This window comes from Rhodococcus sp. 14-2470-1a (assembly GCF_002259425.1).
Classification (GTDB): Bacteria; Actinomycetota; Actinomycetes; order Mycobacteriales; family Mycobacteriaceae; genus Rhodococcoides; species Rhodococcoides fascians_E.
Genome location: NZ_NPFZ01000020.1, coordinates 57,672 through 105,745, shown reverse-complemented (window position 1 = coordinate 105,745; position 48,074 = coordinate 57,672). Strand labels below are relative to the sequence as shown.

The 48,074-nt window shown below is 63.1% G+C and carries 46 protein-coding genes and 1 pseudogene (1 of these 47 only partly in view); 25 read left to right on the top strand and 22 right to left on the bottom strand.

Annotated elements, in window-relative coordinates; translation table 11 throughout:
- The 3 genes and pseudogenes from CH292_RS10555 to CH292_RS10545 form a co-directional block, all read right to left on the bottom strand.
- A pseudogene (locus tag CH292_RS10555) lies at positions 1–138 on the bottom strand (IS3 family transposase); the annotation flags it as partial.
- 145 nt (positions 139–283) lie between these two features.
- A complete protein-coding gene (locus CH292_RS10550) occupies positions 284–2,005 on the bottom strand; it encodes a DEAD/DEAH box helicase (protein WP_094654673.1) in 1,722 nt (573 codons plus the stop codon).
- Positions 1,975–6,834: an AAA domain-containing protein gene (locus tag CH292_RS10545; RefSeq protein WP_094654672.1), complete on the bottom strand. Its 4,860-nt coding sequence runs from the start codon at positions 6,832–6,834 to the stop codon at positions 1,975–1,977. The genes CH292_RS10550 and CH292_RS10545 overlap by 31 nt, the downstream gene beginning before the upstream one ends.
- A 352-nt stretch (positions 6,835–7,186) precedes the next feature.
- Between CH292_RS10545 and CH292_RS10540 the strand changes: the two genes are divergently transcribed.
- Positions 7,187–9,025 (top strand): hypothetical protein, encoded by a 1,839-nt coding sequence (locus CH292_RS10540; RefSeq protein ID WP_094654671.1) that lies wholly within the window; start codon positions 7,187–7,189, stop codon positions 9,023–9,025.
- A 6-nt stretch (positions 9,026–9,031) separates the two neighbouring features.
- On the opposite strand, the gene CH292_RS10535 is transcribed toward CH292_RS10540, so the two are convergent.
- Together CH292_RS10535 and CH292_RS10530 are read right to left on the bottom strand one after the other, a co-directional pair.
- A complete protein-coding gene (locus CH292_RS10535) occupies positions 9,032–10,252 on the bottom strand; it encodes a hypothetical protein (protein WP_143545738.1) in 1,221 nt (406 codons plus the stop codon).
- A gap of 921 nt (positions 10,253–11,173) precedes the next feature.
- Positions 11,174–12,208 carry a hypothetical protein gene (locus CH292_RS10530; protein WP_143545737.1) on the bottom strand — a complete coding sequence of 345 codons (1,035 nt, stop codon included), beginning with the start codon at positions 12,206–12,208 and terminating at the stop codon, positions 11,174–11,176.
- Between the two features lie 215 nt (positions 12,209–12,423).
- Between CH292_RS10530 and CH292_RS10525 the strand changes: the two genes are divergently transcribed.
- Positions 12,424–13,038: a uracil-DNA glycosylase gene (locus CH292_RS10525; protein WP_094654668.1), complete on the top strand. Its 615-nt coding sequence runs from the start codon at positions 12,424–12,426 to the stop codon at positions 13,036–13,038.
- A 47-nt stretch (positions 13,039–13,085) separates the two neighbouring features.
- On the opposite strand, the gene CH292_RS10520 is transcribed toward CH292_RS10525, so the two are convergent.
- The 3 genes from CH292_RS10520 to CH292_RS10510 are packed head-to-tail and all read right to left on the bottom strand — an operon-like array spanning position 13,086 to position 14,610.
- Entirely contained in the window at positions 13,086–13,658 is a 573-nt protein-coding gene (locus tag CH292_RS10520) for a hypothetical protein (RefSeq protein WP_020112794.1), read from the bottom strand.
- Positions 13,655–14,065 (bottom strand): hypothetical protein, encoded by a 411-nt coding sequence (locus CH292_RS28875; protein WP_094654667.1) that lies wholly within the window; start codon positions 14,063–14,065, stop codon positions 13,655–13,657. The genes CH292_RS10520 and CH292_RS28875 overlap by 4 nt, the downstream gene beginning before the upstream one ends.
- The gene (locus CH292_RS10510; RefSeq protein WP_143545736.1) at positions 14,062–14,610 is read right to left on the bottom strand and encodes a hypothetical protein; all 549 of its coding nucleotides are present in this window, start codon (positions 14,608–14,610) and stop codon (positions 14,062–14,064) included. The genes CH292_RS28875 and CH292_RS10510 overlap by 4 nt, the downstream gene beginning before the upstream one ends.
- 170 nt (positions 14,611–14,780) lie before the next feature.
- On the opposite strand from CH292_RS10510, the gene CH292_RS28870 reads away from it, so the two are divergent.
- Together CH292_RS28870 and CH292_RS10505 are read left to right on the top strand one after the other, a co-directional pair.
- Positions 14,781–14,939, top strand: coding sequence for a hypothetical protein (locus CH292_RS28870; protein ID WP_155290312.1), 159 nt, complete (start codon positions 14,781–14,783; stop codon positions 14,937–14,939).
- 25 nt (positions 14,940–14,964) lie between these two features.
- On the top strand, positions 14,965–15,429 hold the full coding sequence (locus CH292_RS10505; protein ID WP_094654665.1) for a DUF6194 family protein: 465 nt from the start codon (positions 14,965–14,967) through the stop codon (positions 15,427–15,429).
- A 212-nt stretch (positions 15,430–15,641) separates the two neighbouring features.
- On the opposite strand, the gene CH292_RS10500 is transcribed toward CH292_RS10505, so the two are convergent.
- Together CH292_RS10500 and CH292_RS10495 are read right to left on the bottom strand one after the other, a co-directional pair.
- The gene (locus CH292_RS10500) at positions 15,642–16,262 is read right to left on the bottom strand and encodes a maleylpyruvate isomerase family mycothiol-dependent enzyme (RefSeq protein WP_094654664.1); all 621 of its coding nucleotides are present in this window, start codon (positions 16,260–16,262) and stop codon (positions 15,642–15,644) included.
- A gap of 91 nt (positions 16,263–16,353) precedes the next feature.
- Complete coding sequence (locus CH292_RS10495) at positions 16,354–17,067, bottom strand: GntR family transcriptional regulator (RefSeq protein WP_179277950.1); 714 nt, start codon at positions 17,065–17,067, stop codon at positions 16,354–16,356.
- A gap of 109 nt (positions 17,068–17,176) precedes the next feature.
- On the opposite strand from CH292_RS10495, the gene CH292_RS10490 reads away from it, so the two are divergent.
- The 6 genes from CH292_RS10490 (at position 17,177) to CH292_RS10465 (ending at position 23,120) form a co-directional block, all read left to right on the top strand.
- Complete coding sequence (locus CH292_RS10490; RefSeq protein WP_094654662.1) at positions 17,177–17,896, top strand: phosphonatase-like hydrolase; 720 nt, start codon at positions 17,177–17,179, stop codon at positions 17,894–17,896.
- Between the two features lie 35 nt (positions 17,897–17,931).
- Positions 17,932–18,900 (top strand): phosphate/phosphite/phosphonate ABC transporter substrate-binding protein, encoded by a 969-nt coding sequence (locus tag CH292_RS10485; protein ID WP_094654661.1) that lies wholly within the window; start codon positions 17,932–17,934, stop codon positions 18,898–18,900.
- A 2-nt stretch (positions 18,901–18,902) separates the two neighbouring features.
- Positions 18,903–19,703: a phosphonate ABC transporter ATP-binding protein gene (gene phnC / locus CH292_RS10480; RefSeq protein ID WP_094654660.1), complete on the top strand. Its 801-nt coding sequence runs from the start codon at positions 18,903–18,905 to the stop codon at positions 19,701–19,703.
- A gap of 59 nt (positions 19,704–19,762) precedes the next feature.
- Positions 19,763–21,283, top strand: coding sequence for a phosphonate ABC transporter, permease protein PhnE (phnE, locus tag CH292_RS10475; protein ID WP_373454677.1), 1,521 nt, complete (start codon positions 19,763–19,765; stop codon positions 21,281–21,283).
- Positions 21,259–22,284 carry a zinc-binding dehydrogenase gene (locus CH292_RS10470; protein WP_094654658.1) on the top strand — a complete coding sequence of 342 codons (1,026 nt, stop codon included), beginning with the start codon at positions 21,259–21,261 and terminating at the stop codon, positions 22,282–22,284. The genes phnE and CH292_RS10470 overlap by 25 nt, the downstream gene beginning before the upstream one ends.
- Before the next feature lie 62 nt (positions 22,285–22,346).
- Positions 22,347–23,120 carry a hypothetical protein gene (locus CH292_RS10465; protein ID WP_020112777.1) on the top strand — a complete coding sequence of 258 codons (774 nt, stop codon included), beginning with the start codon at positions 22,347–22,349 and terminating at the stop codon, positions 23,118–23,120.
- A gap of 12 nt (positions 23,121–23,132) precedes the next feature.
- On the opposite strand, the gene CH292_RS10460 is transcribed toward CH292_RS10465, so the two are convergent.
- From CH292_RS10460 to CH292_RS10435, 4 genes are all read right to left on the bottom strand, one after another.
- Positions 23,133–24,197 carry a diguanylate cyclase gene (locus tag CH292_RS10460; protein WP_256978015.1) on the bottom strand — a complete coding sequence of 355 codons (1,065 nt, stop codon included), beginning with the start codon at positions 24,195–24,197 and terminating at the stop codon, positions 23,133–23,135.
- A 1,285-nt stretch (positions 24,198–25,482) separates the two neighbouring features.
- Positions 25,483–25,926, bottom strand: coding sequence for a hypothetical protein (locus tag CH292_RS10445; RefSeq protein WP_143545105.1), 444 nt, complete (start codon positions 25,924–25,926; stop codon positions 25,483–25,485).
- A complete protein-coding gene (locus CH292_RS10440; protein WP_094654654.1) occupies positions 25,923–26,885 on the bottom strand; it encodes a hypothetical protein in 963 nt (320 codons plus the stop codon). Before CH292_RS10440 ends, CH292_RS10445 begins: the two co-directional genes overlap by 4 nt.
- Entirely contained in the window at positions 26,882–27,190 is a 309-nt protein-coding gene (locus tag CH292_RS10435) for a hypothetical protein (RefSeq protein WP_143545735.1), read from the bottom strand. Before CH292_RS10435 ends, CH292_RS10440 begins: the two co-directional genes overlap by 4 nt.
- A gap of 372 nt (positions 27,191–27,562) precedes the next feature.
- Here CH292_RS10435 and CH292_RS29635 point away from each other — a divergent pair, with 372 nt between their 5' ends.
- From CH292_RS29635 to CH292_RS10415, 4 genes are read left to right on the top strand one after another with little or no spacing between them, the layout of a single operon-like run.
- Positions 27,563–27,901: a WXG100 family type VII secretion target gene (locus CH292_RS29635; RefSeq protein ID WP_143545734.1), complete on the top strand. Its 339-nt coding sequence runs from the start codon at positions 27,563–27,565 to the stop codon at positions 27,899–27,901.
- Positions 27,825–28,304 carry a WXG100 family type VII secretion target gene (locus CH292_RS29630; protein WP_094654651.1) on the top strand — a complete coding sequence of 160 codons (480 nt, stop codon included), beginning with the start codon at positions 27,825–27,827 and terminating at the stop codon, positions 28,302–28,304. The genes CH292_RS29635 and CH292_RS29630 overlap by 77 nt, the downstream gene beginning before the upstream one ends.
- Positions 28,301–28,666: a hypothetical protein gene (locus CH292_RS10420; protein WP_143545733.1), complete on the top strand. Its 366-nt coding sequence runs from the start codon at positions 28,301–28,303 to the stop codon at positions 28,664–28,666. Before CH292_RS29630 ends, CH292_RS10420 begins: the two co-directional genes overlap by 4 nt.
- Positions 28,667–28,691: 25 nt before the next feature.
- Positions 28,692–29,156 (top strand): DUF6194 family protein, encoded by a 465-nt coding sequence (locus CH292_RS10415; RefSeq protein WP_094654649.1) that lies wholly within the window; start codon positions 28,692–28,694, stop codon positions 29,154–29,156.
- A gap of 48 nt (positions 29,157–29,204) precedes the next feature.
- Here the strand turns inward: CH292_RS10415 and CH292_RS10410 are convergent, their stop codons facing one another.
- On the bottom strand, positions 29,205–29,963 hold the full coding sequence (locus CH292_RS10410; RefSeq protein WP_094654677.1) for a methyltransferase domain-containing protein: 759 nt from the start codon (positions 29,961–29,963) through the stop codon (positions 29,205–29,207).
- Positions 29,964–30,035: 72 nt separating this feature from the next.
- On the opposite strand from CH292_RS10410, the gene CH292_RS10405 reads away from it, so the two are divergent.
- Positions 30,036–30,809 carry a hypothetical protein gene (locus tag CH292_RS10405; RefSeq protein WP_094654648.1) on the top strand — a complete coding sequence of 258 codons (774 nt, stop codon included), beginning with the start codon at positions 30,036–30,038 and terminating at the stop codon, positions 30,807–30,809.
- A gap of 154 nt (positions 30,810–30,963) precedes the next feature.
- On the opposite strand, the gene CH292_RS10400 is transcribed toward CH292_RS10405, so the two are convergent.
- Both CH292_RS10400 and CH292_RS10395 read right to left on the bottom strand, forming a co-directional pair.
- Positions 30,964–31,608 (bottom strand): vWA domain-containing protein, encoded by a 645-nt coding sequence (locus tag CH292_RS10400; RefSeq protein ID WP_256978014.1) that lies wholly within the window; start codon positions 31,606–31,608, stop codon positions 30,964–30,966.
- 103 nt (positions 31,609–31,711) lie between these two features.
- A complete protein-coding gene (locus CH292_RS10395) occupies positions 31,712–32,176 on the bottom strand; it encodes a hypothetical protein (protein WP_094654647.1) in 465 nt (154 codons plus the stop codon).
- A gap of 206 nt (positions 32,177–32,382) precedes the next feature.
- On the opposite strand from CH292_RS10395, the gene CH292_RS10390 reads away from it, so the two are divergent.
- The 4 genes from CH292_RS10390 (at position 32,383) to CH292_RS10375 (ending at position 35,376) form a co-directional block, all read left to right on the top strand.
- Positions 32,383–33,120: an HD domain-containing protein gene (locus CH292_RS10390; RefSeq protein ID WP_094654646.1), complete on the top strand. Its 738-nt coding sequence runs from the start codon at positions 32,383–32,385 to the stop codon at positions 33,118–33,120.
- 28 nt (positions 33,121–33,148) lie between these two features.
- Positions 33,149–33,868 (top strand): hypothetical protein, encoded by a 720-nt coding sequence (locus CH292_RS29305; RefSeq protein ID WP_256978013.1) that lies wholly within the window; start codon positions 33,149–33,151, stop codon positions 33,866–33,868.
- Positions 33,869–33,981: 113 nt separating this feature from the next.
- Entirely contained in the window at positions 33,982–34,572 is a 591-nt protein-coding gene (locus CH292_RS10380) for a TetR/AcrR family transcriptional regulator (protein ID WP_256978012.1), read from the top strand.
- A 42-nt stretch (positions 34,573–34,614) separates the two neighbouring features.
- The gene (locus CH292_RS10375; RefSeq protein WP_094654644.1) at positions 34,615–35,376 is read left to right on the top strand and encodes a maleylpyruvate isomerase family mycothiol-dependent enzyme; all 762 of its coding nucleotides are present in this window, start codon (positions 34,615–34,617) and stop codon (positions 35,374–35,376) included.
- 20 nt (positions 35,377–35,396) lie between these two features.
- On the opposite strand, the gene CH292_RS10370 is transcribed toward CH292_RS10375, so the two are convergent.
- Both CH292_RS10370 and CH292_RS10365 read right to left on the bottom strand, forming a co-directional pair.
- Positions 35,397–35,747 (bottom strand): hypothetical protein, encoded by a 351-nt coding sequence (locus tag CH292_RS10370; protein WP_019663318.1) that lies wholly within the window; start codon positions 35,745–35,747, stop codon positions 35,397–35,399.
- Positions 35,744–38,191, bottom strand: a complete 2,448-nt coding sequence (locus tag CH292_RS10365) for an AAA family ATPase (protein WP_094654643.1) — start codon at positions 38,189–38,191, stop codon at positions 35,744–35,746. The genes CH292_RS10370 and CH292_RS10365 overlap by 4 nt, the downstream gene beginning before the upstream one ends.
- Before the next feature lie 196 nt (positions 38,192–38,387).
- Here CH292_RS10365 and CH292_RS10360 point away from each other — a divergent pair, with 196 nt between their 5' ends.
- The 3 genes from CH292_RS10360 (at position 38,388) to CH292_RS10345 (ending at position 41,525) form a co-directional block, all read left to right on the top strand.
- On the top strand, positions 38,388–39,260 hold the full coding sequence (locus CH292_RS10360) for a MurR/RpiR family transcriptional regulator (RefSeq protein WP_094654642.1): 873 nt from the start codon (positions 38,388–38,390) through the stop codon (positions 39,258–39,260).
- Entirely contained in the window at positions 39,257–40,108 is an 852-nt protein-coding gene (locus CH292_RS10355) for a DMT family transporter (protein ID WP_094654641.1), read from the top strand. Before CH292_RS10360 ends, CH292_RS10355 begins: the two co-directional genes overlap by 4 nt.
- A 583-nt stretch (positions 40,109–40,691) precedes the next feature.
- Positions 40,692–41,525, top strand: coding sequence for an adenylate/guanylate cyclase domain-containing protein (locus tag CH292_RS10345; RefSeq protein ID WP_094654640.1), 834 nt, complete (start codon positions 40,692–40,694; stop codon positions 41,523–41,525).
- Between the two features lie 3 nt (positions 41,526–41,528).
- On the opposite strand, the gene CH292_RS10340 is transcribed toward CH292_RS10345, so the two are convergent.
- Positions 41,529–42,068, bottom strand: a complete 540-nt coding sequence (locus tag CH292_RS10340; RefSeq protein WP_256977297.1) for a hypothetical protein — start codon at positions 42,066–42,068, stop codon at positions 41,529–41,531.
- 205 nt (positions 42,069–42,273) lie between these two features.
- Here CH292_RS10340 and CH292_RS10335 point away from each other — a divergent pair, with 205 nt between their 5' ends.
- Positions 42,274–42,891 carry a hypothetical protein gene (locus CH292_RS10335; protein ID WP_020112756.1) on the top strand — a complete coding sequence of 206 codons (618 nt, stop codon included), beginning with the start codon at positions 42,274–42,276 and terminating at the stop codon, positions 42,889–42,891.
- A gap of 65 nt (positions 42,892–42,956) precedes the next feature.
- Complete coding sequence (locus CH292_RS10330; protein WP_019663310.1) at positions 42,957–43,319, top strand: hypothetical protein; 363 nt, start codon at positions 42,957–42,959, stop codon at positions 43,317–43,319.
- 71 nt (positions 43,320–43,390) lie between these two features.
- Here CH292_RS10330 and CH292_RS10325 read toward each other — a convergent pair whose 3' ends face one another.
- Positions 43,391–45,625 (bottom strand): NADP-dependent isocitrate dehydrogenase, encoded by a 2,235-nt coding sequence (locus tag CH292_RS10325; RefSeq protein WP_094654639.1) that lies wholly within the window; start codon positions 45,623–45,625, stop codon positions 43,391–43,393.
- Positions 45,626–45,775: 150 nt separating this feature from the next.
- The gene (locus CH292_RS10320) at positions 45,776–47,161 is read right to left on the bottom strand and encodes a serine hydrolase (protein ID WP_256978010.1); all 1,386 of its coding nucleotides are present in this window, start codon (positions 47,159–47,161) and stop codon (positions 45,776–45,778) included.
- A gap of 154 nt (positions 47,162–47,315) precedes the next feature.
- On the opposite strand from CH292_RS10320, the gene CH292_RS10315 reads away from it, so the two are divergent.
- Positions 47,316–48,074: the 5' portion of a hypothetical protein gene (locus CH292_RS10315; protein ID WP_094654637.1), read on the top strand. 39 nt of this gene lie beyond the right edge of the window; only the first 759 of its 798 coding nucleotides appear in the window; it begins with the start codon at positions 47,316–47,318; its stop codon lies off the right edge, out of view.

The following is a 48,074-nucleotide window of genomic DNA, read 5'->3' as shown; positions in this document are numbered from 1 at the left end:
CGCGGGATTGATATCGAGCAACGCTCCGACGTGTTTCCGAGCGGCGACCTTGGTGTCGCCTGCCCCGGCCAGACGGTCCCGATACATCCGAACCGCCCGCTCACGAGTCTCGGCATCGAACTTCCTTGGTGCACCCATACCTGCATTCTCCTGGTGAGATCACAGTCTCCACCAGTCCCAGGACAGTTCAAATCGTGCGTGTCCTCTAACACTAAGCTTCACGCCGTAGTCGCTCGCTTCGGACAGCACGGTTCAAACTCAGGTCTCCTCATGCGGATGCTGGCTACATCACGAATCCGGCTACTCGGTTCAGCATTTTTCCAGCTTCCCGGTCCAGCGACTTCAACCCCCGCTTTTCGAGCTGCTCAATGATCATCCGCTTCAGGCCCATCTCCGACGCCACCTGCGACACCGTCCTCGGCTTCGCCCCGCCGATCCCGTATCTCCTGATCAACACCGATGCCTCCCTCACATCGATGGCTGCCAGGCACCGCAGCATCCCGTCCAACTGATCCGGTGTCCCATACTGCGCCTCCGACAGAATCTCCTTCACCGTCCGAGTCCGCGCCGCAGACACCTTCGTCGGCACCATCTTCGACTGCGGAATGACGATCGGCTCGATCGGCGTCGGCTCTACCGGCGGCTTCGGAGAAATTGGCGCCGACTGATCCAACCAACTCGCCAACACAGCACCCGCATCAGCAAGCTCGACGTCCACGACCTCCTCGGCCACACGCGTCAACTCATCCAGAAACGCCTCATGCGCCCCCAGCGACGGATCCTCGTTCGTCCCCGCCACATACATGATCACGAACGCCGCAGGCCGACCATCAGGCTTCAGACGCAGAATCCGGCCCATCCGCTGAATCATCTGCCGCTTCGACGAACTGCTCGCAATGATCACCCCGACATCCACCGCCGGCACATCGATACCCTCATCCAGCACCCGCGGCGCCACCAAAGACCTGAGCTCACCACTGCGGAACTGCTTCAGAATCCGCGTCCGCCCAACCCGATCCAAATGACTCGAATACTGATGCGCCGCCACCCCACCGGCCACGAGCACCTCGGCACCCTTCGCTGCAGATTCCTTCGTCTCCGAGAACACGATCGAACGCTCCGACTTCGCCAGCCCCGGCGTGATCGCCGCCAGCGCCTGCAACTTGCCCTCACAGTCCGCCAACAACGCCCGCCGCTTGCTGAACGCCGACAGGTATCGACTTGCCACCCGGCTCGCCGGCAGATGCCGCTCCTTGCTCAGATCCACCGCGTTTTTCATGAACTCACCGAATGGCTCAGCAGCGCAGCCATAGTCGTAGATCAGCGTGTTGCGCAGCGACTTCGCCTTCTCGTCCAAGTCCTGGAACTTCGCCGCCTCGTCCGCCGAGAACGGCACCGCCACTGTCATCACCCGCACCGGCGCCAGGATCCCGTCACGTCTCCCCCGCGCGGCATCGCAGCCCTTGACGAGGTTCTCGAAGTACGGCATCAAATGCGTGTCGACACCGTCGTCTTGACGCTCCAAGGTCGCCGTCAACCCGAGTCGTTCCTCGAACCGGTTGATCAGGACCTTTGCGAATGAACCAGCCCCGTAGCGATGTACCTCGTCGGCAACAAGCAACGCACCGGTCCGCGGCATCGGTGCACCCGGCCGGATCGCCGACTGAATCGTCGTGATCAATACGTCGTACTGCCGGAACGTGTCGTTGTGACCGTTCCCCCGCCGCCCAGTCCGCACACTCGGCAACGCCTTGACCATCGCCGTGTACCACTGCTCGAGCAGATCGATACTCGGCACCACCACCAACACCTGCCGACCACGACTGACCGAATCCAGCGTTGCCGCCAAGCCCACATGCGTCTTCCCGGTACCGGTGACTGCCTCGACGATCGCGCGATACCCCGACGACACCCACTTCTCGAACGCTTCCTTCTGCCAGTCCCGCAACCCCTCGGACCGGCTGGCCACCTGCGTCATAGCGTCAACCCCTGCGGCCGCACCCATTCCTCCACACCGTCACGTTTCCGTTTCGCCAACTTCTTCAGCACCACCAGATCGGACAACAACTGATCCGCCTTCTCCGGCGACAACCCCGTCACCCGCTGACACCGTTCCAAGGTCAACGGCGCATTCGGACGCGCCGCCGCAACCGCAATCTCGCGTGCACCCGCCCACGATGCCGCCGGCAGCGCGTCCAATTCGGCCTGCAGGGAAGGACTGCCGCTGATCACCACAGGTTCGGTCGTTGTGACCCGCCGTTTCCGCGGCATCACATCCGGCGTCGGAGCCGGCCGTCTCTTCTTCGACGCTCTCAGCGCATCGTCGCGTGACTTGATCTCCGCGAGCGCTTCCTGAACGGCCTCGGGCGTGACCTCGCAGTCCTCGACGGTCTGCGCGACGGAGAACTTGTTGCGCTTCTGCGAATACCGAATGGCCGCAATGAGATCCTCACGCGGCATCGTCCGAACCGGCTTGGGCGGCGCCGGAGCATCGTCGGGTTCGTCCTCGACGCGGTCTACATCTTCCGAGTCTTCGTCGTCGATAACTTCGTCGACAGTCTCGATGACCTCGGGCAACGGAGCCAGCTCCACCTCGGTCTGCGACGGCGCAGGCGCCTCGACGCTGACGAGTTCGATTGCGTCGTCGTCGACCTCAACGTCATCGGAATCGCGCACCAGGGTGATCGGCGACCAGGTCGCAGGACCCGAACCCTCGACGACCACGGCAACCTCGTCGGGCAGAACGCCGACGGAGTCGAGGATCTGGGTGATGGTGTCGAGCGCCCGTTCCCGATCTAGCGCAAAATCCGACGCTCGCACACGGTGGAACAGCCACCCGCTGCGTCGCAGTTCGAATTCACGCTCCATGCGTCGGAGCAGCTCGTCGGTGTCGGTTTCGCTGTCGTCGTCGCACTCGATCGCGACCCGCACCGCTGCCCCGGTGACGACGAGATCGATGGTCATCTCGTTGACGTCGACACGGGGGTTGACGTGATAGCCGCGATCGCGCAGGGCGAGGAAGACATCCTGCTCGAAGAGCGATCCGAAGTCCGGATGCGGCGTCGTCACCGATACTGCCTGGGGCATCGCCGGGACCGGAACCGTCGGCGACGCTTCCACATACGAGAGGAGGGAGCGTCGGAGATCGTTCGCCGACAGGCTGTCGATGGTGGCGGAGTGGAACAGCCAGAGTTGATCCCGTGCACGCGACGCGGCAACGTTGAAGCGGCGTTTGTAGAGGTCCGCGGTCATTGCGTTCGACGACGACCCGGGTGCGATCACCATCGACAGGAACATCACGTCGCGCTCGTCGCCCTGGAAGTCGGGCGGGGTGCCGACGCGCAGGCGTCGCTCGTCGACCTGCTCGGACGGAACCCGCTCGAACAGAAGCGATCGGATCAGATCCGCCTGCGCTGCACTCTGCAGGACAGCGACGCCGAAGGTCTTGTCGGCGTAATCGGGTTCCGCGAGACACACGACGAGCTGGTCGACGAGTGCGTGCGCCTCGGCGGCATTGGTGAGGCGCGTGCTCGATCCGGACGTGGTGGCGTCGTCGACGAAGGTACTTCGAAGCGGCTGTAACCGATCCGCGCCGAATTGACGAACGGGCACGAGCGGTAAGCGATCGTAGAACTGCGACGACGACCATTCGATGATCTCCGGCATCGAGCGGTAGTGCTCGCGCATTCTGACGATGTCGCCGAATCGTGCACGCAGCAGCGAGAACAAACTTGATTTTGGTGTCAGCATCATCCGGGTGCTGATCGGGACATCCGGAAGCAGGTCATCGAGGCGGTTCAGCACCGACTGCAACGTGTAGTTCTTGATTCCCGGAGGGGCGCACTGCTTGTCGTCACCGACCAGAATGACCTTCGGCGCAAGCCACATCAGCAGCAGGCTGGTGACCTCCGACTGACTGGCCTCGTCGACGATGACGACGTCGAACGCGTTCTGTTGCGGCGGAATCGACGACAGCACCTGGGCCATCGGCATCACCCACGCCGGCACGACGGTCTGGGCGTCTTTCATCGCTGCACGCGCCGCGACGCGATACCGCTGGGCGAGGGCGTTGGTGCCCAGGCCTGCGTTGGACATGTTTTCCTGATACGCGCGCAGAGCGGTGACCTCGCGATTGGTCATGCGCTGCAAGCACTCCTGCCATGCTTGCTCGGCGGCAAGTTGTGCGGTCAACGAGGAGATCTCCTCGTCGAGGGCGTCGAGCTCGGAATCGAGGTTGTCGTTCTGGTCAGGCTGCTGGATGCCCTCGACCCACTGCTTGGTCCAGCGCCACGTCCAGGCTTTGACGAAGGTGTCGGTTGGGGCGATGAGTCCGTCCTCGACGGCTCGGGCGAGGTTCGGCGCGATGCTGGTCAGCGTCTCCAGAACTGCGGTGCCACCTACTGCCGGCTGCAGGTCAGCGGCGAGCCTCTCGTAGGCGTCGGCGTCACCGGTACGCAGTGCTACGACGAGATAATCGGAGTTTGGGACCTCGACCGCCACCCGATCGGCTAGGGCTTTCAGCTCGGCACGTGCGGATGCGGCGTCGGCGCGATCGGTGAGGGCCGTGACCTCGGTGGCGAGCGTGATGGCGTCGGCGAGCGTCGTGATCTGCGGTAGGGACGGGACGACGGCGCCGAGGGCCGCGGCGAGCTCGTCGCGAGCAGTGGCGAGACTGCCCGTCGCGAGAACCTGATTCCAGACGGTGTGCAGGGTGTCGACGCGTCGGCTGCGACTGTCGATCCCGTAGCTGGGAAGTTCGATTCCGATGCTGCGCAGCAGGTGTGCGGCATCGTCGACGGCGACGAGGGATCTGATGTGTTCGGCGACGAGGCGCAGTTCGCCTGCACCGGTGGGTTCGACGCCGTCGACGGTGGCGTCCACGTCGGGACGATCGCCGGTGTTGCCTGCCTCATGGAGCCGGGCACAGGCGTCGAACGCGTTGAGAGCCTGCCTCGACGCAGGAGCCGCCACCTGGTGCGAACCGACGGCAGCGTCGGCGCTGACGGCGACGGACAACATGGCCGAGACCGTCTGCACGCGAGACCACATGGGCCCCAGCGCGCCGGACAGCAAGCCGTCGGCGAGAGCTCGATAGTCGGGACCGAAGGACTCGACGGTGCGGGCACGATCGGTCAACGCCTGCGCGGACGGGAGGATGTAGTAGAGCTGGGTCGGGTCGATGGCGTCGAGGCCAGGGATCGACGATGAGCCGTGCGCGCCGCGGCACAGTGCCCGAATCTCGTCAACGGTCGGGAGATTGGGGTTTTGATGCGTGCTGCTGAAGAGGGACGCGAAGGCGACGTCGTCGAACGGCGCCTGCTCGACGTGCAGCGGGCCCGGGATCCAGCCGAGTTGCTCCTGCTGGGCGTTGAGCTTGGCGATGATGGCCGCGAGTGTGCCGGTGTAGGTGGGCGAGGGCGAGTGGATGTCGGCTTCGGAGGATCGCGCGAGACGCATCTGCTCGACGAGCTTGTGGCGCTGTTCCTTCGCGCTGAAGCGCTTGCCGACGAGGCTTTCGATCGTGCGCTGCGAATCTGCTGGGTCGAACGAGGCCTTGCGGGCGGCGATGGTGGAAACGCTCTCATCGAGCTCGGCCGATCCCCCACGTGCCATGTCGGTGACGGAGACGCAGAGATCCTGCAGTTCGGCGGGCAGCTTGTCCTTGAGGACGCGCAGCGCCTGGGCCTTTTCGCTGGTGACGAGGATGCGCTGGCCCTGAGCCATCAACGCGGACATCAGGTTTGCGATGGTGTGGGTCTTGCCGGTGCCGGGTGGGCCTTCGACGACGACGCCGGTGTCGTTCATGACGCGGTTGTAGATGCCGGCCTGGGCGCGGTTGGCCGGGAGCGGGAAGAGCGGCTCGGCGCTGGGGGTGGCGCTGACGTTGGCGTCGAGCCAGTCGCGGCGCGTGTTGTCCTCGATGCCTTCGACGAGATGGGACAGGCCTACGGGCAGGGGTGCGCCGTTGTCGAGGTCGGCGATCATGGCGTCGTAGTAGGACACCAGGGCGTAGGAGCTGCGTTTGCGCAGGACGAGGGCCGGCGACATGCGGAGGGTGTCGGCGGTGGAGCCGGCGGGCTTGTCGTGGTCGGCGATGACGGTCAGTGGCTGCTTCAGCGCGGATGTGGCCCACTGGCCGAGCAGACGCGGGATGTCCGACGAGAGCGACGACGAGGTCAGGTCGGTAAGGCTGCGGTGCAGGGCTTTCGTGCCGGCGCGGTCGAAACCGGGGAGGTCGAGGAGGATCTGCACGTCTTCGAGGCGCGGGGTGCTGGCCGGTGCCACGGTGACGAGGAGGTCGCCGGTGGAGTCCTCGCGACTGATGCTGGCCTGCTGGGTGATGAGGTGCGTGGCGATGCGCTGGTCGCCGACGGTGGCGTCCAGATAGCCGGAAGCAATGACGAGCTCAAGGGACTCGGGCTGGGTGTCGAGGTCGTGGAGCATGAGGTCGACGGATCGGAACAGTTCGGCGAAGGGGCGGCGTGCTTTGTCTTCGAGGGCCCATCCTGCCCAACTGTGGAGCCACTCATGAGCCTCGGTGGGGGCGTTCTTCGCAAGGGTGGGCGGGGTGGTGGTCTCGTCTACATGCTTCTCGAGCTCTGCAGGCAGGCCTGGGGGCTGCTCGATACTCGTGCGCGGAATGCGAACCGCCACGTCACCGGGGGCGACATCGGTATTGACGTCGAGGGGTCGGGCATCGTCGAACAGCCACTCGACGCGGGCGTCAGTCCCGTACTGCCGAATCGGCTTGGACTGGGCACCAACAGTCTCGCGCAGGAACTCGAGCAGGCGCCGTACGCGACCGCGTAGTTCAGCGTCATCTGAAGCCGACATCGAATCCTCACATTTCGAACTAACTTGATCGGTACTCAACTTATAGGTGGTGGGTGACAAACGTTGGACGGCTCACAGCCATTGCAGATACCCAGATCGTCCAGCCCAAGAGCGGAAGCCCGGCCCCAGCAGCAAGTTTCTGCTCGACGTCCGTGACATACACCCCGCGGGTTTCGGTACCCAGCCGGAGAATTCATTCACGTGAATGAACTTTCGGATCTAGACAAGGGTCTCCACGTAGGACGACGGTGTGCCCAGCAACATCGAGTAATGGAACGTTGGCCAGTCTCGGGCATAGTGGGGACTTCGGCGGGCCACGCCGAATCCATCGCCGCGAAGGAGCGCCGAACGAATGAGGGTTGTCTTTCTACACGGTCTCGGCGATGGAGATCCCGAACTCGGCTGGCTGGACGGCCTCAATATCGGTTTGACGCAGGCGGGCTTTGCCCCGGTCGACTCCGACAAGGTCATCGCCCCTCGGTATCGCTCTCACTTCGAAACGGCTGGCATTTCGGCGAAAGTACCCCCAGTTACCTACAAAACTAAAGATGACTCAGACGCGCGCCTCGCCTTCGAGCGACGCCAAGCCGCAGTCCAGAGGTTTCTGGGATACGAAGCAGGGGTGGGGACGTTCGGTTATGGCCGGGTCCCCGACGCGCCCGTCGCCGTCATCCAGCAGGCCGCCATCAAAGCTGTGCCCCTCTTCGACCTCCCACATGTCAAGCGCTACATGCAGGATGAAGGTCTACGCGGAGCAATACTGAAATACATCCTGGACCACCTGCCTGGCACAGGCGAGATCATCCTCATCGCGCACAGCCTCGGCAGTGTCGTGGCGATCGACCTGCTGGACAATCTCCACCCGGGCTTGCACGTCCGCCGGTTCGTAACCATCGGAAGCCCGGCCAGTGCGAAAGCGATCCATGTCGGCAGCGACCGCCTCCTGAAGCGCTTCCCATACGGCCGGGTAGACGACTGGTCGAACTTCTTGGACACAGGTGATCCGGTGACCGCGGGACGAGGACTCGCATCCACTTTCCAAGGCGCTCAGGACTTCACCGTCGACATCGGCCACAAGCACGACTCCAAGCTTTACCTCGGCCACACCTCGATAGCGAAACTCATCGCGCAGACGCTGTATCCGACCAACTCCGTTGCGTTGCGCGGCGGAGACATAGCTGTGCGCCTGACCGACAACGAAGCGACGATCCTTCTGTCTCTGCACTTTGCGCACGCCGTCCAGCGTCACATCAAGGACAAGGACGCGGCAGTACGGTACGCGAGTGCACTGACCGCCCAGCAAGATGAAGTCGTTGCCCAGGTCGAAATGAACGCAGGTTCTGTGGGTATTGCCCGCGAGCTCGCCGAACTCGCCGGTGGCACTCTCCCTCGGCTCCCTCATCGGTGGAAGATGCATGAGGCTGTGGGCGAACTCGTCGTTCTTTCTCTCACCAATCTTGTAGAACCTTATGAGATCGATGTCGAGCGCGCACCCAGGGAGGCGTTGCTCGACATGGCCGTCGAGCTGGGATTCCAGCGATCGACCGGTACAAAGATCGGCGACGCGATCGAGGAGGTTAAAACCCATATCGGCCGCAAGAGCGGCCTGCCGTGGGGTCGTGTGCTCACTGCTGCGGCGGGCGTCGCCATCATCGCTGCGGGACCTGTCGGACTTGCGTTGGCAGCCCCAGTGGGAGTCTTCGGTGCGGCGGCGCTGACCGGTGGACTCGCGGCGCTCGGGCCGGGCGGAATGGTGGGCGGGCTCGCGATGCTCGGCGGACTTGCAGGTACCGGCGCGGCAGTGGCGACCTCCGCAGCCACCTTGAGCGGAGGACCAGTCGAGCCGGTGGCCGATTCCAACGCGCTGGTCCTCAGAGTGGCTGCCGAATACGCGCGCAAGTCGCTCGATCTGCCGTACGACAAGGGCCTGTGGTACGACATCACCGACCTGGAATCGCAACTTTCAGCGCGCGTCAACCGGCTTGCCGTGTACAGCGATCCCGGTTCGCCCAAACTCGAAAACCTCAGAGTCGGCCAGCGCATCGTGGCGCGGCTGATGGACTTCATGCTCGAAAAGAACCTCGGACCAGCCGAATTGGTTTCGGCAGAAGTAGATGTCGATCGCGCCATCGAGAAAGCGCGGAGAACTATGGACGAGGACGCCCGTTTAGAGGCGTGGAACCGAGGCTAGGCTGCGTCAGACGGAAAGAGCGGGCATCACGACCAGTGACCCGTCCTTTTTTCGTGCGATCTCGACCGCAACATCGTCACGGTGATCGCTCTTCAAAATTTTGTCGCTCAGCGCGCGCACCCTTCGAGACGTTTGAAGGATGCTGTCGACCTCGCTCGATTTGAATACGAAGTCACGCACTCCGTGGGAGCGATCGACCTCCAGTTTGGACAGACGAAGTAGCACGTCACTCAATCGATTCTGCAGCAAGTCCACTCGCTCCCTATTCCGCTTCAAAGCGCCGCTGAACCGCTCGAATGCGTTGTCAGGGTTCAGCTGAGCATGCTCGATCGCTTGCACCACCGCCAGACGCTTGTGTAGTTCGAAAGCCAACCTCGCGAGATCCACGTGCGAGTGGAATTCCCCGTGATGCTCACCGATGCCAGGGAACGCCTTCTCTAGATGCGCTGCTTCAGCTCGTTTTTTGGTGAAAGCCCGCAGGCGCGACTCCCATTTCTGGATGCGCGCTTCAGCGTTGGCCAGACCGACATTGATCTGAAACGCAGCCGTGTCCAAACCGAGCGCGACACCAATCCTTCCTTGGTCGAGAAGTATGTTCGCGGCGCTGTCTAGGCTGGTGGTGCACGCATTGAGGTTGGATCGCTCGATCCGCAATGCGTCGTCTTTGAGCTCCTTGAGCAAGCGATCGGTGCCCCGCCTGTCGCTTTCGGCGAGTGCGTTCAGACCCGCTGCGACCGCCATGAGCAATAGAGGCGCGGCTGCAGTCACGGCACCGATTCCACCGCCGCCAGCGACGTTTCCGATTGCAGGCAGGTAGTTCTTCACCGCTGTCGCACCCTGGAGCAATCCGACACCACTTCGAGCGTTCACCTTCGAGGTTTCAAGTCCGCTGTCGAGCAGCGTCGCAAATTTTGCCGGCATAACGAGCCGGAACAGCGCCTCTCCTGCGGAGACAAGAACCGAATCCGGGGTTGCATCAATCAGCTTCGCCAGATTCACCGCAAGCGGGCTGGCACTGCCGAGGGAAAGTCCGCGGGATAGGTCGGCTGTTTCGGGGACGGGGTGGGCTTCCAACGTTGCGAGCGGGGTATCGACCAATGCTGCAAGTGCGGTCCTCAATTCTGCCAGCCTGGCGGGCGACATGGCACCTTCGTCTGGTATTGGTACCGCTTCCCCTTCACTCGTTCCAAGCGTCCAAACCGGAATCGCATTGTCATTGTTCGCCATTACGACCCTTCCTCACTCAACTGCCGCCAACACTAGCTGAGCAGATATCCCGGGTTTCTGCGGTGACCACGAGAGCGTTATTCAGTTGCCGCAAAGATTGGGATCGGTGATGTATCCGGCCTCGCAACCTGACTGGGTCTGGATGTCGCCCGATGTCGGTGGCTCGCCGCAGGCGATGCCGCATCTGTCAGCACCGATGACAAACGATCCGTCGGGCCAGTAGCAGCTGTCGGCCGAGCAAGAGTAGCCGCGAGTCGACGAAGTGCCCACAGGGGCTTGGGGTGCTGCGTCAGGATCTGGGTAGCTCGCGCCGTTGAACGGGTTCCGGCATAACGTGCCGTCACACTCGAACGTATTGGCTTCCCTCTCGGAACGCAGGTAGCCATCGCCGTCGAGCTTGTCGAAGCACCACTGGGAAAACTGCGTACTCCCGTCACTCCAACGTGCAGGGCCTGGGGTTCCGAATAGACATTCGAGAACGTAGGGCTCGGCGACGACTTCGGGTGTCGGCTCGTCGGTCTGCTCTGCGATTGGGGCCTCGATCGACGGGATAGTTGTCGTCGGCTCAGGGGGCGTTGTCACCGGAGCCGGACCAACTGAGGTCGAGGGAAGCGTCGTGTCGGGCGTCACCTGTCCGGACGTGGTAACCGCTGTGCTGCACCCGACGAGCATCCAAGCGCACGTGAGCGCAGTGATCAACCACGAGACACGCATCGATTGCGCTCCGATCATGAAGAGACGAGGGGACTCTTTTAATCCCGCAGTTAATCGCGCCAGAAGAGTTGTTGTTACATCACCTCGTTCGGTCCTGGAAGAACCCGAAATCGCAGCGACAGGGACGCTACGTGGTCGAACTAGCCGGGCTCGGGTTCTACTCGTCCACGACGCTGTCAGAAGTCGCTACGCCGGGGACACTCTGGCTTATTCGTTGATGGCCTCGGCGCACTGTAAGGCGGCCGTCCAGAACTGGCCCAGATCGAGTTCCGACACCTTACGCCCGGGCGCTGAGGCGGTGTGGTCTTGATCCAAGAATGCAGCCAATGAAGAGAACCCGCCATGGTGTTGAATCTGGCTGTAGTTGTTCCACGTTCCAGATGCCATCAGAGCGCCAGACTTGTTCACCCACAGATACATTGGCGCGAATCGATACCCGTATGGGTGGAAGAAGATGCCGCCTGACGGTGCCGTCCCGAACCAGAAGTCACTGTGACTCCCGCGTGATTCGTCCAACGATTCCTGCAAGGTGAACAAGCGAGCGGCGCGTTCAGTATCTGCCTCCGATGCAAAAGCGTCCAGAAACGACTCTTTAGTCCACGCGCGACCGCCACCCGAATTGCCTGATCTCGCCTTCGCCGCCGCGAGTTCACCGCCGTAGGTGGACGCGACGAGAATCTCGAGGTTACCTTGCCTTGCGTACGCCAGTTGGACTGCCGTAACTCGTAGTTCGTCCCGAGTGATCCGATTGAGGTACTCGACCAGGCGGCGTAGGTCGGCGTCGATGCGATCGACTGCCAAACACAGATGGATGCGGCCGGCTTCGATGCCGGCCGACAACTGATCAAGACCTCCTTCGTCGAGACCCGAAAGAGGCTGTCCACCATGCCGAGCCCACTGGCTACGGAACCATGCTTCACCGTCGACAGAGATTGCCGACGCATAGTCCAGGACTTGACCGATGACCATACGTCGTCGTTCGGAGTTGGATGCAAGCTTGCATTCGACGACCGTGATCGACCCGTCTCGATCGACGATGCACACGTCCGCGGGGCCGGCCGACGTCGAGAATTCACGCACCGTCAGTGCCTCACCCGAGACCCCAGGTACGTGTTCGGGTGCGGCCGCAATGATGCGCTGCAGGTGCCCCTCATTGTCGTACGCGGACATCTCAGGCGACGACCACGCACCATCGGACCCCCACTCGCGAACGAGGAGGCCTGCCGTTCCGTTGTCGGTCACGATCACTCCATCTCATCGATCCGCTAGTCAACCCAACCTACGGGACCGACGTACCAAGTCGCACCCCCGCGTTGGGGACCGCCACACCGCTACGATTTCCCCCAAGTGGCGCACGCCAAGGGCATGTGTCTACACGCTCCGTTGACGAGGGTCGCGGTGGGGAGTACCGCGTCGAGGAAGACTCGCGTGTCGGACCAGCGTGCAATCCTGTCTTCATGCCGAACGGACGCAACTCAGACCCTACTGTAGTCGCCGACAAGATTGCGCGAATCCGGGATCCCCACGTCCGCCCGTTGAACGCGCTGGCAGACGCCATTGCGGATTCCGTCGGCCTCCCGCATGGCCACATTCCCTACGTCGATCCAGACCAAGGGGGTATCCACGCACGGATGTTGGTGCTGCTCGACAACCCCTCCACCAAGGCAGAGAGCGGAACGGGTTCCGGACTGCTGAGCCTGGACAACAATGACCGTACGGCTCGCAATTGCCGTGAAGCATATGAGCGCCAAGGCGTTTCACACGCGGACGTGGTCCACTGGAATGTCGTTCCCTTCCCCGTCGCAGGCGTCAAGAATGGCGGTTCAACTCCTGCAGAACGAACTCAGTCCGTGCGATGGACGACCGAATTCGTCGACCTGTGCCCAAACATCGAGATCGTTCTATTGCTCGGCGCCGCCGCTCGAGACGGTTGGGCTCGCGCGAGTATCCAGAGAGACTTCTATGTCGTTCCAGGAAAAGTTCCGCACTGTTCCGCACGGGGACTGAACACCGGTGGCGGGCGCGAACGTTTCGAGGCAGCTATTGCACAGGCCGCACAGATGCTTCGATGACGGCGCGCATGGCGACAGAGCGCCCGAAGCCCACGCCCGACTCCTGATCATTTGCCCAGTTGGAAAAGCGCCTTGTCCACGTCGCGGGCAGACCAATCCTTGCCACGGTTGCGTACCTCGACCCGCAGCTTCTCGACGGTCGTCATGTATCCGCGATACCACCCCTTGGACGTGTCGACGGCCAAGCCGAGAAGCCCGAGCGCCTTGAGAGCCCGTTTGTCGTAGATGGCCATTCGACTCGGCGCAGCCGCGAGAATGAGCGCCGAGGGCAACGCGCCGCCGTTGACGCATCCGGGCAATTCGATCAGCGCCTGTCTCGCTCGACCCGCAGCGGTCGGGACGTCCACCGAGAGATCATTTGCTGCCACGTACATCGCGGCGGTGACGACTCTGACGTCGGAGTCGCGCATAGTGTGAAGCGCCATCGCCCAAGGAGTATCGGCCCGGAGTCGCTTCCAGAAGAGCAAAGCGCCAATGTCGGCCTTACCGATGTTCCGCGCGCACTCGACTCTGGCTACGACGTCGAACAGAACCTCGTCGTACGAGTCGGACACCGTACTTTCGTAGTCAGCGTGTGCGACCAGCAGTTTCCCGATGACGTCGTTGTCGGGGGCGCTCACGCCGCGACCGCTGACTTCAGCACAACTTCGAACCGGTTCGATTCCTCGCAAACGCAGCCGACGCCGTACTCGCGCAAAAGCTCGACTAGATCGTCAGCCGGGCGATCGGGTAGAAGCATGCATATCGACGGACTGGTCTCGATGTGTCTGCGGTAGTCCAGCAGCTGCCCTAATGCCATTCGAACTGCCTCTCGTGACGCCGACGCTTTGGCTTCGTACAGGACGTTGTTCGTGTGATCGAACAGGTCCACCAGCAACGGCCGATTCACACCCTCGACCTGCAGCTGAAAGCCACTCAGGTCCAAACCCTCGGGACGTAATCGCGCAACGAAACGGTCGACCAGTTCCGATTCGGCACGGCGCGCTCGGTAGGAAGCAAACGATTCCACGTCGTAGCTCGGGGTCATGTTTCGCTGCAATGGAATTCGACGAGATACCCGCTGTTGCCGGGACTGGGTCGACCACCCAACCACGGATTTCGGGTCCGACGACCCAGATCGTCGACGTGCTCGCCCCAAAGGTCTTCGAGCGACGCTGCGGACGGGTCGTAGATGCGCCTGCCGGAACCGAGTACCGGAAACTTGAATTCCGGCAGAGCTTGACGTAGCTCCTCGATCGTCAATCGATCATCGTCACCGACCATCACGTCCCAGGTGACATCGATGTAAGCGGTTCGCTTTCCAGTTCCGGTCCAGTGATCGTCCATAACGACCCCGTCCTTGGTGATGCTGGCACTGGCAACGACGCCCCTAAGATTTCCTGTGCGCAACAGAAATACTCGGTCACCTGCAAGCGGACTGTCGTATCCACGACCGAAACTCCAGGAACTGTCGTACAACCTTCCGTCGGCCGTCGTGTCGATCATCGCCTGGCGTTCGTCGGGGTCCAATCCCTCCGGACTGCCATCCCAGAGTGCGAAAAAACTCTTGCTGGGTTCGAGAGAATCAGTCACCGGCACTCCTTCAACTTCACAGTGTTCGGATCCCCAACCGCCTCTCCACGGTTGCACAGAGTCGCGCCTCTCGCAGACAGTTCGGTTTCGTTGCAGGTAAGAAGGGGTTACTGAAAAACGTATTCGAGCAGTCAGGTCGCGCCGGAGGTCGGGCACTGGGAAACGCGAATGTGACAGGCATGCGCGGCGTCGTCGTCGAATCCGTCGACGTCGGACTCGACGAACCTCACATCGTCGACGGTGAGGAACTGCAGCAGTGGTTTCGCGATCAGGGCGCCACAGAGGTCACCGTCGTCAAGAGGCCGGCACTACCTCAACGAAACGCTTGAAGGCGAAGGAGCAGATACTGGACCAATGTCGATGCAGCGGATCCTGACAGAACTGCGGACCTTGGACGGCGTCCTCGAACTCGCACCCGAGCCGGGGAGCGAGCATCCCCAGATCTCGTGGGGCGATCACTTCTTCTATTACGTGCCCGACGGCCAGGTTCCGAACAACCGTCAGCCATACGCGACGATCGTGACCAAGGACTATCCGGACGATGCGGCTTCTCGTCTCGATTCACCTGATCGCTGGCGAGTGAACATCCACGTCGGATCGCGTGCCTTCACCGACCTGATCGGCTACGCGCCGGGCGATATTGATGCGGCAACCGTGGATTACAGCACCGCGGACGTGTTCAACCCGCACCCGCTGTACGGCGCGCACGGCTGGGTCTGCGTGGTGAATCCCGGCGAGTCAACGCTCGATCGCACGCTGGATGCTCTGCGCGGCGCACATCTCGATGACCGACGACGCGTCGAGCATCGGCAGCGATGAGGAAAATCTGACTCGGAAGAACACCCGCAATAGTCTGGTCGACGAGCGCGACGATCGGACCCGCTTCGTGCACATCGAGCTGTTCACGACCTGACAGGGATTGGCGGTCGACCAAACCAAAGACCGACCAGACGACCGGGTCGAAGCCTCAACTATTGCAACGCCTCCGCCGCTGGTGCGTCCAAGGACTGTGCGCGTGTAGCCCGACGGTCCTATTCGGCACGCTTCAGGTGCTGGTCCACTGATTCGCGGCCGGTGAGGAGCAGGACGAGGCGCCCGCCGGGAAGGGTGACTTCCGGGCCCTTTCCGATGCGAAAGTCCATGTCCGACGCTACGGCGGTGTGTCCGCGCAGATCGACGCCGAAGTGTTCCATTCGGTTCTTCGTTTTGATGACATTCAGCGTCGTCAGTAATTGCTCCGGGGTGGCGGTGTGGGGGCGGCCGAGCCCCTCAGTGAGATCGAGTCCGTGAATGACGTCGTGACAGAAGGAGTCCGCGAGGTCTCCGCCGGGGACCTTCCATTTCGTGGAGACGTTGGCGTGCAGCACCTCGACCAGCTGGGCGCGCGTCATGCGCGCGATGTCCCGGCGCGCCAATCGGTCTGCCGCACGGTCGAAGTCTCCCCGCGCCGAGATCATCGCCATCATCAGCCTGGGCAGTCCGATTCTGAAGGGCATGGACAGGTGCGCCGCCAGATGTTCGACGGTCCAGCCGTCGCACAAGGTCGGGTGCGTCCACTCCGTCTCGCTCAGATTGCCGAGCAGCTCCGCAGTAGCTGTTCGCTGGTCCCGTGTCATGGCGACGAATTTGTCGTCGGTTACGTTCTCGGTCACGCTGGTCTGCTCCTAGCCGCGGTTTCGGGTGGTCTGGGGGTGTCGACCCCTCCCCCGCCGAAAATTCATCGCGCCCGAGAGAAACGTCAGCTCAGGCGTCCATTTCTGCGGTGAAGGTCATGCGGTCCCCGCGGTAGAGGGAGCGTCTCTGCTCGATGGGCGTACCGTCCTTGTCGAAGGACACACGATTGAGCAGAAACATCGGCGTCCGGGTGTCCACCGTCAGCAGAGCAGCTTCCCGGGCGTCGGGCAGCACTGTTTCGATGGTGTCGACGACCCGACCGAAAACGACTCCACGGGTGCGTAGTTCGGCGTAGAGCGAGACGCGGTAGTCGAAGGTCTCCACCAGACCGGGAATCCGATACTCCGGAATGCGCGTGGTTTCGAGGCCGACGCGCGTGCCGTCCGTCGTGAACACACGCTCGAGCTGGACGACCGCATCACCCGGTTCGATCCGCAGCAGCTCGGCAGTGTCGTCGTCGGCCTTGCTGACGGTCCAGCCGACGAGAATACGAGTTGCCGACAATCCCTTGTCACGCGCCGCTTCGGTGTAGGAGCCGATGGCAAGTGGCAGAACCACTTTGGGCGCGGCGACCACGGTGGTCCGGCCTCGACGCTCGACCCGCCCGGCTACCAACAACTCTCGCATCGCCTGCCGCAGCGTCTCCCGCGACACCCCGTGCCGCTCGGCCAGATCTCGCTCGGATGGAAACGGGTCGCCCGGCGACAGATCGTCGAGCAGCGCGTCCAACTCGCGGCGCACGACTTGATGCTTGAGCACCCGAGGTTCCGAGTCATCGACCATGACCTGACCATAGCAGCAATTGGTCTAGACCTAAGTTGTCGAGAGTCGTTCACGTTCCGTTCATGCCAGCAACACGCATTGGTCTATACCAAACGACATCGTTTCCCTCATGCCCAACGCCACCAGCCTCGCCCACCTGCCGACGGCCACCGAACGCACCCTCCCCGTCGAACTCGTCGTCATGGACATGGCGGGCACCACCGTGTCCGACGACGGCCTGGTCCTCGCGTCGTTCGACGCCGCCGCGACCTCGGTGAACCTCCCCGAAACCGGCCCCGAACGCGAGGACGCGCGCCGATACGTCCTCGACACCATGGGTCAGTCCAAAATCGAGGTGTTCCGCGCATTGTTCGGCGACGAGGACCGCGCCCAGGCCGCGAACTCCGCGTTCGAAGCCGCCTACGATGCACGGATCGACAGCGGCGTGACTGCCATCGCCGGAGCAGCCGACGCCATCGCACGGCTACGAGACGCCGGCGCCAAAGTCGTCCTCACAACAGGGTTCTCGCCGGCAACTCAGGAGCGGATCCTCGACACGCTCGGCTGGAAGAACATCGCCGACGCGTACCTCGCGCCCGGTGACGCCGGCCGCGGCCGTCCGTTCCCGGATCTGGTGTTGACTGCCGCGCTACGCGCGAAGGTGAGCGACATGACGGCCGTGACCGTCGTCGGTGACACCTCCAACGACATCGACTCCGGACGACGCGCAGGCGCCTCGGTGCTCGTCGGCGTCCTCACCGGTGCGCACTCGGAAGACCAACTGCGAGCCGCCAACCCCACGCACGTACTCCCCAGCGTCGCCGATCTCCCTGCTCTTCTCCTGCACTGACTCCCCCACAGACCTCGAGAACGGATAGCACCGCCATGATCACTCTCGCTTCCCGCCGCGCCGGCATCGCCGCCGCCCTATGTTCGGTGACTGCCCTCGTCGCCGCAGGCTGCTCCAGCTCCGGCGCCGACGCCACCACCGAGCAAGGCTTTCCCGAAACCATCACGCTAGCAGCCATTCCCGCCGAGAACTCCACCGACCTGCGCGCCAGCTACGACCCGGTGATCGAGCGCCTCCAGCGCGAGACGGGCGCCACCGTCGAGTTCGTCCAAGCCTCGGACTATGCAGGCGTCGTCGAAGGCCTGATCGCCGGCAACGTCGACCTCGCGTTCTTCGGGCCGTTCGCCTACGTGGTCGCCGGAATCAACGGTGCCGAGATGACGCCGCTGGGCGCCGTCGTCCAGGACGAAGGAACCCCACCCGGATACCAGTCCTACGGAATCACTCGCTCGGACAACGGGTCCGTCAACTCCCTCGCCGATTACGCGGGCAAGAAGGTGTGCTTCGTCGACCCGAGTTCAACGTCGGGATTCCTGTACCCGTCCGCAGGCCTCATCGAGGAAGGCGTCGTCGCCTCGGGATCCGAGGGCGACATCTCCGCAGGCGTCACGCCGATCTACGCGGGCGGTCACGACGCATCGGCGCTCGCCGTCAAAGCAGGCGACTGCGACGCCGGATTTGCGTTCGACACCATGGTCGACCGGACGATGATCGACAACGGCGAACTCGCACCCGGTGAGCTGAAGACGGTGTGGAAGTCCGAGACGATCGCCGGATCCTTGTTCGCAGCCAACAACGACCTCGGCACCGAAGCGATCGACAAGCTCAAAACGATCTTCAGCCAGGGAATGAACTCCGACGCCTTCATCGCCGACGGCATCTGCTCCGAAGAGTGCCGCATCACCGACGAAGACGCCTGGGGCGTCGTGCCTGCCCAGGACAGCGACTACGACGGCGTCCGCCACGTCTGCGACGTGACCGGCTCCGAGAAGTGCCAGGGCTGACCATGTCCCCCCTGATCGAGCGCAAGGACATCGTCGTCAGCGCACACGACGTCACCAAGAAATTCGGAACCACGACCGCACTGAAGAACGTCAACCTCGACGTCCACCGCGGTGAAATGCTGGTGCTGCTGGGCCTTTCGGGGTCCGGCAAGTCCACGCTGCTGCGCTGCATCAACGGTCTGCATCCCATCACGTCGGGAAACATCACCGCCCTCGACACCCGAGTCGACCTGGCGTCCCGACGCTCGGTGCGCGACCTCCGCAAGAAGGTCGGCTTCATCTTCCAACACTTCAACCTCGTCGGACGTCTGAGCTGCCTCGAGAACGTTCTCGTCGGCGGCCTCGGGCGACTGGTCGTTCCACGCTACGGCGCAGTGACCTATCCCAAAGCGATGCGCGCCGAGGCACTTCGATGCCTCGACCGCGTCGGACTCGCCGACTACGCCGAGCGCCGCGCCGACACTCTCTCCGGCGGTCAGCAGCAACGCGTCGCCATCGCTCGCACGTTGATGCAGCGGCCGAGCATCGTCCTCGCCGACGAACCCGTCGCATCGCTCGACCCGGAGAACGCCGGAATCGTCATGGACCTGCTGCAACGCGTCTGCACCGAGGAGAAGCTGACAGTGGTGTGCACCCTGCACCAGGTCGACCTCGCGCTCGGCTGGGCACACCGACTCGTCGGGCTGCGCGACGGCGAAATAGTTCTCGATCGACCGGCCGCAGGACTGGCACGAGAGGACATCATGCCGATCTACCAGCGCATCGCCCCGGAGGAAGACACACGCTCGGCGGCGAAGCGGTGACCGTCACCCTGGAACCGAAAACCGAACCCCCGCATACCGAGTCCCGACGACGGTGGCTTCTGCCGTCACTCGGCGCGATCGCGGTCGTGCTGACGCTCCTGTCCGCCGGTTACATCGATTTCGCACCCGCCGCGCTCGTCGACGGGCTCGAAGACGTGCAACGACTGCTCGGCCGCATGCTCCCACCCCGCGTCGACGACACCGGCCGGATCGTCTCGCTCGCCTTCGACACCCTGTTGATGGCAGTGCTCGGCACCGTTCTGGCCGCCATCGTCTCCGTACCACTGGCGTTCCTCGCGGCACGCAACACGACGCCGCACCCGATCGTCTACAGCGTGGCGCGCGCGATCATCACCTTCTGCCGCGCAATGCCAGACCTGTTGTTCGCCGTCCTGTTCGTCCGCGCCCTCGGAATCGGTGTGTTGCCGGGCATTCTCGCCCTGGCACTGCATTCGATCGGCATGCTCGGCAAGCTGTTCGCCGACGCCATCGAGGAAGCCGACAGCGGACCACGCGAAGCCGTGCGCGCCACCGGCGTCGGCTACGTCCGAGAAATGATCAATGCTGTAGTTCCGCAGGTCGTTCCCGCATGGATCGCAGCGTTCGTCTACCGGATCGACATCAACCTCAGGATGTCCGTCGTGCTGGGATTCGTCGGCGCGGGCGGAATCGGTTTTGCTCTGCAGGATGCGCTGCGCGGGTTGATCTATCCGCGTGCACTCGGCATCGTTCTCGTCATCCTCGCCATCATCGCGGCGATGGAGTTGGCTGCCATCCTTCTGCGGCGAATGCTGCTCGTCCCGTCGGCAGCGGGACCCGCTCGCGATCGCGCCATGAAGATGGGCGCGTCGGCCGTTCTGATCGTCACCACTATTGCGTCCTTCGTCGTCCTGGAGCTCGACCCCAGGTCGCTGTTCACCTGGATCGGGCCGTCGATCGAGGTGTTTGGTCGCATGGTCCCACCGGACTTCTCCTCTCTCGGTGCAGATCTCGTCGACGCCACCGTACAGACCATCGCGATCGGCATCGTCGCCACCGCCATCGGCATCGTTCTGTCCATCCCGGTCGGCATCCTCGCCGCACGCAACGTGACTCCTCATCCGGTGGTGTACTGGCTGGCCAGATCATGGATCCTGCTGGTCCGCGCCGTGCCGGAGCTCATCCTTGCTGTCGTGTTCGTCGCAGCCCTCGGCCTGGGCCCGGTTGCCGGCACGTGCGCGCTCGCGATCGGCTCCGTCGGGTTCCTCGGAAAACTCGTCGCCGACGCGGTCGAGGAGATCGACTCCGGTCCGCTCGAAGCGGTATCGTCCGTCGGCGGTGGCTGGTGGAACAAGATCGTCAATGCAGTCGTGCCGCAGGCAGTTCCGTCGATCGTCGGATCGAGCCTGTATCTGCTCGACGTCAACATCCGCACCTCCACCATCCTCGGAATCGTCGGTGCAGGCGGAATCGGATTCCTGTTGTTCGAGTCGATACGCACACTCAACTTCGACGTGGCAGGCGCCATCGTCCTCGTCATCTTCGTCGTCGTCTACGCAGTCGAAAGGATCTCCGGATGGATCAGATCACTCCTCGTCTGACGCAGGCAGCGGTATGGACGCCCGACGGCATCGACATACAGACCCTCGAGATCCCGGAACTCGCGCCGGGAGACGTTCTGGTGGAGGTCGCCCTCGCCACCGTGTGTGGGAGCGACCTGCACACGGTGACGGGTCGACGCCCGGCGGCGTGCCCGTCTGTTCTGGGGCACGAGGCCGTCGGGACGGTGGTTGCGGTAGGCCACGACGCGTCGGCCTCGGTCGGCGATCGGGTGGTGTGGTCGGTGACCGTGCCCTGCGGACGATGCGCGCGGTGCGCGTCGGGATTCACCGCGAAGTGCGTCGACGTACGCAAGGTGGGGCACGAATCCGCCGTCGGCGAATGGGCTTTGAGCGGTTCCTACGCGCGGCACATCGTGTTGCCGAAGGGCACCGCAATCACGCCCGTACCCGAGACGATGCCCGACGCCGTGGCCGCACCCGCGGCATGCGCGACGGCGACCGTGATGGCCGCGCTCCAGGCCGCGGGCGACCTGGCCGGACGACGGGTGCTGATCTACGGCGCGGGAATGCTCGGCATCACCGCAACTGCCGCGTCGGCTCATCGAGGTGCAGTGAGCGTGTTCGTCGTCGATCACAATCCCCAGCGGCAAAGTCACGCCCGTGCTTTCGGCGCCATCGACGACGACGATCAGTTCGTGGACGTGGCAATCGACTTCACCGGCGCTGCGGCAGCGGTACAAGCCGCGCTCGGAAGACTCGACACTGGTGGACGACTCGTTCTGGCCGGCTCGGTCACCCCCGGCCCACCGATCACCGTCGACCCCGAACGCGTCGTGCGCGGATGGTTGACCATCACCGGCGTGCACAACTACGAGCCGCACCACCTGACCCAGGCCGTCGACTTCCTCCATACAACCGGTGATCGATATCCCTGGGCCGAACTGGTCGACGCCCCGGTACCCCTCACCGAACTCGCACGCGTCCTCGTCCCGACACGACCGGGCATACTCCGTGCATCCGTGGCTCCCGGCACTTCCTGAAGTCTTCGGCGCGGCTCCCGGCGTCGACCGAACGTGTCGGTGCCCGGTGCCAAGATATCGGCATGTCACAACTCGACGACGGATTCACACCGCCGAAGGCCTGTGTTCAGTGGTGCCAGTTGCGCAGCTACGAGTTGCAGGTTCTCGACGACGGGGTCGAGGTGGATCTCGATTGGTGGAATTTGCATCTTCGCAACGCGGGCCATGACATCCGCCTGCGCGGACGCGACCTCGACGGCGCCGTCGTCAGCGACGGTTCGGCCATCGTGCAGCGCAACGATCTACGCGTCGGGACCGCCCTCGTCGTGGGTGATCAGCCGTCGCTCGGTCTGCTGTTCTTGTGCGCGGCATGGCAGGGTGGGCACAGGAACCGCAAGTCGAAACGACGTTTTCCCGACGTCCAGAACCCGCACCTCAGCCGGCCGGACGAAGACCCGTTCGCGAAAACCCGGGCCGTCTTGGACCGGTGCATACGAGACCGCATCGTTCCCGAGCTGCCGGGCGGCTCGTGGTCCGGCTGGCCGGACACACCCGGTGTCGGGATGTCACTGATGGCCACGTTCCTGTGGGCCACCGAGACGTCCGTCGAGCGCGGCAAGGCTCAGCTCATCGACCAGTACGGCGTCTCGACGCTCATCCACGAGGGGTGGCTGGAGGATCCCGCGGTCACCGGATTCACCCGCAAGCGGTACGAGCGCTACGTCGAACTGCTCACCCGCTGGGCGTCGGACATCGGTACCCGCCCCGAGCTGGTGGAGATGTGGCTCGTCGAACGGTGGAACGCCCGTCGGCGAGAGGCGCGCGAAGGCCGATACGCGGAGCCAACTCTGTTCTGAGGTCCACCCGCGTCACAGATCGGTCGGTCGAGTGTCGTCGACGTGAATGGAGTTTCCGCCGGCCTTCTTGGCCGTGTACATCGCGGCGTCGGCCCTGTCGCAGGCACGCCAGAGATCCTCGACCGACGAGCGGGCCGGCAGCCGTGCAACACCGATGCTCACCGTCGTGCTGCCCGCTCGTCCCTTGTCCAGGTGGACGAGGAGCCGCTGTGCCCGCGTGAGCGCCTCGGCGTCATCCGCCTCGTCCAGAATCAGAAATTCCTCTCCCCCGATCCGCGCCGACAGTGCAGGCGCCGGGAACTCCGCGTACAGGGTGCTCGCGATGTCTCTGAGCACCATGTCGCCGTGAGCATGCCCGTAGCTGTCGTTGATGCCTTTGAAATCGTCGAGATCGACGATCATCAGGGAACCAGGGCCCCGCACGCGCTCGGCGAACACGGAATCGAACCCACGCCGATTCAACAGACCGGTCAGCGGGTCGTAGAACGCGGACGCAGCATCACGCCGAAGCAACAGCAAAAGCATGTGCGCGAGGATTGGCGCCGAAAACAGCACGAGCGTCAGGACCACGAGGTACGCGCACGCCAGCACCACGTCGGCATCAGGCGACGTCACCGCTTCGGTGAACAAGATCCCGACCGTGGTGACCGACAGGACTTGATGAGCAACGAACAGCTTCGGGCTGTGGAACGTGACGATGTAACTGCCGATGACTCCCAGAGCAGCCGCGCACGGCAAAGCCACGAACGGATCCTGCAACGACAGGAGCAGCACGACAGCACCGATTTCGAGATAGCCGACGAACACTCGCGACATCGTCCGCGAAAGCCAGGACCGGCGGAGCCACACCAGGGCGATGACCGTCGCGGTCGCCGCGAGCGAATACGCGATCACCCGCCCGTTCCCCTCTGGCACACCGGCAGGCGTGTGCGCCGCCAACACGCAAAGCACTGCATACAGTCCGCACCACGACGACACCGCCCAGTTGGCATTGCGAAGAAGCGGATCCCGTCGGTGATACGCAACGGTCCAGTCGTAGTCGGCGGGGTGATACCACCATCGTAAAAACTGTCGCATCGTCCTCAGGCACGCCCTCTTGCAGATCCATGAGCCACCGCAGCTCGAGCGGCTGCCGAGCCGACCCCTCGTGCCCGCAGTGACACGAACCAGTCAACCAGAGTTGCCCACCGGGAGCGACCACGGCGCAGTGCTCTGATGGCACGTTGTCGTTACCCCGAGGTAACACGCAGTTTCGGCAGTGCGATTCACGAGTCGAACCGAACAAACTCTCGACGATCGGAGCCACGATGCTGAAACGGATACTCGCCTCCTTCGTCCTTGTCGTCAGCATCGCCGCGGTTGCGGCACCGGCCGCATCTGCAGACCCTGTGTCATACCTGCCGGGCCCGGTGGACTCGACCGACTCGTTCGTCAGTGTCTTCGATCCCGCGGCTTATGGTTCTCGTAGCGACGCTTCCTTGGTCATCAGCCCGTACGGCACTTCCCAGCCCATCCGCTGCGCGTGGGCTCGCGGACAGAACTCGTGCAGTCAAACCGATCTCTGGGGCAATCACATCGCATTGAATCGGCTCTTCTTCGTCCCGGGGTCGGCTACCTACATGGACCGGCCAGTGTACGTCTTCGCGCCCTGACGCGATGCCGAGATGACGCATGTCACGGCTCGACGAGCAGGTCTTTCGGGTCGATCACGTCTGGGGAAGGATTGCTTGATTACCGACCACGCATCCAAATCGACCCACGACGGGTTGGCCTGCTGAGGTGAGCGGAACACTTCCAGTTCAGGAAGAACCGAAAGTTGCTCAGCAAGAAGGGGTTCGTCGAACAACACGATATCCGTGGGTACCTTCCACCGCTCACCCGGTACCGCGGCACCGGTCAAGTGACCTGCTCCCCACACACCGCGCCGCCGAGGGCCACTGACCCAGAACAGAACCGGCTGACCCGCGGCCATCAAGCGGGTTCGGTAATTGGCCGCCACACACCACCATTCGTGTGCTCTCCCCGAGGCGATCATCGGCGCGAGATTCGTGGAGGCTGGATTGCACTTGATCACCCAGGCACCCAACGTGTCGAGAGCAATCGGCCGCGGGTACACCCGATGAGCGTACCGAATGCCGATCTGGTCTCCGCCTACTGAACCGGCGTCTTCTAAGAGACACTGAGCGCGCGCCCGGATACGTGAGCATGGGTTTCCCGACCCTCCAGGATGATCCATACCAACCGGAGTTCCGGAGTTCTTCAGTCGCGATGAGGCCAGGTGATTGGCGATGCGACGCTGAGGAGAAGGCGTGTATACACACAATCGCTCGAGCCAGGCTTCGGTCAACCAGCGCTTGAATCCTCATGGCACCCAGGGAGGATAATTTCCCCTCCCCTGTTTGGATGGGTCCGACTCCCAGGGGTTCCCGTATTTCTCGTAGGGGTTGCCCAGCTCGGCGAGACGTGCAAGTCCCCTGCCCGTGATGTCGGCACGGAAAATCTCGGTGTTCGACAGTTCCTCGTCCGTCGCGTCCAGTACGCCTGGTTCGCCGAGGTATCCGTTGGTAATCCTGTCCATCGCGACCTCCTCGCTGACTTCCCATGGCGCCCAGGTTTTACTAGCCATGGACCAACCACCGAACCGGAGGTAGCCACTCTGCGCGAGTTCGGAGATCACGTCGAGAATTTTGCGACGTGTGTACGTCGCAGGCGAGATACGCCGAATGAAATATGCAAACTCTCCAAGAGACAACCAATCGTCTTCCATTTCGAAGAGCAGAAAATGTTGTAGTCGCTCGTCGCTCATGCGATATGCACCTTGTCCTTGTCGCCGCTGGGGTAGTTTATATCGATCGTCGGTCCGCCTGATCTGCTGGCCTCTCGCAGCCTGACCTTGGTGCCGTCTGGCAACTCGACAACTTGACCCGGATATCGGACGTCCTCTACGGCCCTTCCCTCTGCAGTCAGGGCGTCCCACAGGTCTCTGAGTTGCTGCTCATTCTCTGCTTGTCGAATTGGCGGGCTCCGCCCAGGAACCGTTGCATCTACGACTCGATCTTTGATTCCATCTTCATCGACCGGCCCTGCGTCCTCGAAGAACGAGCTGGGAACGGCACTTTCGATCGTGTCCCAGGCATCGACGCCGAACTCGTCGACCAACGCGAACAGGATCGCACCTACCGACATGACACCACCGGCGATCAACGCAGCCACGGCGGCATCTATCAAGAACGCCGCGCCGATAACGATAGGTACAAAACCAAACGCCTCACCTCCACGCCCGAACGCGTCCAGTGCACGGGCCAGTGACAACGCAGCCTCCTCATCGCACCTGTTCATCTCAGCAAGGCAGCGACCGATTTTCGATCGGTGAAATTCGCGTAGAGGTCGGTCGAATGCAACCTCCGGAATCGACCAGTCCTCGGACACCGGGCATCCGGAGGCTTCCGCGGCGGCAACCGCGTCTGCCAATCGATGCTGCGCTGCGGCAAATCTCGACATCCCGGCGGCCAACGCTGCCTCTAACGACGACGTAAACTGCGCACTCTGTTGAATCTGCTGAGAGTCAGCACGTGCCCAGTTCTCGGCAGCCGATTGTGCATCACCTCGCCACGCGCCGGATCCACGCAGCGATTCCAGCGCGCTACGCGGTCGTGGCGCGGCATCTTCCATCACTGCAACCAACTCACGCAGTCTCCCGGTCTCGGAGAGCACGTTCTCGGGATTCCAGCCGAGGACTATGCTCTTCCCAAGAGCGTGTTTCACGTCTCGAACTCCCCAGGAATCGAGCGATTGCTCGATTCGAGAACACATCTCGCGAACTCATCATCAGCCTGCTCGTACGCCGACGCGCAGTCTTCTAGGTTCACTGAGAACTGCATCATCCGTGCCGAGGACGCTTCGACACTGGCCACCAGAACAGGGCCAACGTGCGACAGCACTTCGGCAACTCGCGAGCCAGCGACAGGACGGTCATCGATGACCGTATCCCTAACCTGCGCGGCCAGCAATTCCGCCCGGTTGCGAAGTTCCAGCGATGCCGAACGAAGACTCGCCGGATGTACCTCCATCGAGGCATCCGCTCCTCTCCCTGCGCCGTAACCCATCTTTCGTTCCCCACTTGTCGGCATCCGAGGGCGGAATTCCACCCCAATCCGATTGGACGCAGCTGAGGGGTGTTCGGTTCCACCCGACGAGCCGCAACCGTACGCAGATTCGTCACAGGGACGATGACCACTGAACCGCCGGAGCGACGAAGTACTCGAACTCCCCCAATGCCGCTCAGCCCTTTTTCATCTCGAAAATGACAGTGTTCCGTGTGCTTGTCTACGCGTTATCCGTAAGGACGCACTACGCACCCGCTTGGTTCCCTCCATCTCAAGATTTTTTCGACGATTTCGACGATCGGGACAGCATCACCCTCGTGGTGTAGCTTGCTCGGTATGGGCGACGGGGGGACCCCTGACGGGGTGTTGTCAGCAATTCCGGAACAGATCTCTGCGGTGGGGGCCGCGGCGAGGCAGCTCGAACAGACGTTGCGTAGCGCGCTGTCCTCTGTCAGCCGAGACGTGGATGCAGTCGCGTGGACCGGTATGTCGGCAGATGCGTATCGCGAGGTCTGGAATCACTGTCACCACGATGGCAGCCGAATTCTCGACTCATTGGCGGCATTGTCGGCGTCGCTGACAGATTCGGCCGTCGGGTATGAGCAACCGAGGAACAGACGCGATCGACGATTGCCGATCAGTTATGACCATGCCGTTCTCGGTCGACCCGGATGACCTCGAAGCGCTGACTGCTCGTATCTCCGGTCTCGCGGGCTTCGTTCGGGACGAGTTGGACGAGCTCGACCGTCGCGCAGCATCTTTGACACAGGCCGGATGGATCGGACCCGGAGCCGACGCCTATACGGACGCACATTCAACGTGGGCTGCCGCAGCGACTGACCTCGTCGCGCACGTAAGTCAGATCGAGATGCTGACCCGTTCCGCGCACCATCACTACACGGTTACAGCCGACATGAATGTTCGCATGCTTCGAGGATCGCAAGGAACGTCAATCCGCAGGCTTTTTACGACGCCGCCGAGATGTGCGCGCATGCCTCCGGGTCCGTACGAAGCCGAGTCGAGGGACTACGCGCGTCACTTTCCAGAATGGGCTGGGAAAGTAAGGTGGACATCATGATCGAATACCGGACGCGACGTCAAGATGTCACCGTGTGGCCGGACGACGACAAAGCCATCCAGGCCGTGGAGACATTTTTCGAACAGGTGACACCTGGCAATATCCCAATTCTCGAAGGAGGAGGACTGGACTTCTCCGATTCAGACCTCTCCGGTATGGACTTCGCCGGCGCGGAGTGGACTTCCGCGATACTCGATCGCACGCGGACAGGCATGCGAGGCGTCGTCGACGAATCCGTCGACGTCGGACTCGACGAACCACACATCATCGACGGTGAGGAACTACAGCAGTGGTTTCGGGATCATGGCGCTCCAGAGGTCACCGTGGTGACAAAACCAGCACAAACCCAGCGCAACACCTGAGGGCGAAAGAGTTGATACTGGGACCATGTCGATGGAAAAGATCCTGGCAGGCCTACGGACCCTGGACGGTGTCCTCGAACTCGCACCCGCTCCGGGGAGCGAGCATCCCGAGATCTCGTGGGGCGATCACTTCTTCTACTACGCACCCGACGGCCAGGTTCCGCGCAACCGCCAGCCCTACGCGACGATCGTGACCAAGGACTATCCGGACGACATGACTTCTCGTCTCGAAGCACCCGATCGCTGGCGACTGAACATCCACGTCGGATCGCAGGCCTTCTCCGAACTGATCGGATACGCGCCGGGCGACATCGATGCGGCAGCTGTGGACTACAGCACCGAGGACGTGTTCAACCCCCAACCGCTGTACGGCGCGTACGGGTGGGTCTGCGTAGTTAATCCCGGCAGGTCGACGCTCGATCGCGCTTTGGAAGCCCTCCGCACCGCACATCTCGATGACCGGCGACGCGTCGAGCGTCGGCAGAGCTGAGACCGATCCGCCCCGGACGAATGACCCAAAGCTGGTGCGAACAAGTGCTCAGCGCTTACGGGCCTCAATCAAAAATCGACTCGAGTGCGCAACGAACGGACCCTCCGCCTCGATCAGGTCGTGCAGCTCCCGCAGCCGCCCGCGGTACTGATCGACGGTGAATCCCGGCACCATCCAAATAACCTTGCGCAGAAAGTAAACGACGGCACCGATATCGAAGAACTCGATCTTCAAACGCTCGAATCGAAGGTCCACCACCTCGAGTCCGGCGGCACGAGCTTGCCCGCTCTCGTCCTCGTAATGGCGACCGCGTCGAACACTCTCCGGTTGCTGCCCGAGGAAGAACTCCACCAGCTCGAAAACGCTGGAATGGCCGACATGCTGAGCGAAGTACTTCCCTCCTGGTTGCAGGACCCGGCTGATCTCGTCCCACCACACGGTCGCGGGATGCCGGCTCGTCACCAGATCGAAAGCGCCATCGGCGAAGGGCAGCGGAGGTTCGTCTTGCTCCGCCACCACGACGACGCCGCGAGGACGGAGCAACCCCGTCGCCTTGGCGACATTCGGCGGCCACGACTCGGTTGCGGCCATCACCGGAGGAATCGTCGGTGCACCGGCGAGAACCTCACCTCCGCCGGTCTGAATGTCGAGCGCCGCACTCGCCTGCCCGAGCTTCTCCCCCATCAGACGCTGGTATGCCCACGACGGACGCTGCTCGGTGGCGCGGCCGTCGAGCCAGCTGAAATCCCAACCGTCGACCGAGACGGATTCTGCCTCGGCTACCAATTCCTCGAACGAACGTGCCATGGTCTCCACCCTCGCAGATCGCCCTCCCACCGTCGAACGAGATTTGTCGGTGCCCGATGCCAAGATGACGTCATGTCACGACTCGACGAGGGATTCGACCTACCTGCGGCGTGTGTTCAGTGGTGCCAGCTTCGCAACTTCGATCTGCACGTGCTCGACGATGGTGTCGAGGTGGACCTCGACTGGTGGAATCGGCACCTGCGCGAGGTCGGCCTCGATGTTCGATTGCGTGGCCGGGATTTGGACGGGCAGATCGTCACCCGCGGCAACGCGGTCGTCCAGCGTAACGACCTGAAGATGGGCACGGATCTCGCTCAGTGCGAGCATGATTCCCTCGGGCTTTTGTTTCTTTGCGCGGCGTGGCAGGGCAGCCACCGCAACCGCAAGGCGATGCGACGATTCCCGGACGTGCGCAACCCGCATCTCGCCGATGCCGACGAGAATCCGCTCGCCAAGATCCTGAAAGTTCTCGAAGGGTGCGCGCGAGACCGGATACTTCGTGAAACCCCGTCCGGCTCCTGGTCCGGCTGGCCGGACACTCCGGGTGTCGGAGTGTCGCTGATCGCCACGTTCATGTGGGCTGTGAAGGGATCGGTCGAAGGCGGCCGCGCACAACTGATCGACCAGTACGGTGTCTCCACCCTCATCCACGAGGGATGGCTCGAAGATCCCGCCGTCACTGGATTCACCAGACGACGCTACGACCGCTACGTCGCGCTGCTGTCGAGGTGGGCGACCGACATCGGCACGAGTCCCGAACTCGTCGAGATGTGGCTCGTGCAGCGGTGGAGCGCTCGACTCCGCGAGGCTCGCGATGGAAGCTACGCCGCACCGACGTTGTTCTGAGTCCGGCACGACCGGCTCCCCGACCTGGAACCGACTCGACATTCAGCGCGTCGGACCGCTGCATCCACGAGACCCTCACGATCCGAACCAAATCGAGGAACATCGACTTCGGACCCGGGCACGCCAAACGCTCAGCGATCCGAGCCGCCCGGGCTCACTCCCCTCGCGCCCGGCGGCGATCGGACTCGGAGAAGCCCCGGGCCGGAGGGGCTCCCATAACCTGGGCACGCTTGCGATCCTGGTAACTCGCCACCGAATCGAAGGCAGCCGTGACGCCCACCGTCGTCGACACGTACGTCATCGACTTGTCCCGCGCGAAACCCAGATCAGCACCGACCTCGACTGCATCGATGTTGGACCCGAGGAACACGAAGTCCCACTGATAGTCCCGCTCCTGGCTCGCAATCAGTTCGCGCACAGCGGTATTGGTCCACTCCTTGCTCGCGTTCTCGTGACCGTCGGTCATGACAAGCACGGTGACCGAACCAGGGCGGTCGTCTTCGGCCAATGCTGCGAGCTCGGCGCCGACCTCGGTGACGAGCCGGCCGACAGCGTCGTACAACGCAGTCATGCCGCGCGGCTCCAGCACAAGTGAAGGCACGTCGACGATCGGCTTGGAGCTGTAGACCAGCTCGTACCGGTCGTCGAACTGCGCGAGCGTGACGTTCGTTTCGCCGTCGGACTCCCGCTCCTTGGCGATGAAGGAGTCGAACCCGCCGCGGGTGTCGTCGGCGATGCCGTTCATCGAGCCCGAACGGTCGAGCAGAGCAGCAACGAGAGACAGCTGTGGATTGGTCAAAAGAACCTCCTGGATAAGTGCGACTTGAATGCGCGCCGATGGGGCGCGGTGAAGGTGATGGTTGAACCATACCGAGGGGTACCGACAAGAAATTTGGAACGCTTCACGCACGCGCCAGCAAGTAGGCCGTCACCTGGTCCCACGTCTCGAACGGCCCGGCCCCGTAGCGCAACCATTCGCCCTCGAATTCACTGGCGCCGTTCTTGTCTCGGTCGTCGACGAGGAAGTCGCCTCGATTGAGGTTCTTGTGGTGGGACAGAATCAGCCGCTTGTAGGCGATCGATCCTTCCTCGAATCCGAGGTGCTTCTGCACCCACAGCACCTTGTCGTGCCAGGCGCTCGGGTTTTTCCACGGGGCAGTGGAGAGGATGTAGGTATCGAATGCAACTGCCAGCGTCCGGTAGGCGTCGAGCGCCCCGTCGATCGGATCCATCTTCGAGAAGATGTGTGGCACCTCGTCGAGGTCGTTCGGGTATTTCGCGATGTCGGCGGGGTCGGCACGGTCGATACCGGACTGGAAGTTCACGAGTGTGTTGTCGAGATCGATGTACAGAATCTTCTTGGCCATCAGGTCACCTTTCGTCGCGCATCGTCGATGCGCCGTGGGGAAGAGAGTTGCGGGTAAGTCGGCACCGCGGAGAAACTTCTACCTCCGCATGGTTGCATACCCCTGCGACATGCCCGTTTTCTGTCGGACCCGTCCGCTACAGTGAGTTGTATCGGGCCGAGCCATCAGGCCGCCCACTCCCCCTCGAACATTTCTGGAGGACACCTATGAATTTTTCCAACTCGAACGCCACCATCGGCGACAAGTTCCAGACCATGGATCTGCGCGATCTCGACGCCGCGAGCCTAGTGTTGGCCATCGATCAGGCAACAGGATCAGAGCCAGCGGTGCGCGACGCGATGGCGCTCGCCGCGCTGGCACACCGGCACCAGACACGACCCGGCCGCAGCGGCGCAGCCGAGCAGTACATCACCCATCCACTTCGGAATACGTTGCGCAACATTCGATTCGGATGCTCCGACATGGATGTTCTGGCAGCAACGGCCCTGCACGACACCGTCGAGGATCAGGCCGAGGAGCTCGTTCTGCTACTCGGCGGAGATGCATCTGCGCCGGCACGCGCCGAGGCCCTGCGGCAACTCGACACGCACTTCGGAGCCACAATCGCGGGAATCGTCGACGCGGTGAGCAACCCGCCGAAGCCGGCCGACCTCAGCCCAGCAGAGAAGAACGAACACTATGCGGCCCACGTGACCGCAACGATCGCCGACCCTCGGGTGTTTCTGGTCAAGGTGTCCGACTTCCTCGACAACGCAGGGAGCCTCAGCGACCTACGGGACGCCGACAAGCGAAACCGGTTGCGCGCCAAATACGCACCCCTCGTGCCAGTCTTCGTACGGGCCACCTCGACACATGGCGATGCACTGGGCCTCGGCCTCGTCGGTTACGAGCAACTGGTGGCGGACTTGCAGACCCTGGCCTCCGACCTCCAGCCCGCCGCCTGACCAGACACCCACAACAGAGGAGACACACTTGAATCAACCCGACAACACAGCCCCAGAATGGCATTTCGCGTCGACGATCGATGGAGACCGGTATGCGGTGATCACCGACCTCGACCACGACTACACCGGATGGTCGGTGGAAGTCGAGCAACAGGGAGACCTCCAGATCGGCCAGGTCACATCGCGGACGCTCTGGCGTGACGGCGACGAAGCGGATTTCAACCTGTTCGGCAATGGAGACTCCGTAGACGGGTGGGTAGCGCCGGTAGAAGGTGGCGCGCTGTTGACCGCCTTCTACACACCATTGGGAACCCGCGTCGCAATCGATCCGTGGGTCTACACGCGGGAATGGCTCGCCGAATCCCTCGTCGACCAACCCGTGGCACTGATCATCGACCTCGGACCGGGCGACTACATCCAAAGCCAAGACGATCCCGACGACGTCCCGTGCGCCCAGCTCCAGGTAATGGAGGACGACGTCATCCTGGTTCGTCGCTCGCGCACCGAACTCGGACATCTCCTGCTGGCCGACTACTCAACGGCGACAGTCACTCTCGACCAGTGGTACCTGCAGGAGCATTTCGACGACTGCACCGACGGTTACATGTTCACCAAAGACCGGCGCCTGGCCGCGGAAACCTGCGTGACGTGGTTCCGGGACAAGCAGGACCCGAGTACCAAGATCGATATCGGCTGCGACTACCGCTTCGCCGACACACTTTTACCGGACGACCCGACGCTGTTCTAAGTCTCGCCCACCTCCTCGGCCGCCGTTCCGTGACCAAAGGTAGGCGATATGAGCCGGCTTGACATTTACCCACCTATCGCTGATAGTTTTCCTATCGACGATAGGAGGAGCTGGTGTCAGACGCACAGAACGACCCCCGCCGCGCCAGGCGTGAAGCGAAAGTCTCCGCAATACTCACCGAAGCGTGGCAGCTTGCCGAGCGCGACGGGCTTGCGCTGATCTCGTTGCGCGAGTTGGCCGCCGGCGTCAACCTGCGCCAGCCATCGCTGTACGTGTATTTCGCTTCCAAGCTCGACCTGTACGACGCCATGTTCGCCGACGGGTACCGCCAGCTCATCGACTACCTGGACAGTCAGCCGATGCCGACAGACCCACGCGCAGCGCTGGAGCAGTTCGTGGTCGACAACGTACGGTTCTCGAGTACATACCCGGTCGTGCACCAAATGCTCTTCCAACGCACCATTCCTGGCTTCGCGCCCTCGCCTGCCTCGTGGGAGGCTGCCCTCGAGTTCTACGGCCGAGCCAGAGCGATCCTCACCCGCGTCGGCGCCGACGATCAGGACGACATCGACATCTTCAGCTCCCTGATCGCAGGCTTGTGCGATCAGCAGATAGCCAACGATCCGGGTGGTGACCGATGGGTGCAGCACGTGCCCCGCGTCGTCGCAATGTTCCTCACCGGTGCAGTTCATCCGGCCACATGACCGAGCTTTGCCCTGCTTATGACACGCCCCGAGAGGCCTACCATGACCGTTCCCACGTTCGTCGACGTCGCCGCGATTCCGCGAATTCAACACCGAGAGGCGATGCAGATCGCTTCGGTCGAAAGCGACAAGTTCGCCGCTGCTCTCCGCGCACTACGCACAGACGACTGGGGTAAGCCCACCGTGTGTCAAATGTGGGATGTGCACGCCGTCGCGGCCCACATCGTCGGATCCGCTGCCGGCCAAGCATCCCCGCGCGAATTTGTCAGGCAGGTCCGCACAGGCAAGCCTCTGGTCGCCGAGATCGGCGGGGAGTTCTGGTGGGACGGCATGAACGAGCTGCAGGTGCGTGAGCGGGCCACCAGCTCGCCTGACGAGCTGATCGCAGAGTGGGACACGCTCGCCCCGGCTGCGCTGAAGTCACGTTCGAAGCTACCCCGCCCGATCGCCAAACTGCCCTTGCTGAATCTTCCTGAGCCAGTAGGACGTCAGCCGATCGCGTACCTTTTCGACGTCGGATTCACCCGCGACGTCTGGATGCACCGGGTGGACATCACACGCGCCGCCGGCACGGAGCTCGACATCGACGCTGCGCACGACGGACGTCTCGTCGCCGATATCGTCGCAGAATGGGCCGGCACACACGGCCAACCGTTCGACCTCACCCTGACCGGTCCGGCCGGCGGTTCGTACCGCGCAGGGTCGGGCGGAGAGGCAGTCGAGATCGACGCCGTCGAATTCTGCTCGCTCTTGTCCGGACGCGGTGAGGCAACGGGGTTGCTCAGCCACCCACTCCCCCTCTGACCATCGGGCGCGAGAACGTCTCAGGCGACCGGACCCGGCTCGAGCAACACTGCCACCACCCTGCACAGGTGCCGCACCTCGGACACCGTGGGCGCCAATTCGTAGGCATGGTGGTGACACACGTTGCTGAGCCGGTTCCAGGCCATCGCGGCAGCGTCTGCGCGTTCGGTAGTGCCCAGGGACCGAAGAATGACCAGCTTCGACCGCATGCTCGCATTCGGAACCTCGGCACCCAACGCACGAAGATGCTGGTCCACCAGATCCTCCAACGCCTGCCGCGCGAGGAAAGCCGCCAATCTCGCCGAACTACCTGCCGCACCGACGTTTCCGTCGAGCAGACGCTCCGCGTTTCGCAATGCGATTGCCGTCACGAGCTCAAAATCCCGTCGACCACGCGGCCGAGATCCTTCACCGCGTCGACATCGACCGCCACCGCGTCACCGTGCACGCCCGCGTTGCAGAGTTTGAGTGTCGGCCACCGTTCCGGTCTGTAGGACAGCCACCCGCCCAGATCCTTGTCCGCATCACCGTGTACTGCCAACGCGAGCCGATTGCGAGTCTTCTTCACATCACCCCAGCGCTTCTCGGTGTCCTCGCGGCTCTCCCCCGCCCGATGCTGGGTTGCATAGAACAATTGCTGCGCAGCGGATTCCAGAGCCAACCGGAACAAACCCGGTGCGGCGCGCCGCTTCACATCGCCAGGTACATTCTCGTCGCGCACCAGGGCGTACGCGTCGTCGACGTATCGCTTGGCTTGATTGAGCGTCTCTCTGACATGAATTCTCGACCCCGTCTCGCGCGTCACCTCCACCAATCGCGCATCGACGGCCATCTGCCGGATCGCGGTGGCGAGTCGGTCGTCGTGCGAGAAGACCACCACCTGCCGGGTCTCGGCCAAGCTCGACAGCACGCGAATGAATCCGTCGATCTTGGCAGGATCCATGGCCTGAATCGGATCATCGAGAACGATGAAGCGGAACGGGCTGTTCGGCGTCGTCGCCCGCGGAATGAACAACGCCAGAGCGAGCGCATGCAATTCGCCCTGACTCATCACCGACAACGCCTCCGACGGTGCACCGTCGACCGTTCCCTTCAACACCGCTTTACGACGAGTACTGCTTCCCTCCAGGCTGATTGCGCCGATATCGACGTTGCTTTCCTGCCGTAGTTCGGCCCAGATGTCCCTCGCCTGCTCTGCGATCGGCTCGAGTCGCTGATTACGCAGATCGATCGCGTGGGCGGTCATCCACTTCTTCGCAGCCTCGAGATCGGCCACGGTCGCATCCGTCTTGGCTGCCTCCCGTTCCAGCTGTACCCACGACGCGAGACGAGAAGCGATAGGCGCCCACGTGTCCTCCCGCGCCGCGATGGAGTCGAGTGCTTCCTGACGCAGGTTCTGGCCTGATTCACTGACCGCAAACAGCGTCGAGTTCAGGTGTTCTGCGAGGCCGGAAACAGATTCGGGCACAGCCCGAGCCGTCGCAACGGCCTCGTTGTATGCAGTCAGAGAGGACAACTCGACACCCGCGACAGTGTCGGCCGTGGTCAAGTCGTCGATCAGCATGCGAGCTGCGCGGCGCGCCTCGTCCAGATCGCGTCGGGACTGCTTGAACTGTGCGAGCTTGTCGTCTTCGGCATCGATCCGCGCACGGGCATGCGCGGCCCATGCGTCGTCGAGAATTCCCGTTTCGCACACAGGGCACCGACCATCGCCGACCAGATCGTGTAGCTCCAGAGCAGTCCCCAGCAGGGCGTTTCGCTTGTCGGCAATCGCAGCGGCATCGTTGGCGAGATCGATGTTGTTCGCGACGGCGGAACGGACTGCGGCAACGACCGTCTCGATCTGTTCGGGCAGCGGTACCGCCAACCCACCGATGGTGCGCAGGCCCGACAAAGCAGGTGACTGCTCGGACGTCGAACCGGTTGCAAGAGATTGCACGGCTCCGACGTCAGGCTGGCGCTTCTTCAGCAGCGCCACGGCCTGCACTGCGCGATCGTCGTCGGATTCGGCCACGATGCGTTTGAGCTGGATCAACGCGTCTTTCGCCTGCTGGCGCGGCACTTTGGCGTTCTTCAACGCTGCAGTCAGCCGCTTCTCGGCGTCGGTGATCTCGTCGAGTCCGAGTAGTTTCGCCAACGCGTCGTACAGGGTCGACGGACTGTCTTCGACGAGACCGCCGATCTCGTCGTACGACAGGATCGGTCGGTGCAGTTCCACGGCAGACTTCCACCCGAGAGAATCGGTGCCGGGCGAGCGTTTTGCATTCCCGACCTGCGTCCATGTCTTGTTCTCGCGCAAGGCGGCATCAGGATCCCAGTCGACGCCGACGACGGTCCGTTCCGAACCCTCGATGGTGAGTCCGACGCGCACCTGGCACTGCGACGCGTCGTGCAGGTTGCGCCATGTGTCGGCCCACAGCTTGGCCTTGTTCTCCCATCGGTAGCTCTTGCCCGTGACTGCGAATTCGAGAGCCTCCGCAAAGCTGGACTTGCCGGAGCCGTTTCGGCCACTGACGATGGTGATACCGGGGGCGGGATGAAGCGTCAGCTCGGACTTGGGCCCGATACCGCGGAAGCCGGCCACCTCGATGGACGTCAGGAATGCACCGACAGGATCCTCCTGGGTCATGCCGTGCGCAGCCCGGCGGGCCTGCAAAAGGGTGACACCGTCGAGCTGATCGTCGAGTTCGGCAATGCCTTCGAGCGCGGCAAGGACGAGGTATTTGGCTTCGTCGGCCAAGTCCTGATCTGCGTCGATGGCGTCGAACACGACCTCCATGAGCGGTCTGTCCACGGCCTCGTCGGGCTTGGTCACCGGCACTCCCCTGTCGTGTCTGTCTGGTTCCCCAACCAGACCCCACAGTTCCATACGAGACCGACACTGCGCACCCGGACAAGGGGCGGACGCGTACACCGCAGCAGTTGGAAACACCATTTCCTTCATTGTCTCCGATCTGAAACATTGATACCTTGTCGGTAGCCACGAGCGCACCGAGGAGAGACTCCCGACGATGACACCGCCGACACACCCGTTCGACATGACGAGCCTCCAGGGCGTGATGCGTGCGGTGCTGCCCAGCCTCAGAGCCAGTGATGCGTCGGTGATTCGGCTGGTTCTCGATCAGCCGGAGTTCGTTCAGAACGCGTCGACGGCAGAGGTCGCCGAGCGCGCCGGTGTATCGAACGCAACCGTGGTTCGGGCGGCTCGAGCTGCCGGTTTCTCGGGGTTCAGCGACCTGAAATTCGCAGTGGCTCGGGCGTCCGGCGGGGCAGGAATGTTCGTCCCACCTCCCCGCCTGACCGATGTGACGACACCCAAGGAACTCGTCGATTCGATCTTGTCGAGCCATGTCAACGTCATCGGAGCCGTCCGAGGAACCCTGAACGAGGAAGTCGTGCAGCAGGTCGTGGGCAAACTCGATCAGGCCGAACGGATACTGATATCCGGATCGGGCACGTCGTCGGCCGTGGCCGCGGATGCCGCCGTCAGGTTCACCTCGATCGGACTGATGGTCCAGGCTCCTGTCGATCACCTGTCCACACTCGTCGTCGCCCGCCTCCTCCGGCCGTCCGACATCCTTCTGGCCGTCAGTCACACAGGAATCACGCCGCAAACCGTCGCAGTGGCCGAGGCCGCCCGGCATGTCGGCGCCACTGTCGTCGCCATCACCAGTTTCACGTCGTCGCCGCTCGTCGACGTCGCCGATCACGTGCTCGTCGCGGGTGGCTCCGAGCTCGATTTCCAACTCGCTCAATCCAGCAGCCGCCTGGCACACCTGACCGTCGTCGACATACTCCATGCCGGAGTTGCGTTGGCGGACATGGACCGAACTCGTCGCGCCGAGGCCATCGGCTTCGACACACCGGTCCGAGACAAACGGTGAATCACGCAGCACTCGGGCTGGTCGGTCTCGCCGCGATATTCCACGCCGTGTGGAACATTGCAGCAAAACGATTCACCGGGGACGCCGCCGTCTTCGTGTGGATGTACATGACGGCATCGGCCCTGCTGTGCCTCCCGGTAGCGCTGTTGTTCGGCCAGTGGACCGCATCATGGGCCTTGCTCATCGGCCCACTCGTGACGGCCGTCCTGCACATCGGGTATTCGCTGACCCTCCAAGTCGGTTATGCACGAGCCGATTTGAACGTGGTCTACCCGGTCGCACGCGGCACAGGACCGTTGATCACCGTTGTCGTCGCGGTCACAGTGCTCGGCGAACGCCCTGGAATTCTGCCGCTACTGGGCGGCGTGATCATTCTTCTCGGGATACTCGTCGTGACCGGGTACAAACGTCGCCAGAATGGTTCGGTGTCAACAGGAGTGCTGTTCGGATCCGCAACCGGTGCGATGATCGCCGCCTATACCCTGTGGGATCACTTCTCCGTCGTCACTCTCGACCTGTCGCCGGTCACGTATTTCGCGTTGGCGGTCTCGATGCAATCGCTGCTGCTCACGCCCAAGGTGGTCGGCAAGGGGGCGCAGTTGAAGAGCGCATTCGGGACCTATCGGCGAGAAGTCCTCCTCGTCGGAGCGCTCTCCCCCGCTGCGTACATCCTGGTTCTCGTTGCAATGAAGTCCCTGCCGCTGTCGGTGGTCGCCCCAGCCCGTGAGTCGTCGATCGTCATCGGATCCTTGCTGGCGTGGTGGTTGTTCCACGAAAGCAACCCTGTCCGACGACTGGCAGGTTCGGCCGTCGTGCTCACGGGAATCGTGCTGATCGCCGCGAACTAGAGGTGACGGGGAATATCCGCTTCTGACCCCGGCGTAGTCGGGGTTGAACAATGACATCGTCAGCACACCCTCTTCGAAGACGCCGAATGCGAGCCCCAGCAGCAGTATCGTCGGCCAGCCTCTGCCCGCTCGTCGAGTCGGTTCTCGGATCAGAACTGCGCCGGCGCCGTACCACAGCGACAGCGGCAGAATGAGCGGCAACAGGTACAGCGGAAAGTTACCCAGGAAGTTTCCGCAACTAGCGGGGCGAGGAAGTACAGCCCGATCCCGGGACTACGCACTGTACGCATGCTTCAACGGTGAGCCCGAAGTCGAGACCATGGAAGTGACAGACGTCATGACTCCATTCTTTCGGATGTCACTCGATCACCTCGTCCGCACGATGCGCCCGAATACCTGACCGACGTCCATCCGCTGGTGAGCTTCAGCGGCTTCGTGGCGAGGAAGGACATCGTCGTTGACTGCGTAGATCTCTCCCCTCATAGCGCCCACGAAGCATTGGGCGCAATGTCCGAGGCTGTCCCGCCCGAACTCGAGGGGGGGTGTTTGCCCATAACCGGCAGACACAGACGATGATGTCTGCGTGACCCTGTGGATTGTTGCTGCCGGTGTCGAGCTCGCTGTCATTGTTGCGCTCGGCGTGCTGTTGATCGTGTCGCAGAAGAAGTTGAAGACCACCCGAGCTGCTCTGGACCGAGCACTCGACAGCTCGCCGAAGCGTCGTAAACGTCGTGGCTTGGTGCCGTTCGCGATCCGGACGACGTTCAACACCGCCGATTCGCTGATCAACAAGGGCTTCGGCGCGACGGTGCGTAACTCCGTCGAAGACCTCGCGGGCTGGGCGAAGGTCGAGCGGCCCGATCTCGCGCGGATCGCGGCCGACGGCGACGTGGTGGTCGTGTTTTCCGACATCGAAGGCTCCACGGCGCGCAACGAGGAACTGGGCGATCGCGGTTGGGTGAAGCTGCTGGAACGCCACAACCGGCTGATCACCAAGCAGGTGGAAGGCCACGGCGGCCACGTCATCAAGAACCAGGGCGACGGCTACATGATCGCGTTCACCGATGCAGGTCAAGCGGTGCGATGCGGAATCGCAGTTCAGGAGGCTCTGCAGGAGAACCCGGACAAGTGGGATCGGATCCGAGTCCGCATGGGCATCCACGTCGGCAGCTCGGTGCGCCGCGGCGACGACCTGTTCGGGCTCAACGTCGCGATGGCCGCACGCGTCGCAGGGCAGGCCGACGGCGGAGAGATCCTGATCAGCGAATCGGTACGCGAGAAGATCGGTCGTGCGTACGACATAGTCCTCGCCGAACCACGAGAGGTGCAGCTGAAGGGCATGAAAGGAACCCACCAGCTGTACCCGGTGGAAGTTCCCGCACTTCCTGCGCCGACGACCGTGCGGGAACTCGACTGACCGTCAGGGCACCAACACCACACCGATACCCGGAATGAGGGTGTCCACCCGCGGCGGCCCCCAGTACTCGCGCGAATGAGTCACGACGATGGCAACCGGCCCTGCACCCGTTCTCGCCACCACTTCCGTCGGCAAACCCTCTCCGGTGGTCTCGAGCGGAACGTTTCCGTTCGGAATCGCCGGATCGTACGGCGGCTTCTCGTAACCCGACAGCTCCCAGTGCCGCAGACCCTCCGAACCCGTTGCACCAGTAGCCAGATTGCGCCAATGCACCGTCAGGAACCGATACGGATACTGGGGGTCCCACGCAGCGACGTTCGCAGCGGAGATACTCACGACACCGGGCTCTGCTCCGACGGTCGTCTTCATCGGAATGGTCTGGAACAACCCACCCGGCACAGCACCCGGAGCGATCTGAAAGCCGGTGACCACCGGAACCGGCGTGATGCTGGTCTGCGGCGCCGCGGCAGCCGTGCCCGCACCCAGGACCAGCGAACCGAACAATGCCGTCGTAACCACGGCTCTTCGCAACACTTTTCGCATAACCTCTCCCCTCATGTGAATGGAAATGTAGGCCAGGGCCTACATCTCCACTCACGACACCTTCGCAAAACGGGCGGCAACACGTCTACCCCTACACCGATTCGTGACGGGGTCGTGACGCGAACATCGTTAACGCCCACTCCCGCGGCATCGATTTTCCTGTCGAGAAGGTGCTGCACCCCGCATGCACCGGTGAGGGCTCTTCATGAAGCGTCTGTTCGTCACCACCATGGCCGTCTTCGCGGCAACAGCACTCGCAGCCTGCGGTTCTTCGGACTACCGGGAACCCGACACCGTCGCCGCAGTCACTGCAACGGCGACGCCGAACAGCACCGAAACTCCACTACCCGACAACGAACCTGCGCCCGAGGATCAGTCCACCCCCGGACCGAATCCGGTCACGATTCCGCCGACACCGTCACGCGATGACGTCAACGTCGATGCTCGCGATTTCGAGCGTGGTGACGGCCAGTACTTCTTCCGATCCCCGAGCGAAAACGTGTTCTGCGGCTTCAACTCCCAGAACGCGCCCGGGACGGTCGTGGGCTGCCAAGTCCGATACTCCGTGCCCGGCAGCAGCGGTCGGGAATGTCTCAACACCGAGAACAACACCTACGGAGTGCAGATCCTCGAAGGCGGCGCCGTCGAGCAGATCTGCACCAATCAGGGCATCTTCGTCGCCGACGACACGCCCGTACTGGAATACGGCCAGGTCATCGGAGTAACCGGAACGGTCTGCCGCTCCACCGAAGTCGGAGTCGCCTGCTACAGCGGAGCTGACAGTGGGTTCATGATCTCCCGCGACGTCAACGTGACCTTCTGACCGGGTAACGAGGTTCACCGCGGAGTCGATTCACACAATGTCCCAACGACGATAGGACCGAAAAGTTGATCAAGAAAATCATTGCTGCGTCCGCACTCGCACTGGGCGCCACAGCCCTGGCAGCGACGCCGGCTTCGGCCGACGGAATTTACGATTCACCGTTCACCAGTGAGAACACAGAGCACTACGTCAGCGCATTCGACCCCGCCGCGTACGGTACACGCGGGTCTGACCCGCTCATCATCAGTCCCTACGGAGCCAACCAGCCCATCTACAGTTGGAGTTTCCACGGCCAAGGCCAGACGTGGCAGGTCGATCCGGCCGGCCAGGCACATCTTCTGCGGTCGATCCAACTCCCGGCCGGGTCTTCCACTTACACCTTCCGCACCATTTCAGTCTTCGACCCGTTCACGGTCCTCGACTACTGAACGCATCACTGCGCCATTCACGCTGTCCAGCAGCATGAATGGCGCAGTGATGCCGAACGTCGACTGCGGGGTCAGGCGATGAAGCCGGCCAGAGCTTCGTTGAACGTCTTGCTCGGACGCATGACGGCGGCGGTGGCTTCCTGGTCGGGGAAGTAGTATCCGCCGATGTCTACGGCCGTGCCCTGAGCGTCGTTGAGCTCCTTGACGATTTGATCTTCGTTCTCCGCCAGGGTCTTTGCCAGTGGCTCGAAGTGCTTCGCCAGATCCGCGTCCTCGGTCTGTGCGGCGAGCTCCTCGGCCCAGTACAGGGCGAGGTAGAACTGGCTTCCGCGGTTGTCGAGTTCGCCGGTCGAGCGCGACGGGCCCTTGCTGTTCTCGAGGAGCTTTCCGGTGGCAGCGTCGAGTGCCTTGCCGAGAACCGTTGCCTTGCCGCCTGTCTTGGTGCCGAGGTCTTCGAGGCTGACCGCGAGGGCGAGGTACTCACCCAGCGAGTCCCACCGGAGGTGGTTCTCCTCGATGAGCTGCTTGACGTGCTTCGGAGCCGAGCCGCCTGCACCGGTCTCGTACAGTCCGCCGCCTGCCATCAGGGGAACGATGGAGAGCATCTTGGCGGACGTGCCGAGCTCGAGGATCGGGAACAGGTCGGTCAGGTAGTCGCGGAGGATGTTGCCCGTCGCGGAGATGGTGTCCAGCCCGCGGATGAGGCGCTCCATCGTGTAGCGGATGGCGCGGACCTGCGACATGATCTGGATGTCCAGGCCCTCGGTGTCGTGATCCTTCAGGTACTTGCGCACCTTACCGATCAGCTCGTTCTCGTGCGGGCGGTACGGGTCCAGCCAGAAGACGACCGGCATGCCGGACTCACGGGTGCGGCGCACCGCCAGAGCGACCCAGTCGCGGATCGGCGCATCCTTGACGATGCACAGACGCCAGATGTCACCCTCTTCGACGTCCTGAGTCAGCAGGACCTCACCCGTCGCCAGGTCGGTGATGTTCGCTACGCCACCCTCGGGGACCTCGAACGTCTTGTCGTGCGAGCCGTACTCTTCGGCCTTCTGCGCCATCAGACCGACGTTGGGAACGGTGCCCATCGTGGTGGGGTCGAACGCCCCGTTGGTCTTGCAGAAGTTGATCATCTCCTGGTAGATCCGGAAGAACGTCGACTCGGGGCTGACTGCCTTGGTGTCCTTCGGCCGTCCGTCCGCTCCCCACATCTTGCCGCCGCTGCGAATCATTGCGGGCATGGATGCGTCGACAATGACGTCGCTGGGCGAATGGAAGTTGGAGATGCCGCGTGCCGAGTCGACCATGGCCAGCTCGGGGCGCTTCTCGTGGCACTTGTGCAGATCGTCGATGATCTCCTCACGCTGTGCGCTGGGGAGGGACTCGATCTTGCTGTAGAGATCCGAGAGGCCGTTGTTGACGTTGACGCCGAGCTCCTCGAACAGCTCGCCGTGCTTGGCGAACGCGTCCTTGTAGAAGACCTTCACCGCGTGACCGAAGACGATGGGGTGCGACACCCGCATCATCGTGGCCTTGACGTGCAGAGAGAACATGATGCCCGTCTTGTAGGCGTCCTCCATCTGCTCTTCGTAGAACTCGATGAGCGCCTTCTTGCTCATGAACATGCTGTCGATGACGTCGCCGTCGGTCAGCGACACCTTCTCCTTGAGGACGACGGTCTTGCCGCTCTCGGTCAGCAGCTCCATCTTCACCTCACGGTCGCCGTCGACCGTCATGGACTTCTCGCCGTGGTAGAAGTCGCCGTGACGCATGTGTGCGACGTGCGTGCGCGACGCGGGCGACCATTCACCCATGCTGTGCGGGTGCTTGCGGGCGTATTCCTTCACGGCCTTCGGTGCGCGGCGATCCGAGTTGCCTTCACGCAGAACAGGGTTCACTGCACTGCCGAGACACTTGGTGTAGCGGTCGCGGATCTCGCGCTCTTCGTCGGTCTTCGGGTTGCCCGGGTAATCCGGGATGGCGTAGCCCTTGTCCTGCAGCTCCTTGATGGCTGCGAGCAACTGAGGGACCGAGGCGCTGATGTTCGGCAGCTTGATGATGTTGGTGTCGGGGTCCTGGGTGAGGCGCCCGAGCTCGGCCAGGTTGTCCGTGACGCGCTGGTCTTCGTTCAGGTAATCGGGGAACTCGGCGAGGATGCGGCTTGCGACAGAGATGTCACTGGATTCGACGTTGATCTCGGCCGCGCTGGCAAAAGCACGTATGACCGGCAGAAACGCGTGAGTCGCCAGCATCGGCGCCTCGTCGGTCAGGGTGTAGATGATGGTCGGCTGTTTTGCTGTCATGTTCGCCTTTGCCTCTGTTTCAACGTCGTCTTTTGGATGCGTCCACCTCCAACTTTAAACTTGCCGACGCGAGTCCGTGCGGGGCAGTGTTGGGTACGGCTTAGTTACCCATCGGTAGCCCCCTCGGCGTCGCCGAGCAGGGCCTGCTCGTCACCCCTCGGCAGTGCGAGAACGCAGTTTTCGGTACCCGGCCGCGGATTTTATGACCACAACTACGGTGGCGACGAAGACCGCCGCGAGCAACACCCAGAACGCAACGGTCACGTCCGGCGCCCACAACCACATCGCCGACAACGTCCCGCCCGCCAAAGCCGGGACACCGATCAGGGCGCCGACGATCAGCGCCCCTCCCACCACGACAGCGGCGACGCTCCGAACGATCGCACCCACAGCAGAGCGCTCTCTCGTTCCACGCACGACCGACCATCCCGATGCCGCCAGCAGAGCAGTCGCGAGTCCGAGCAGGGTGCCCAACACCGCCGGCGCCATCGACGACGGCAGATCCGACGCGGACCCGTCGAGCACCTGAGTCGTCACGTTTCTGCCGACGGCCGCCACACGCTCGGCCTCGATCTCGCCATACCGGTTGGTGGCCAGCACGATTGCGCGGTCCTCCCCCGGCACCAACGCGACGTAGGTGTAGTAGCCGGGCACCGCACCCGAGTGCCACCACACGTCGTGACCATCGATGTCCTCGTTGTACAGACCGTCGCCGTACGCCGTGCCGTGACCGGTCTCGGCCACCACGGGATCGCCCAGGTTGTCCAGCCGCCACGACGCGTACCGGCCGAGGTCCTCGATCGTCCCGGCCAGGTATCCGTAACCGAGCCCCGCCGAATCCACGCCCACGTCCACCGACCTGGAGGTCCCGAAGAACGGAACGTGACCGTCCGGGACGGCCGCGGTGAAGGCGTCGGGATCGGTGATGGTGCCCGACGCGCCCGCAGGATCGAGAACGTACCGGCGGACGGCATCCGCATACGGCCCGGCGGAGACCTGCTCGACCACGGCCTGCACGAGCAGATAGTTGAGGCTCGAATACCGGAACGTGCCTCGCGCGCCCATTCCGCTCGGTTGCGGTATCGACGCCAGAACATCCGACGCGGATTCCCGACGGGTCCAGTCGTCGGTGACGGAGACGTCGTGCGGTAGCCCACTGGTGTGACGAACCAGGTCACCGACGGTGACCTGCGGGTCACCGAGCAGGTGCTCGGCCTGCGGCAGGACGTCGACGACGACGGTGTCGTTCTGGAGAAGGCCGTCGCGCGCCAGCCCTCCAACCGTGGCTGCCGCGAGCTGTTTCGACACCGAACCCCACACGAAGGGGGCGCCGGCATCCGGCCCCGACGAGGCGTCGTCGACGAGCCCGTCGGAATCGACGATCTGCACGGAGATACTCGGCGCCCCGATGTCCGAGGCCCATCGCTCGACCTGTTGCTGCAGTGAGGGCGGCGGATCAGCGTGGGCGAACATCGTCGCCCCGGAGGCCACCAGGAGGAGCAGAACTACCAGGAACCCACGTCGAACAGCCGTCACCGCACTCGCTCCCACCCGAAGTCGTTTGCCCCTCGAATCTTGACGGCGTAGCAATCCGAGCGCAACCCTCGGCCCACCCAGTGGGCCCGCACCCGTCGGACCAGCAGTTATCATGGTTCGGATAGTTCAAAACTTGTCCAGTTCAGGAGGCCTCATGATCGAGGACCCTGACTTCGACACGGAAGTGAACACGTCCTGGACAGTGTTCGCTGCCCGCCTGGGCCGGTATCTCGACGGCATGCGCGCACCCCAGACCCTCACCCTTCTGTCGGACTCGGTCTGGCAGGTGAGCGGACTGTCGGTGGTTCTCGCCAAGGACCGTGACCTCGTCGACGCGGTGGCGCACGTCCCCAGGTCGCTACTCGACGCACGCACTGCGGAGGAGCGAACGACCCTCGCGTACGCCCGGTGGCGCGCCAGCCCCGCCCGGTCGCACTCGGACGGCACGGAGCTCAGGATCAGCGGCAACGGCACGCCCATTGCCCGCACGGTCATGACACTGTTCCGGGATTTCGGACGGATCAGCCACCCATCGTTTCTGGCGCTCGACGCCACCGGCGCTTCGCCGGGTTGGATTCTCGACGGAAGCCGGGCCCGAACGGACGACGATCTGACCTCGCGTGTGTTCGCCGTGCTGGGACCTGTCGCCGTGGATCGCCTCGTCCGCGACGCGCACATCCGAGTACTCGACGACGAGGCCGTCGTCGAGTACTCGGCAACCTACACCGGGGAGCCGCCCACACCTGCGTCGATACTTCGGTTGGCAGAATCGTGGCCCGACATGGCATTTCGCGTCTCGCCCGACGCGGTTGCCGTGGTGGCGCGCGTCGATTGCTCTCCGTTGGTCGAGGAACACCTGGTCCGAAAAACTCGTATGTTCCTTCGATTTCTCGACGAGGCAGGCGCCCGCTTG

Bases quoted from the DNA above. Each gene is read 5' to 3' on its own strand.
- CH292_RS10550 (WP_094654673.1), bottom strand. From the start codon at position 2,005: ATGGGTGCGGCCGCAGGGGTTGACGCTATGACGCAGGTGGCCAGCCGG.
- CH292_RS10545 (WP_094654672.1), bottom strand. From the start codon at position 6,834: ATGTCGGCTTCAGATGACGCTGAACTACGCGGTCGCGTACGGCGCCTG.
- CH292_RS10540 (WP_094654671.1), top strand. From the start codon at position 7,187: ATGAGGGTTGTCTTTCTACACGGTCTCGGCGATGGAGATCCCGAACTC.
- CH292_RS10535 (WP_143545738.1), bottom strand. From the start codon at position 10,252: ATGGCGAACAATGACAATGCGATTCCGGTTTGGACGCTTGGAACGAGT.
- CH292_RS10525 (WP_094654668.1), top strand. From the start codon at position 12,424: ATGCCGAACGGACGCAACTCAGACCCTACTGTAGTCGCCGACAAGATT.
- CH292_RS28875 (WP_094654667.1), bottom strand. From the start codon at position 14,065: ATGACCCCGAGCTACGACGTGGAATCGTTTGCTTCCTACCGAGCGCGC.
- CH292_RS10505 (WP_094654665.1), top strand. From the start codon at position 14,965: ATGTCGATGCAGCGGATCCTGACAGAACTGCGGACCTTGGACGGCGTC.
- CH292_RS10495 (WP_179277950.1), bottom strand. From the start codon at position 17,067: ATGGTCGATGACTCGGAACCTCGGGTGCTCAAGCATCAAGTCGTGCGC.
- CH292_RS10490 (WP_094654662.1), top strand. From the start codon at position 17,177: ATGCCCAACGCCACCAGCCTCGCCCACCTGCCGACGGCCACCGAACGC.
- CH292_RS10485 (WP_094654661.1), top strand. From the start codon at position 17,932: ATGATCACTCTCGCTTCCCGCCGCGCCGGCATCGCCGCCGCCCTATGT.
- phnC (WP_094654660.1), top strand. From the start codon at position 18,903: ATGTCCCCCCTGATCGAGCGCAAGGACATCGTCGTCAGCGCACACGAC.
- CH292_RS10470 (WP_094654658.1), top strand. From the start codon at position 21,259: ATGGATCAGATCACTCCTCGTCTGACGCAGGCAGCGGTATGGACGCCC.
- CH292_RS10465 (WP_020112777.1), top strand. From the start codon at position 22,347: ATGTCACAACTCGACGACGGATTCACACCGCCGAAGGCCTGTGTTCAG.
- CH292_RS10460 (WP_256978015.1), bottom strand. From the start codon at position 24,197: ATGCGACAGTTTTTACGATGGTGGTATCACCCCGCCGACTACGACTGG.
- CH292_RS10445 (WP_143545105.1), bottom strand. From the start codon at position 25,926: ATGAGCGACGAGCGACTACAACATTTTCTGCTCTTCGAAATGGAAGAC.
- CH292_RS10435 (WP_143545735.1), bottom strand. From the start codon at position 27,190: ATGGAGGTACATCCGGCGAGTCTTCGTTCGGCATCGCTGGAACTTCGC.
- CH292_RS29635 (WP_143545734.1), top strand. From the start codon at position 27,563: ATGGGCGACGGGGGGACCCCTGACGGGGTGTTGTCAGCAATTCCGGAA.
- CH292_RS29630 (WP_094654651.1), top strand. From the start codon at position 27,825: ATGAGCAACCGAGGAACAGACGCGATCGACGATTGCCGATCAGTTATG.
- CH292_RS10420 (WP_143545733.1), top strand. From the start codon at position 28,301: ATGATCGAATACCGGACGCGACGTCAAGATGTCACCGTGTGGCCGGAC.
- CH292_RS10415 (WP_094654649.1), top strand. From the start codon at position 28,692: ATGTCGATGGAAAAGATCCTGGCAGGCCTACGGACCCTGGACGGTGTC.
- CH292_RS10410 (WP_094654677.1), bottom strand. From the start codon at position 29,963: ATGGCACGTTCGTTCGAGGAATTGGTAGCCGAGGCAGAATCCGTCTCG.
- CH292_RS10405 (WP_094654648.1), top strand. From the start codon at position 30,036: ATGTCACGACTCGACGAGGGATTCGACCTACCTGCGGCGTGTGTTCAG.
- CH292_RS10395 (WP_094654647.1), bottom strand. From the start codon at position 32,176: ATGGCCAAGAAGATTCTGTACATCGATCTCGACAACACACTCGTGAAC.
- CH292_RS10390 (WP_094654646.1), top strand. From the start codon at position 32,383: ATGAATTTTTCCAACTCGAACGCCACCATCGGCGACAAGTTCCAGACC.
- CH292_RS10375 (WP_094654644.1), top strand. From the start codon at position 34,615: ATGACCGTTCCCACGTTCGTCGACGTCGCCGCGATTCCGCGAATTCAA.
- CH292_RS10360 (WP_094654642.1), top strand. From the start codon at position 38,388: ATGACACCGCCGACACACCCGTTCGACATGACGAGCCTCCAGGGCGTG.
- CH292_RS10340 (WP_256977297.1), bottom strand. From the start codon at position 42,068: ATGCGAAAAGTGTTGCGAAGAGCCGTGGTTACGACGGCATTGTTCGGT.
- CH292_RS10335 (WP_020112756.1), top strand. From the start codon at position 42,274: ATGAAGCGTCTGTTCGTCACCACCATGGCCGTCTTCGCGGCAACAGCA.
- CH292_RS10325 (WP_094654639.1), bottom strand. From the start codon at position 45,625: ATGACAGCAAAACAGCCGACCATCATCTACACCCTGACCGACGAGGCG.